General features: G+C 70.3%; 53 protein-coding genes and 1 pseudogene (2 of these 54 cut by a window edge). 26 read left to right on the top strand and 28 right to left on the bottom strand.

The genetic code is table 11. The features are described 5' to 3' along the window. The 5 genes from IO39_RS49235 to IO39_RS49215 all read right to left on the bottom strand — a co-directional run. Positions 1 to 341 carry the 5' end (the start) of an FAD-dependent oxidoreductase gene (locus IO39_RS49235; protein WP_245642707.1) on the bottom strand. 961 nt of this gene lie to the left of the window's left edge, so the window shows 341 of its 1302 coding nt (coding positions 1–341); its start codon is at positions 339 to 341; the stop codon falls past the left edge of the window. Positions 342 to 350: 9 nt separating this feature from the next. After that, positions 351 to 1583, bottom strand: a complete 1233-nt coding sequence (locus IO39_RS49230; protein WP_043640921.1) for a class I adenylate-forming enzyme family protein — start codon at positions 1581 to 1583, stop codon at positions 351 to 353. Positions 1584 to 1765: 182 nt separating this feature from the next. Beyond that, a complete protein-coding gene (locus tag IO39_RS49225) occupies positions 1766 to 3277 on the bottom strand; it encodes an AMP-binding protein (protein WP_157549930.1) in 1512 nt (503 codons plus the stop codon). A gap of 55 nt (positions 3278 to 3332) precedes the next feature. Next, positions 3333 to 4502, bottom strand: coding sequence for a hypothetical protein (locus IO39_RS49220; protein WP_052424350.1), 1170 nt, complete (start codon positions 4500 to 4502; stop codon positions 3333 to 3335). Further along, complete coding sequence (locus tag IO39_RS49215; protein ID WP_245642706.1) at positions 4499 to 5659, bottom strand: LLM class flavin-dependent oxidoreductase; 1161 nt, start codon at positions 5657 to 5659, stop codon at positions 4499 to 4501. Before IO39_RS49215 ends, IO39_RS49220 begins: the two co-directional genes overlap by 4 nt. Positions 5660 to 5753: 94 nt before the next feature. Between IO39_RS49215 and IO39_RS49210 the strand changes: the two genes are divergently transcribed. Continuing rightward, positions 5754 to 6236, top strand: a complete 483-nt coding sequence (locus IO39_RS49210; RefSeq protein WP_043640916.1) for a hypothetical protein — start codon at positions 5754 to 5756, stop codon at positions 6234 to 6236. Between the two features lie 107 nt (positions 6237 to 6343). On the opposite strand, the gene IO39_RS49205 is transcribed toward IO39_RS49210, so the two are convergent. Then, a complete protein-coding gene (locus tag IO39_RS49205) occupies positions 6344 to 7426 on the bottom strand; it encodes an acyl-CoA dehydrogenase family protein (protein ID WP_043640913.1) in 1083 nt (360 codons plus the stop codon). A gap of 133 nt (positions 7427 to 7559) precedes the next feature. On the opposite strand from IO39_RS49205, the gene IO39_RS49200 reads away from it, so the two are divergent. Together IO39_RS49200 and IO39_RS49195 are read left to right on the top strand one after the other, a co-directional pair. After that, on the top strand, positions 7560 to 8231 hold the full coding sequence (locus IO39_RS49200) for a hypothetical protein (protein ID WP_157549929.1): 672 nt from the start codon (positions 7560 to 7562) through the stop codon (positions 8229 to 8231). Between the two features lie 237 nt (positions 8232 to 8468). Then, complete coding sequence (locus IO39_RS49195; protein WP_043640908.1) at positions 8469 to 10214, top strand: proline--tRNA ligase; 1746 nt, start codon at positions 8469 to 8471, stop codon at positions 10212 to 10214. A gap of 69 nt (positions 10215 to 10283) precedes the next feature. Here IO39_RS49195 and IO39_RS49190 read toward each other — a convergent pair whose 3' ends face one another. Both IO39_RS49190 and IO39_RS49185 read right to left on the bottom strand, forming a co-directional pair. Further along, a complete protein-coding gene (locus IO39_RS49190; protein ID WP_245642705.1) occupies positions 10284 to 10898 on the bottom strand; it encodes a ferritin-like domain-containing protein in 615 nt (204 codons plus the stop codon). Further along, positions 10895 to 11386 (bottom strand): hypothetical protein, encoded by a 492-nt coding sequence (locus IO39_RS49185; protein WP_043640905.1) that lies wholly within the window; start codon positions 11384 to 11386, stop codon positions 10895 to 10897. Before IO39_RS49185 ends, IO39_RS49190 begins: the two co-directional genes overlap by 4 nt. A gap of 231 nt (positions 11387 to 11617) precedes the next feature. Here IO39_RS49185 and rimP point away from each other — a divergent pair, with 231 nt between their 5' ends. From rimP to truB, 8 genes are all read left to right on the top strand, one after another. Further along, on the top strand, positions 11618 to 12103 hold the full coding sequence (gene rimP / locus IO39_RS49180) for a ribosome maturation factor RimP (protein WP_043640903.1): 486 nt from the start codon (positions 11618 to 11620) through the stop codon (positions 12101 to 12103). Between the two features lie 12 nt (positions 12104 to 12115). Beyond that, positions 12116 to 13120 (top strand): transcription termination factor NusA, encoded by a 1005-nt coding sequence (gene nusA, locus IO39_RS49175; RefSeq protein ID WP_043640900.1) that lies wholly within the window; start codon positions 12116 to 12118, stop codon positions 13118 to 13120. Next, positions 13104 to 13403: a YlxR family protein gene (locus IO39_RS53940; protein WP_084774790.1), complete on the top strand. Its 300-nt coding sequence runs from the start codon at positions 13104 to 13106 to the stop codon at positions 13401 to 13403. The genes nusA and IO39_RS53940 overlap by 17 nt, the downstream gene beginning before the upstream one ends. A 125-nt stretch (positions 13404 to 13528) precedes the next feature. Continuing rightward, the gene (infB, locus tag IO39_RS53935) at positions 13529 to 16636 is read left to right on the top strand and encodes a translation initiation factor IF-2 (protein ID WP_084774788.1); all 3108 of its coding nucleotides are present in this window, start codon (positions 13529 to 13531) and stop codon (positions 16634 to 16636) included. 120 nt (positions 16637 to 16756) lie between these two features. Then, positions 16757 to 17053 (top strand): DUF503 domain-containing protein, encoded by a 297-nt coding sequence (locus IO39_RS49165; RefSeq protein ID WP_043640895.1) that lies wholly within the window; start codon positions 16757 to 16759, stop codon positions 17051 to 17053. 39 nt (positions 17054 to 17092) lie between these two features. Next, positions 17093 to 17563 carry a 30S ribosome-binding factor RbfA gene (gene rbfA, locus IO39_RS49160; RefSeq protein WP_043640892.1) on the top strand — a complete coding sequence of 157 codons (471 nt, stop codon included), beginning with the start codon at positions 17093 to 17095 and terminating at the stop codon, positions 17561 to 17563. Next, the gene (locus IO39_RS49155; RefSeq protein WP_043640890.1) at positions 17560 to 18600 is read left to right on the top strand and encodes a DHH family phosphoesterase; all 1041 of its coding nucleotides are present in this window, start codon (positions 17560 to 17562) and stop codon (positions 18598 to 18600) included. Before rbfA ends, IO39_RS49155 begins: the two co-directional genes overlap by 4 nt. Beyond that, positions 18600 to 19472: a tRNA pseudouridine(55) synthase TruB gene (truB, locus tag IO39_RS49150; RefSeq protein WP_043640887.1), complete on the top strand. Its 873-nt coding sequence runs from the start codon at positions 18600 to 18602 to the stop codon at positions 19470 to 19472. Before IO39_RS49155 ends, truB begins: the two co-directional genes overlap by 1 nt. A gap of 152 nt (positions 19473 to 19624) precedes the next feature. On the opposite strand, the gene IO39_RS49145 is transcribed toward truB, so the two are convergent. Further along, positions 19625 to 20644 carry a TRM11 family SAM-dependent methyltransferase gene (locus tag IO39_RS49145; RefSeq protein WP_043640885.1) on the bottom strand — a complete coding sequence of 340 codons (1020 nt, stop codon included), beginning with the start codon at positions 20642 to 20644 and terminating at the stop codon, positions 19625 to 19627. 93 nt (positions 20645 to 20737) lie between these two features. Between IO39_RS49145 and IO39_RS49140 the strand changes: the two genes are divergently transcribed. Continuing rightward, a complete protein-coding gene (locus tag IO39_RS49140) occupies positions 20738 to 21652 on the top strand; it encodes a bifunctional riboflavin kinase/FAD synthetase (protein ID WP_043640882.1) in 915 nt (304 codons plus the stop codon). A 233-nt stretch (positions 21653 to 21885) separates the two neighbouring features. On the opposite strand, the gene IO39_RS49135 is transcribed toward IO39_RS49140, so the two are convergent. Then, positions 21886 to 22494: a TetR/AcrR family transcriptional regulator gene (locus tag IO39_RS49135; RefSeq protein WP_043640879.1), complete on the bottom strand. Its 609-nt coding sequence runs from the start codon at positions 22492 to 22494 to the stop codon at positions 21886 to 21888. Positions 22495 to 22554: 60 nt separating this feature from the next. On the opposite strand from IO39_RS49135, the gene IO39_RS49130 reads away from it, so the two are divergent. From IO39_RS49130 to IO39_RS49105, 6 genes are all read left to right on the top strand, one after another. Beyond that, entirely contained in the window at positions 22555 to 22962 is a 408-nt protein-coding gene (locus IO39_RS49130; protein WP_043640876.1) for a VOC family protein, read from the top strand. Positions 22963 to 23118: 156 nt separating this feature from the next. Next, complete coding sequence (gene rpsO / locus IO39_RS49125) at positions 23119 to 23388, top strand: 30S ribosomal protein S15 (RefSeq protein WP_043640874.1); 270 nt, start codon at positions 23119 to 23121, stop codon at positions 23386 to 23388. Between the two features lie 298 nt (positions 23389 to 23686). Continuing rightward, positions 23687 to 26017 carry a polyribonucleotide nucleotidyltransferase gene (locus IO39_RS49120; protein ID WP_043640871.1) on the top strand — a complete coding sequence of 777 codons (2331 nt, stop codon included), beginning with the start codon at positions 23687 to 23689 and terminating at the stop codon, positions 26015 to 26017. Next, positions 26014 to 27324 carry a M16 family metallopeptidase gene (locus IO39_RS49115; RefSeq protein ID WP_043640869.1) on the top strand — a complete coding sequence of 437 codons (1311 nt, stop codon included), beginning with the start codon at positions 26014 to 26016 and terminating at the stop codon, positions 27322 to 27324. The genes IO39_RS49120 and IO39_RS49115 overlap by 4 nt, the downstream gene beginning before the upstream one ends. A 9-nt stretch (positions 27325 to 27333) precedes the next feature. Beyond that, a complete protein-coding gene (dapB, locus tag IO39_RS49110) occupies positions 27334 to 28071 on the top strand; it encodes a 4-hydroxy-tetrahydrodipicolinate reductase (protein WP_043640866.1) in 738 nt (245 codons plus the stop codon). Positions 28072 to 28242: 171 nt separating this feature from the next. Next, the gene (locus IO39_RS49105; RefSeq protein WP_052424349.1) at positions 28243 to 28722 is read left to right on the top strand and encodes a GNAT family N-acetyltransferase; all 480 of its coding nucleotides are present in this window, start codon (positions 28243 to 28245) and stop codon (positions 28720 to 28722) included. A 109-nt stretch (positions 28723 to 28831) separates the two neighbouring features. On the opposite strand, the gene IO39_RS57305 is transcribed toward IO39_RS49105, so the two are convergent. The 6 genes from IO39_RS57305 to IO39_RS49075 form a co-directional block, all read right to left on the bottom strand. After that, on the bottom strand, positions 28832 to 29551 hold the full coding sequence (locus IO39_RS57305; RefSeq protein WP_157549928.1) for a GAF and ANTAR domain-containing protein: 720 nt from the start codon (positions 29549 to 29551) through the stop codon (positions 28832 to 28834). 123 nt (positions 29552 to 29674) lie between these two features. Beyond that, positions 29675 to 30673: an adenosine deaminase gene (locus IO39_RS49095; protein WP_043640861.1), complete on the bottom strand. Its 999-nt coding sequence runs from the start codon at positions 30671 to 30673 to the stop codon at positions 29675 to 29677. A gap of 9 nt (positions 30674 to 30682) precedes the next feature. After that, positions 30683 to 31558: a 1,4-dihydroxy-2-naphthoate polyprenyltransferase gene (locus tag IO39_RS49090; RefSeq protein WP_043640858.1), complete on the bottom strand. Its 876-nt coding sequence runs from the start codon at positions 31556 to 31558 to the stop codon at positions 30683 to 30685. A 15-nt stretch (positions 31559 to 31573) separates the two neighbouring features. Further along, entirely contained in the window at positions 31574 to 32182 is a 609-nt protein-coding gene (locus tag IO39_RS49085) for a GNAT family N-acetyltransferase (protein ID WP_043640856.1), read from the bottom strand. Between the two features lie 44 nt (positions 32183 to 32226). Then, on the bottom strand, positions 32227 to 32748 hold the full coding sequence (locus tag IO39_RS49080) for a CGNR zinc finger domain-containing protein (RefSeq protein WP_043640854.1): 522 nt from the start codon (positions 32746 to 32748) through the stop codon (positions 32227 to 32229). A 281-nt stretch (positions 32749 to 33029) separates the two neighbouring features. Further along, a complete protein-coding gene (locus IO39_RS49075) occupies positions 33030 to 34430 on the bottom strand; it encodes an aminotransferase-like domain-containing protein (RefSeq protein WP_043640852.1) in 1401 nt (466 codons plus the stop codon). On the opposite strand from IO39_RS49075, the gene IO39_RS49070 reads away from it, so the two are divergent. The 3 genes from IO39_RS49070 to IO39_RS49060 are packed head-to-tail and all read left to right on the top strand — an operon-like array spanning position 34429 to position 36839. Then, the gene (locus tag IO39_RS49070) at positions 34429 to 35352 is read left to right on the top strand and encodes a DMT family transporter (RefSeq protein WP_052424348.1); all 924 of its coding nucleotides are present in this window, start codon (positions 34429 to 34431) and stop codon (positions 35350 to 35352) included. The genes IO39_RS49075 and IO39_RS49070 overlap by 2 nt on opposite strands. A gap of 46 nt (positions 35353 to 35398) precedes the next feature. Next, the gene (locus tag IO39_RS49065; protein ID WP_043640849.1) at positions 35399 to 36421 is read left to right on the top strand and encodes a hypothetical protein; all 1023 of its coding nucleotides are present in this window, start codon (positions 35399 to 35401) and stop codon (positions 36419 to 36421) included. A 10-nt stretch (positions 36422 to 36431) separates the two neighbouring features. Further along, entirely contained in the window at positions 36432 to 36839 is a 408-nt protein-coding gene (locus IO39_RS49060) for an ASCH domain-containing protein (RefSeq protein WP_043641047.1), read from the top strand. Positions 36840 to 37502: 663 nt separating this feature from the next. Here IO39_RS49060 and IO39_RS49055 read toward each other — a convergent pair. The 4 genes from IO39_RS49055 to IO39_RS49040 all read right to left on the bottom strand — a co-directional run bounded on the left by IO39_RS49055 (position 37503) and on the right by IO39_RS49040 (position 42191). Further along, on the bottom strand, positions 37503 to 37988 hold the full coding sequence (locus IO39_RS49055) for a GntR family transcriptional regulator (protein WP_043640846.1): 486 nt from the start codon (positions 37986 to 37988) through the stop codon (positions 37503 to 37505). Positions 37989 to 38028: 40 nt separating this feature from the next. Further along, positions 38029 to 38517 (bottom strand): GntR family transcriptional regulator, encoded by a 489-nt coding sequence (locus tag IO39_RS49050; protein WP_043640843.1) that lies wholly within the window; start codon positions 38515 to 38517, stop codon positions 38029 to 38031. 1360 nt (positions 38518 to 39877) lie between these two features. Continuing rightward, on the bottom strand, positions 39878 to 40534 hold the full coding sequence (locus IO39_RS49045; protein WP_043641044.1) for a JAB domain-containing protein: 657 nt from the start codon (positions 40532 to 40534) through the stop codon (positions 39878 to 39880). A 940-nt stretch (positions 40535 to 41474) separates the two neighbouring features. Further along, positions 41475 to 42191, bottom strand: coding sequence for a GntR family transcriptional regulator (locus IO39_RS49040; RefSeq protein ID WP_043640840.1), 717 nt, complete (start codon positions 42189 to 42191; stop codon positions 41475 to 41477). A gap of 1448 nt (positions 42192 to 43639) precedes the next feature. On the opposite strand from IO39_RS49040, the gene IO39_RS49035 reads away from it, so the two are divergent. After that, positions 43640 to 44095: a GNAT family N-acetyltransferase gene (locus tag IO39_RS49035; protein WP_043640838.1), complete on the top strand. Its 456-nt coding sequence runs from the start codon at positions 43640 to 43642 to the stop codon at positions 44093 to 44095. An 87-nt stretch (positions 44096 to 44182) separates the two neighbouring features. Here IO39_RS49035 and IO39_RS49030 read toward each other — a convergent pair whose 3' ends face one another. Next, positions 44183 to 44407 carry a hypothetical protein gene (locus IO39_RS49030; protein ID WP_043640835.1) on the bottom strand — a complete coding sequence of 75 codons (225 nt, stop codon included), beginning with the start codon at positions 44405 to 44407 and terminating at the stop codon, positions 44183 to 44185. A 615-nt stretch (positions 44408 to 45022) separates the two neighbouring features. Beyond that, a complete protein-coding gene (locus IO39_RS55780) occupies positions 45023 to 45184 on the bottom strand; it encodes a hypothetical protein (RefSeq protein ID WP_157549927.1) in 162 nt (53 codons plus the stop codon). Between the two features lie 1367 nt (positions 45185 to 46551). On the opposite strand from IO39_RS55780, the gene dapA reads away from it, so the two are divergent. Continuing rightward, the gene (gene dapA, locus IO39_RS49025; RefSeq protein ID WP_084774784.1) at positions 46552 to 47469 is read left to right on the top strand and encodes a 4-hydroxy-tetrahydrodipicolinate synthase; all 918 of its coding nucleotides are present in this window, start codon (positions 46552 to 46554) and stop codon (positions 47467 to 47469) included. A 54-nt stretch (positions 47470 to 47523) separates the two neighbouring features. Beyond that, positions 47524 to 49209, top strand: coding sequence for a ribonuclease J (locus tag IO39_RS49020; RefSeq protein ID WP_043640830.1), 1686 nt, complete (start codon positions 47524 to 47526; stop codon positions 49207 to 49209). 265 nt (positions 49210 to 49474) lie between these two features. On the opposite strand, the gene IO39_RS49015 is transcribed toward IO39_RS49020, so the two are convergent. The 3 genes and pseudogenes from IO39_RS49015 to IO39_RS49005 form a co-directional block, all read right to left on the bottom strand. Then, on the bottom strand, positions 49475 to 50251 hold the full coding sequence (locus IO39_RS49015; RefSeq protein WP_043641043.1) for an ABC transporter permease subunit: 777 nt from the start codon (positions 50249 to 50251) through the stop codon (positions 49475 to 49477). 187 nt (positions 50252 to 50438) lie between these two features. Continuing rightward, the gene (locus IO39_RS49010; RefSeq protein ID WP_043640827.1) at positions 50439 to 51203 is read right to left on the bottom strand and encodes an ABC transporter permease; all 765 of its coding nucleotides are present in this window, start codon (positions 51201 to 51203) and stop codon (positions 50439 to 50441) included. A 62-nt stretch (positions 51204 to 51265) separates the two neighbouring features. Next, a pseudogene (locus tag IO39_RS49005) lies at positions 51266 to 51919 on the bottom strand (ABC transporter ATP-binding protein); the annotation flags it as partial. A gap of 113 nt (positions 51920 to 52032) precedes the next feature. Between IO39_RS49005 and IO39_RS49000 the strand changes: the two are divergent. Both IO39_RS49000 and IO39_RS48995 read left to right on the top strand, forming a co-directional pair. Then, entirely contained in the window at positions 52033 to 53229 is a 1197-nt protein-coding gene (locus tag IO39_RS49000; protein WP_211267433.1) for a sensor histidine kinase, read from the top strand. Then, a complete protein-coding gene (locus tag IO39_RS48995) occupies positions 53226 to 53867 on the top strand; it encodes a response regulator (RefSeq protein WP_043640823.1) in 642 nt (213 codons plus the stop codon). Before IO39_RS49000 ends, IO39_RS48995 begins: the two co-directional genes overlap by 4 nt. 154 nt (positions 53868 to 54021) lie before the next feature. Here IO39_RS48995 and IO39_RS48990 read toward each other — a convergent pair whose 3' ends face one another. The 3 genes from IO39_RS48990 to IO39_RS48980 form a co-directional block, all read right to left on the bottom strand. Continuing rightward, on the bottom strand, positions 54022 to 54519 hold the full coding sequence (locus IO39_RS48990) for a DUF402 domain-containing protein (RefSeq protein WP_043640819.1): 498 nt from the start codon (positions 54517 to 54519) through the stop codon (positions 54022 to 54024). A 568-nt stretch (positions 54520 to 55087) separates the two neighbouring features. After that, positions 55088 to 56437: a hypothetical protein gene (locus IO39_RS57300; protein ID WP_043640816.1), complete on the bottom strand. Its 1350-nt coding sequence runs from the start codon at positions 56435 to 56437 to the stop codon at positions 55088 to 55090. Between the two features lie 150 nt (positions 56438 to 56587). Next, positions 56588 to 56808 carry the final stretch of a glucarate dehydratase family protein gene (locus tag IO39_RS48980; RefSeq protein ID WP_043640814.1) on the bottom strand. The gene runs 1036 nt beyond the window's last position, so the window shows 221 of its 1257 coding nt (coding positions 1037–1257); its start codon lies off the right edge, out of view — the gene reads right to left on this strand; it ends in the stop codon at positions 56588 to 56590.

Genomic DNA, 56808 nt, shown 5'->3' with positions numbered 1-56808 from the left:
AGGTCCTCGCCCGGGATGCCGAGCCGCCTGTCGACCATCGCGCCCGTGCAGTAGACCACCGCGTCGTAGACGCCCAGCAGATCGTCCACCGACACGTGCGACCCCAGCGTGACGCCTCCGAGGAAGCGCACCTGGGGCAGCTCCAGCACCTTGCGCAGGTAGTTGGCGATGGACTTGATCGAGGTGTGGTCGGGCGCCACGCCGTATCGGACCAGCCCGTACGGGGTCGGCAGCCGCTCGACGACATCCACCTCGACCGGCTCGGCAGACTGCTTGACCAGGGCCTCGGCCGTGTAGATCCCGGCGGGGCCCGACCCGATGACCGCCACGTGCAACGTCACGCTGCCTCCCTATGCCGGTCCGCGATCGAAGAGTCCCACCAGATGCAACCGGCCAGTGTGATCGATGTATCCCCGGTCACCGGTCCGGATGAACCCGTCCCTGGCGAATGCCGCGTGATCGGGGCCGTTCCTGCCAACGTAACCGCTCATGACCGCGTCCGAGCGGAGGAGCACCTCGCCGGGCTCGCCGGGAGGCAGGACCCGGCCCCGCGCGTCCCTGACGGAGACGGTCACGCCGCCGCGCGGCCTGCCCACGGTGGTCTCCGCGTCCTCGGGCGGGTCCTCGGGGCGCGTGCCCAGGCCGAGCCCGGCTTCGGTGCAGATGTAGCGGTTGCACACGGGCACGCCGTATCTGCCGCGCAGCTCCCTGATCAGCTCCGGCCGGGCGGGCGCGCCGCTGGACAGGATGAGCGCCAGCCCCGGCAGATCCTCGCCGCACGCCAGGATGGCTTCGAGCTGGTACGGGCTGCCCTGCAGCACCCGGATCCCGTGCTCGCGCGTCACCCGCAGCGCCGCCTCCGGGCTCCATTCGGGCATCACGTGGCAGGTCCGCCCGGTCTGCAGGAAGACCGGCAGCCGGGTGGCGAACCCGAGCTGCCCCAGCGGGTGCGGCACCAGCCTGGCGTCCCCCGTGCCCCACCGGAGCCCGGCGCCGTGGGCCCGGATCGCCTCCAGCTGGCGGTCGCCGAACAGCACGCCCTTGGGCGGCCCCGTCCTGCCCGACGTGTACGTGATCACCACCGGCCGGCCCGGGTCCGGCGGGAACGGCGGCGGAGGCGGCTCGGCCCTGCGCAGCCCGTGAAGTCGTGCGGGGTCGTACTCGCCGTACTCGCCGCGCTCGCCGTGGCCGCGCCCCGCCGGGTCGAGCGGCAGCGTCACCACGTCCAGCCCGGCCGCCGGCGGCAGCACACCGGGCGCGGTGACGACCAGGGCGGGGTCGAGCGCGGCCGGCAGACCCGCGCGCCCGGTCGCGACGCCGGCCGTCCCGAGACCCGCCGTGCCGACCCCCGCCGTCACCGCGCCGATCTTGGCCGCCGCCACGTAGCAGATCACGAACTCCGGCCCGTCGGGCAGCGCCAGCGCCACCAGGTCGCCGATCCGGACGCCGCGATGGGCCAGGGCGGCGGCGACCTGGTCGGAGAGGCGGTCGAGGGCGGCGAACGACAGCCGGGCGGAGCCGGTGACGACGGCCGCGCGCCCCCCGAACCTTCGTGCGGCCTCACCGGACAGCAGGCGCAACATGGCAGCTCCCGGGCGAAGGGGCCTACCTCCACGCTACCCCGGCACCCCGCCGTCGCAAGCGCCTCTGGCGCACGCCGACGGAAGCACCCCGGCAGACGCCGCCAGAGGTGACGCCGCCAGAGGTGACGCCGCCAGAGGTGACGCCGCCAGAGGCGACCCCGCACGTGGCACTGGAGCACGCCTCACGAGAGGCGGCGTAACGCGAGCTTGTCGATCTTGCCGTTGGCGTTGGCCGGCAGGGCGTCCAGCACCACGATCCGCTTGGGCACCTTGTAGTCCGCCATGTTCGCCCGCGCCCACGCCAGCAGCGCTTCGGGGTCGGCGGTCCGGCCGGGCCGCGCGACCACGTACGCCAGCCCCGCCTCGCCCGACGACGCGTCCGGCACGCCGACGACGGCGGCCTGCGCCAGCGACCCCTCCCGCAGCAGGAGCGACTCGACCTCGGCGGGGGAGACGTTGAACCCGTTGACGATGTACAGCTCCTTCTTGCGGTCCACGATCGCCAGGTTGCCCGACTCGTCCAGCACGCCGATGTCGCCGGTGTGCAGCCACCCGTCGGCGTCGATCACCTCGGCCGTGCGCTCGGGCTCCTCCCAGTAACCGCGCATCACGCCGTAGCCGCGCTGCAGGATCTCGCCGCGCTCGCCGGCCGCGACCTCCTTGCCGTCGTCGTCCACGATCCTGACCTCGATGCCGGGCACCGGCCGGCCCGCCGTGGCGGCGACCACCTCGACGGGGTCGCCCGCCCTGGTCATGGAGACGACCGTGCCCTCCATCAGCCCGTACGCGTTGATCACCCGGTCCAGCCCGACCCGCTCGACCAGCCGCGTGATCAGCCGGGCCGGCACGGCGGCGGCCCCGCAGATGGCCACCCGCAGCGACGACACGTCCCAGGGGGCGCGCTCCAGCTCGTCCAGCAGCCGGTGGAACAGCGTCGGCGGCCCGGCCAGCACCGTGACCCGCTCGGACGAGATCAGCGACATCATGGCGTCCGGCGTGAAGACCGGGATCGGCACCATCACGGCCCGGCGCAGCACGCACGCGACCAGCCCGGCGTTCAGCCCGAACCCGTGACTGAACGGCGCGATCACCGGATAGCGGTCGTGCTCGTCCAGCGTGACGATCTCCGACCAGTCCCAGTAGCCGCGCAGGACCTGGGAGTGGTCGATCATGACGCCCTTGGGCGTGCCCGTGGTGCCGGAGGTGGACATGATCTCGCACAGGTCCCCGGGCCGGACGGCGAGCGCCCGTTCCTCGGCCTCGCGGGCGGGCACGCGCGCCCCGAGCGCTTCCAGCCCCGGCCCGTCGGGCGTCACGACGTGCCGCAGGCCGGGCGGCGGCGTCAGCAGGTCGGGCAGCAGCCCGGCCAGCGGCTCCCCGGCCGGGCCCGCCCCCGTGACCAGCACCTTCGCGCCGGTCTTCGCGATGAGCTGCGCCGCCTCGATGCCCTTGCCACGCGCCGGCACCGGTACGATCACCGCCCCCGCGTCCCAGATCCCGAACGCGTGCGCCACCCAGTACGGCGAGTTCACCCCCCACATCGCCACCCGGTCACCGGGCGCCACGCCGAGCGCGACGAGCCCGCGGGCGATCCCGGCCGCCTGCGCGCGCAGCGCGGCGAGCGTCATCCGCGGCCCCGCGGGATCGGCGACGACGACGTCGTCCGGGTGGCGGTCGGCCTGGTCGCGCAGCATGCAGGGAAGCGTCCCCCAGTCCGGCGTCGATCCCATCGGCTGCCTCTCCGATCACTCAGACGACGAGCGCCCTGTCCCTTCCGAGGTGGTGGCCGCGCAGGTCGTTCACGGTGCCGGGCGCGGGCGTCTCGGAGATCTCCCGCGCGGTCTCCACCCGCACCGACACCGGCGTCAGCGCCCGTACGGCCTGCTCGATCCGCGCCTTCCACATCGGGTTGCCCACCAGGCTCTGCCTGCCGAACGTCACCGTCAGCACCGCCGTGTCCAGCGTCCCCTGCCGGTTGACCGTCAGCTCCCACCCGGCCACGCCGTCGATCCGCGACAGCGCCCTGTCGATCCGGGGCAGCGCCAGCCACACGCCTCTGACCAGCACGTGCTCACCGACGGTGTGGGCGGGGGCCGGCAGGCCGGGGCCCGCCGCCGCGGCCACCAGCCCGGTCCTGAGCACGGCGTCACCGAGCGTCGCGTGCCCGGCCGGCGTGATCACCAGCTCGGCCGGCCCGCCACCCTCGACCTGTCCGCCGCCCTCGGCCTGTCCGCCCCCGGCCCGCCCGTTCGTGGCCGGCTCGTCCTTGCCCAGGTCGTTCTTGCCCAGGTCGTCCTTGGCCAGTTCGTCCTTGCCCAGGGCGGCCAGCCCGAGCAGGCCCTCCGCGAGCGGCCGGAGCGGCTCGTCCTCGGCCGCCCGCCACGCCAGCGCGCCTCCGCCGAACGGGCTGGCCAGCACCTCCGTGACCCGGGCCCCGAACTCGCCCGCCAGATGCCCGAGCGTGCGCCTGGCGGCGATCTCACCGGTCAGCACGATGCTGCGCAGCCCGAGGTCCAGCGGGTCCAGCAGGAACTCCAGATGCAGGCGCGACAGGAAGTCCATCGCGCCCGTCGGGGTCGCCACCAGCGTGGTGGCCTTCAGCGCGGTCAGCGCGTGGTGCAGGCGCATCCGGCCGCGCGGGCCCACGCAGGCGGCGGCCCCGGCCACGTCCGCCGCCGCGGCGGTCCACAGCGCGCCGGCCGGCTCGGCCAGGGCGACCACGACGCGGTCGCGAGCGCCGACCCCGGCCTCCCGCAGCGCCGCCCCGGTCAGCTCCGCCGCGGCCGCGCGGTCGGCGGGGGAGAGCGGGAAGACGCTGGACACGTCGGGGGAGACGAGCAGCAGCCCGGTGGCGGAGCCCGCGGCGGCTCCGAGATCGTCCCTGGTCAGCCAGCGCGCCCCGCGCCCGCCGCCGGTCACCGCGCCACCTCGCTCACGGCCCCGGCCGCGCCGCCCACGGCGTCACCGGGAACGTCACCCGAGGCGCCGCCGGGATCGTCACCCGAGATGCCGGCCACCTCGGTCATGAACAGTTTCATCGACGCGCAGACCTGTTCGTGCGCCAGCCCGCCCACCTGCGCCTGGATGATCAGATCCGTGGCCCCGGCCTCGGCGATCCTGCCCAGCGCCTTGCGCGAGCCCTCCACGTCGTCCACCACCACCATCAGGTGCTCCCGCAGCGTGGCCATCGCCTCCTCGGGCGGCAGCCCGGCGGCGAGCTGCCCGAGCACGCGGTGGGTGGCGTGGCGGGCGTCGTAGTAGTCGGGCGGGGTAACCAGGTTGACCTGCCGGCGGATGTACCACAGCACGGGATCTGCGGCCGTGGCGTTGGCCTCCTCGCGGGTCGGGGCGACATGCCAGGGGATCATGAGCGCGACGCGCCGGGAGGCGGGGTCGAAGCCATGTTCCGCCAGGCATTCCCGATATTTCGCGATGTCGGCGGCGACGTCGTCGATGCCCTTGAGCATGGTCATGCCGAGAAGGTTGTACCCGTGCCTGGCGGCGGCCAGGTAGCCCTCCAGCGAGGTGGAGGCCACCCACACCGGTGGATGGGGCCGCTGGGCCGGGCGGGGGTAGACGGCCACGTCGGGGATCTCGAAGAACTCGTTCGAGCGGCTGACCGGCTCGCCGTCGGCCTGCCAGATGGCCAGCGTGGCCTCCAGCGAGTCCTCCCAGATCTGCCGCGACTTCTCGAAGGGCCGCTGGAACGCCTGGTACTCCAGGGGAGAGGCGCCACGGCCCGTACCGAAGTCCACCCGCCCGCCGCTCAGCACGTCCAGCGTGGCGACGCGCTCGGCGGTGCGGATCGGGGACTGGAACGGCAGCAGCACCACCCCGAGCCCCAGGCGGATGCGCTCGGTGCGCTGGGAGATGGCGGCCAGGACCAGGTCGGGCGCGGAGGAATGGGAGAAACCCCTGGTGAAGTGGTGCTCCACGAACCAGGCGGCCTCGCACCCCAGCCGGTCGCCCAGCACGACCTGGTCGATCACGTTGCGGAACGCCTGCTGCTCGACCTCGCGGGTACGGCCGCGGACCTCCAGTTCATAGCCCAGGCTGATCCGTAGCGGCGATGTCATCGCGCCTCCGGCGAAGTAGGGAACCAAGCGCTCGCTTGGTAGAGCGTATCAGTGGCAAAGACTTGCGGGAAGGGCGCGGCGGCGATCAGAGTGGATGCTCGTGAAGCGAAAGCACGCGTTGCGGCGGCCGAAGAGCGGCGCGTCCCCCGACCAAGGCGACGATCTCTCGCTCACCAGCGCACGCAGGTACGAAGCGTTCGGCAGGGTGATGGCCGCGCTGGCGACCGAGGCCGACTTCATCGAGTCGTGCCGTGACCTGACCTGGTGGCGCGGTTCCGACCACAGCTGGCACATCGAGTGGCGCGACGGGCCCTACGCCTCCGAGGTGGCCACCCTCCTCGTCGAGCAGGTGCGCGACCCCGACTACGACGGCTCCCTCGTCACCAGGGCCGGGCCCGGCGGCGACGGCTCGGCCGTGCTCGACGTGATGGGCGTGCGCTTCGAGCTGCGCGCGATCGATCCGATGGGCCGGGCCGGCGTGCGCGCGCGCCGCGGCTTCTGGCGCCTGGCCGAGGCCCTCGACACCACCCGCGCCACCAACACCCGCCACCCCTGGGAAGAACTCCTCGGCGGCTAGCGCCCCGGGACCCCGGGCAGCCCCAGGGGCCACGCTCGCTGAGCCGCGTCGTGCTCGCCGGAAAGGCCATCTCCCCTCCGGGCCGGGCCGGATGAGGGGCGGCGGGCTCAGCCCGAGGCGAAGATGTGCGCGCCGAGGCGGGCGCGGTGGGCCTGGGGCGGGCAGAAGAGCTGGGCGTCCGAGGTGGCCCGCTTGAGATAGCGATGCGCGGGATGCTCCCAGGTGATCCCGATCCCGCCGTGGATCTGGATGTTCTCGCGCGCCGCCGTCAGGTACGCCTCCGTGCAGTACGACCCCGCGACCGCCGCCGCCACCCCGTCCTCGGCCGCCGCCCGCGCCGCCGAGGTGGCCGACTCGACCAGCAGGAGCAGATCGGCCAGCTTGTGCTTGATCGCCTGGAACGACCCGATCGGCCGCCCGAACTGGTGCCGCCGCTTGGCGTGCTCGACCGCCATCTCCAGGCACCGCCGCGCTCCGCCCGCCTGCTCGGCCGCCAGCGCGGCGATCCCGAGGTCGCGGACGCGGACCCACGATGAGCCGTCGCCGATCCGGCGCACCGGGGTGTCGTGGAAGACCAGCCGCTGCAGCGGCCGGCTCTCGTCCATGGTCGTGTACGCCTCCCGCCCCGCCGGCACCGCCTCCACCAGCAGCCCGTCCACGTAAAGGAGCACCAGCTCGCCCGCCGTCGCGTACGGCACGATGCCCGTGAGCAGGTCACCGTCGAGCCGCAGCTCGCCGTCGCCCGGCAGCACCACGGTGGCGCTCACCGCCCCCTCGGCCAGCCTCGCCAGCAGCCGCCCCGCCTCGCCCGCCTCGCCCGCTCCGTCCGGGCCGCCGGCCGCACCGGCCCTGTCCAGGCCGTCCGGGCCGTCCGCCGCATGGGATCCGCCGGCGCCGTGCTCCGGCGCGGGCCTCCCGTCCGTGGCGGGGGTCTCGGCGGCGGGCAGGCAGGCGCGCAGGGCCTCGACGGCCATGACCGCCGTCTGGAGGAAGGGGTGGGGCGACAGGACCCGGCCCAGTTCCTCCGCGACCGCCGCCATCTCCGCAGGCCCGCATCCGGCCCCGCCGTGCTCCTCGGGCACGAGCAGCCCCGCGACGCCCACGTCCCGCGCGAACGCCTGCCACGACGCGCCGGGCCGGGCGGCGAGATGGTCGCGGACGACGGCGCGGAGTTCATCGGCGAGTGCCACCCGCCCAGCTTAACCAAGCGGTTGCTCGTTTTGGCGGGGAGATGACCGAAATTTGCCTTTTCTGGACGTTCGCATAATCTCGATGTGGTCATCCCCAAACGTTGAGGGGGGAGGGGTTGACCAGGGAATGGACATGAACAACACCACGATCGACTACGCCGACTTCGCCGAATACGACCGGCGTCAGCGCGCCATCGAACGCCATTTGCTGGCGGCCTTTCTCGGTGGGCTGGCCGTCGGTCTGCTCGGCGCGCTCGTTTCCGGCGCCGGCCCCGGCTGGCTCGGCCAGATCTACGACCCGTACGCCTATCTCGCTCTGTCGCTGGCCGTCGGCGCGAGCGCGTCGGGGCTCTCCTGGGCGCTGCTGACCACGTTCCTGGCGGCGGTGTCGACGCTGGTGGCCGCCATGGGCGCAAGCGCGCTGCGCGGGCAGGACGCCTTCGACATCATCGGCGGCAGCGCCGCCGGGCTCAACTGGACGCTCGTCCTGCTCGTCGCCCTCGGCCTGCTGGCCCACTTCACGCGCAGGCAGGACGGCTGGGGCGACGTGGCCGCCGGCGCGGTGGGCGCGGCGCTGATCGCCGACGTGGTGGACCGGTCGACCCCGGGGTTCATCGACAGCGAGCAGTCGTTCTGGCCGGGGCCGGCGATGGTGGTCGGGCTGGCCTCGGTGGTGCTGGTGGTCCTGCTGCGCAGGAACACGCGGGGGCGGGTGCGGGCGCTGGCGCTGTCGGCGGTGTTCGCGGGCCTGTTCACGGTGGGCCTGGCGGCGTTCGTGGCGGGCTGGATCCCCCTGGCGGTCTGACCGCGTTCGTGGCGGGCTGGATCCCTCCGGCGGTCTGACCGCGTACGCCCGGCCCGGCGCGCTTCCGGAAGCCGGCCCGGTGCAGGCGCGGAGATCGCTCCGCGTGCGCCGGCGAGATCGTCCCGCGTGCGCCGGGGAGATCGTCCCGCCGAAGGGGCCCTGATAAGCCCGCGCGCGGCGCTCCTCCGACTCGATAGCCTGTAGTCCTTCACATCCGGGTTCGAGCAAGGAGTAGCCGTGTTGCTGCGCATGTCGTCGTTGTTTCTTCGCACCCTGCGGGACGACCCGGCAGACGCGGAAGTGCCGAGCCACAAGCTCCTCGTCCGCGCCGGCTACGTCCGCCGCGTGGCGCCCGGCATCTATTCCTGGCTTCCCCTCGGCAAGATGGTGCTGGAAAACGTCGCCAGGATCGTCCGCGAGGAGATGAACCGCATGGGCGGCCAGGAAGTGCTCTTCCCCGCCCTGCTGCCCCGCGAATACTACGAGGCGACCGGCCGCTGGACCGAATACGGCGACACGCTGTTCCGCCTCCAGGACCGCAAGGGCGCCGACTATCTCCTCGGCCCCACCCACGAGGAGCTCTTCGCCGACATGGTCAAGAGCGAATATTCCTCCTACAAGGACTATCCGGTCACCCTTTACCAAATTCAGACCAAATACCGGGACGAGGCGCGGCCCAGGGCGGGCATCCTGCGGGGCCGGGAGTTCCTGATGAAGGACTCCTACTCCTTCGACCTCGACGACGACGGTCTCAAGCGCTCCTACGAGCAGCACCGCGAGACCTACATCAGGACGTTCGACCGCCTCGGCATCGACTACAAGATCGTCTTTGCCCAGTCGGGCGCGATGGGCGGCTCCGCCTCCGAGGAGTTCCTGGCGCCCACGCCCACCGGCGAGGACACGTTCGTGTCCTGCCGCTCGTGCGGCTACGCGGCCAACGCCGAGGCCGTCGTGACGACCGCGCCCGCCCCCCGCGCCACCGACGACGCCCCCGCGCCGCGCGTCATGGACACCCCCGACACGCCGACCATCGAGACCCTGGTCTCCTACGTCAACGAGCACCACGGCCTGTCCATCACCGCCGCCGACACGCTCAAGAACGTCGTCGTCAAGGTCGTCACGCCCGGCTCCGACAAGACCGAGACGCTGGTCATCGGCGTGCCCGGCGACCGCGAGGTGGACTTCAAGCGCCTGGAGGCGGCGCTGTCGCCCGGCGAGCCCGCCATCTTCGAGGCCGCCGACTTCGCCAAGCACCCCGGCCTCGTACGCGGCTACATCGGCCCGCAGATCCTGCGCGAGCTCGGCATCCGCTACCTCGTCGACCCCCGCGTCGTCACCGGCACCTCCTGGGTCACCGGCGCCAACGAGCCCGGCAAGCACGCCGCCAACGTGGTCGCCGGCCGCGACTTCGTCCCCGACGGCACGATCGAGGCCGCCGAGGTGCGCGCCGGCGACCCCTGCCCGCGCTGCGGCTCCGAGCTGTCCATCGACCGGGGCATCGAGATCGGCCACATCTTCCAGCTCGGCCGCAAATACGCCGACGCCGCCGGTCTCGACGCCCTCGGCCCCGACGGCAAGCCCATCCGCATCACCATGGGCTCCTACGGCATCGGCGTCTCCCGCGCGGTGGCGGTCATCGCCGAGCAGGCGCACGACGCGCTCGGGCTCGTGTGGCCGCGCGAGGTCGCGCCCGCCGACGTGCACATCGTCGGCACGGGCAAGGAGAACCAGGTGGAGGCCGCCCTGCAGCTGGGGGCGGAGCTGGAGTCGCGCGGGCTGCGGGTGCTGGTGGACGACCGGCCGCAGGTCTCGCCCGGCGTGAAGTTCAAGGACGCCGAGCTGCTCGGCCTGCCGACGATCGTGGTCGTCGGGCGCGGCCTGTCACAGGGCGTCGTGGAGCTGCGCGACCGCGTCTCGGGCGAGAAGTCCGAGATCCCCCTCGCCGAGGCCGCCGACCGCATCCTCGCCTCCATCACGGCCTGATCCCTTTCGGCCGCCCGCACCGCCTGCCCCCGCCAAGGCCGGCCTGCCCGGCCCCGCCGGCTGTCCGGCCTAGTTGCCCATCTGGCCCGCGGAGGGCGGGGGCGAGGGTGGGGGCGACGCGGGGGCCGGCGGCATGCCGGGGAAGGCCGCGGGCGGGTCGGGGCGGAAGGAGTAGGAGCGGGTGACCGCCTCCTGCATGGCCAGCGCCGCCTGCCGGCGCAGCTCCGGGTCGCGCGCGGCGGCCAGCTCCAGGTAGGCCGCCGCCACCCCGCTCTCCAGGTGCACCGCCAGCTTGACGGCCAGCGCCGTGCCGGAGGGGAAGAACGGCAGCGCGTAGGAGGCGTCGGGCTCGGCGGGCTTGCCGCCCAGCGCCGTGATGCGGGTGCGCAGCTGGTCGCGCCTGGCCCGGTGCGACTCGAAGGCGGCGGTCATCTTCGCCCGCACCTCTCCCGACGTGCGGGCCCCCAGCAGCCCGTACGCGAACAGCGCCGCGTGCTCCGCCGCCAGCGCCTTGCGCAACTTCTCGAGGTCGCCGGGATCGGCGGTGCCGGCGCCCCGCGCGCCCCTCACGACACCGCCGGGGCCGGCGGCCCCCGCGCCGTTCACGGCGACGCCGCGGGGCCCGGTGGCCCGCGCGCCGCCTGCTGCGACGCCGCCGGGGCCGGCGGCTTCCGCGCCGCTCACAGCGACCTCGGCAGGGCGGCGACGTGGGCGGCCTCGCAGGCCCCGATGCTGGCGATGAGCTGGGCCACCCCGGGCGAGACCGCGGCGAGCTGGCGGGGACGCGCCGCGGCGGCCTTGCCCTCCAGCTCCCGCAGCCGCGACAACGACGGCTTGGCCCCTGAACGGGCGGTAGCGGAGGGAGAGGCCGAGACGGGCGCGGACGGCGACGCCGAGGAGGCGGCGGGCACGTGCTTGCGCAACTCGTCGAGATGGGCCTGGTGGCGGTCACGGAACGGCACGAGCTGGTCGGACTTCCCCGACGAGATCAGGGACGTGTAGAGCGCGATGGTGCGTTCCTTCTCCGCGATGAGCTCTTTCAACAGGACGGTCTCCGGCGAGTCGGGCGCCGGGACGGGCGGCTGCCGCGACGGGCCCGGCGCGCTGCAGGCGGTCAGAGCGGCCGCTCCGCCCGCCAGCAGGGCTCGCCGGGAGAGCTGACGCGCGCGCACGGACTCGAACCTCCAGTTGTCACTGACCTGCCAGGGCCTCGGTAGCATCGTACGGCCAGTGCCCGCGACAGCCGTCCGGCGACGCTCCGCCATTCGACCATGACGAGTGGCGCTCTCTCCGTGCCCTCATACGGATAGGGTGTCAACTGTCGTCGCTGGCTGTGCGGCCAGACGGCGGAGAGCCAGAGGCGAGGTCCGCCCGGCTGAGACATGACAATAGGGGAGGTCGATATGGGCAGCGCATCACCCCGCGACCACCTGATGAAGCTCCTGGAGCCCGTGGTCAGCGCGGAGGGCCTCGACCTGGAGGACATCACGGTCACCCAGGCGGGCAGAAGACGGCTGCTACGCGTGATCGTCGATCGCGACGGCGGCGTGAGCCTCGACGACGTGGCCGACGTGAGCCAGGCCGTCTCCACGGCGCTGGACGAGGACGACGCGATGGGCCAGACGGCCTACACGCTGGAGGTCTCCTCACCGGGCGTCGATCGCCCGCTCACCGAGCCGCGCCACTGGCGCCGTGCGGCCAAGCGGCTGGTGAAGGCGGAGCTGACGGACGGCACCGTGGTGGAGGGCCGCATCCTGGCCGCCGACGAGAGCGGCGTCGACCTCGACGTCGCCGGCACGGCGCGCAGACTTGACTACGAGAGCCTGACCCGCGGACGGGTGCAGGTGGAATTCCGCCGCTTCGACGACGTCGACGGCGACGAAGGCTAAGGGGGAGCCGTCGTGGACATCGACATGAGCGTCCTGCGCAGCCTGGAGCGGGAGAAGGACATCTCCTTCGACCTGGTCGTCAAGGCGATCGAAGACGCGCTGCTGATCGCGTACTTCCGCACCGACGGCGCCGCGCCCAAGGCGCGGGCGGAGCTCGACCGGGGCAGCGGCCACGTCACGATCTGGGCCGCCGAGCTGGACGAGGACGGCGAGGTCGTCAGGGAGTTCGACGACACTCCCGGCAACTTCAGCCGGATCGCCGCGACCACCGCCAAGCAGGTCATCCTGCAGCAGCTGCGCGACGCGGAAGACGAGATCAACTTCGGCGAGTTCGCCAGCCGCGAGGGCGAGCTGGTCTCCGGCGTCATCCAGCAGGGCAAGGACCCCCGGTTGGTGCTGGTCGACCTGGGCAAGATCGAGGCCGTGCTGCCGCACGCCGAGCAGGTCCCGGGCGAGGAATACGTGCACGGCGAGCGCATCCGCGCCTACGTGGTGCAGGTGAAGAAGGGGCACAAGGGCCCCTCGGTCACGCTGTCGCGCACGCATCCCGGGCTGGTCAAGAAGCTGTTCGCGCTGGAGGTGCCGGAGATCGCCGACGGCACCGTGGAGATCGCGGCGGTGGCGCGCGAGGCGGGTCACCGTACGAAGATCGCCGTCAGGTCGCGCAAGCCGGGCGTCAACGCCAAGGGCGCGTGCATCGGGCCGATGGGCTCGCGCGTCCGCAACGTGATGACCGAGCTGCACGGCGAGAAGATCGACATCATCGACTGGTCGGAGGACCCGGGAGAGTTCGTGGGGAATGCGCTGTCGCCCGCGCGTGTTTCCCACGTCGAGGTTCTCGACCTCGAGGGCCGCGTCGCGCGAGTCACCGTGCCCGACTACCAGCTCTCGCTGGCGATCGGGAAAGAAGGGCAGAACGCCCGGCTCGCCGCGAGGCTCACGGGGTGGCGGATCGACATCCGGCCGGACACCCAAGCCGAAGATGCCGCCGGTTCCGTAGATGCGTCAACACGGTAAGCTGGAATATGGTGGCCAAGCGGTCCCACAGCGCACCTGTGTGGGCTGCAGGGTTCGCGAGGCTAAGTCCGAGCTGCTCCGCCTGGTGCGGGTCGAGGACCATGTGGTCCCTGACCTGCGAGGACGGCTTCCTGGCCGCGGTGCATCGCTGCACCCGTCCTTGAGCTGTCTGGAGCTTGCCGAGCGGCGCCGAGCGTTCCCGCGCGCGTTCCGCGTGCCGGGGCCGCTTGACGTGTCGCCCGTGCGGGCGCACCTGGAGGGAGAACCACGAAATGTCATGTAGGACGCCGAGTTGATGGGCGGAGTCAGATTGCTATGAGCGCCTGATGAGCACGCGGCGATGAAGACGTCAAGGTAGCGACGGTCCGGACGGCACAGCCAGCCTCCCGGGCCGAGTAAGGGAGTGCAGTGGCGAAGGTCCGGGTATACGAGCTCGCTAAGGAGTTCGGCGTAGAGAGCAAGGTCGTCATGGCCAAGCTCCAAGAGATGGGAGAGTTCGTCCGTTCGGCGTCCTCGACCATCGAGGCGCCGGTGGTCCGCAGGCTCACCGAAGCACTGGGGGCATCCAAGGGTGGCCCCTCCAGGGGCGGCGGTCAGCCGTCCAACAAGCCGCAGCCGCCAAGGGCTGCGCCCCGGCCGGCGGACAGCCAGGCCGGTAACGGCGCCGGGCAGGCGCCGGTTCCCGCTCCACCGCGTCCGGGCCCCAAGCCCGGTCCGCGTCCCGGCCCCGCGGGCGGCGGTCAGCCGCGCCCGCCGGTGCCGATGCCGCACCAGCAGCCGCAGCAGCCCGAGGCCGCGCGCGGTGAGACCTCCGGCGCCCCGCAGGCGCGTTTCGAGAGCGGCGCGCCCGCCCGGCCGACCCCGGGTCCGCGGCCCAGCCCCAGCGGCGGCCCGCGTCCGGGTCCGGGCCCCAAGCCCGGTCCGCGTCCCGCCCCGCAGGGGCAGGGCGGTGGCGGTGGCGCCGCGCAGGCGCCGCGTCCCGGCGCGCCCTCCGGTGGCGGTCCCCGCCCCGGTCCCGGGCCGAAGCCGGGCCCCCGTGGCCCGCGTCCGGGCAACAACCCGTTCTCTTCCAACGCCAGCGGCATGGGCCAGTCCCGTCCGCCGCGTCCGGGCGGCAACCGCGAGGGCGGTGGCGGTCCCGGCCAGCGCGAGCGTCGTGACGGTCCGCCGCGCGACGGCGCGATGCCGCGTCCGCCGCAGAGCCGTGGCGGCGACGCCCGGCCCGCTCCCGGTCCGCGTCCGGGCCCGCCCCCCGGCGGCCCGCGTCCGGGTCCCGGAGCCGGTGGCGGCGCGGGCGGTCCCCGTCCGGGTGGCCCGCGTCCCAACCCGATGATGATGCCGCAGGGTCGTCCTGCCGGTCCCGGCGGCGGTGGCCGTCCGGGCGGTGGCGGTGGCGGCGGCCGTCCCGGCGGTGGCGGCGGTGGCCGTCCCGGCGGTGGCGGTGGCGGCGGTCGTCCGGGTGGCGGCGGCGGTTTCGCCGGTCGCCCGGGTGGCGGCGGCACCGGTCAGCGCACCGGCACCGGTGGTCCCGGTGGCGGCGGCGGCTTCGCCGGTCGTCCCGGTGGCGGCGGCCGTGGCCGTGGCGGCGGCACCGCGGGAGCCTTCGGGCGTCCCGGCGGCCGTCCCGCGCGTGGCCGCAAGTCCAAGCGCCAGAGGCGTCAGGAGTTCGACAACATGTCGGCGCCGGCGATCGGCGGCGTGCAGGTCGCTCGCGGCAACGGCGCGACGATCCGCCTGCCGCGCGGCGCCTCGCTGTCCGACTTCGCCGACCGCATCGGCGCCAACCCCGCCTCGCTCGTGCAGATCATGCTGCACCTGGGCGAGATGGTGACGGCGACGCAGTCGGTCAACGAGGAGACGCTGCAACTCCTCGGCGCCGAGCTCGACTACAACATCCAGGTCGTCAGCCCGGAGGAGGAGGACCGCGAGCTTCTCGAGGCCTTCGACATCGAGTTCGGCGAGGACGAGGGCGACGAGGCCGACCTGGCCGCGCGCCCGCCGGTCGTGACCGTCATGGGTCACGTCGACCACGGTAAGACCAAGCTGCTCGACGCCATCCGCAAGACCAACGTGGTGGCGCGCGAGGCGGGTGGCATCACCCAGCACATCGGCGCTTACCAGGTCGCGGCCCAGCACGAGGGCGAAGACCGGAAGATCACCTTCATCGACACCCCGGGTCACGAGGCGTTCACCGCCATGCGTGCCCGAGGCGCCAAGTCCACCGACATCGCGGTGCTGGTGGTCGCGGCCGACGACGGTGTGAAGCCGCAGACGATCGAGGCCCTCAACCACGCCCAGGCGGCCGAGGTTCCGGTCGTGGTCGCGGTCAACAAGGTCGACAAGGAGGGCGCCGACCCCAACAAGGTCCGGGCCCAGCTCACCGAATACGGCCTGGTGGCCGAGGAATACGGCGGCTCGACGCTGTTCGTCGACATCTCGGCGAAGAACGGCACGGGCATCGACGACCTCCTCGAGGCCATCCTGCTGACCGCGGACGCCGAGCTCGACCTGCGGGCCAACCCGACGATGGACGCCCAGGGCATCGCGATCGAGGCGCACCTCGACCGTGGCCGCGGCCCCGTCGCGACCGTCCTGGTCCAGCGCGGCACGCTGCGCGTCGGCGACTCGATCGTGTGTGGCGAGGCCTTCGGCCGCGTCCGCGCGATGCTCGACGACAACGGCGAGCCGGTCGAGGAGGCCACGCCGTCGCGTCCCGTCCTGGTGATGGGTCTGACGGCCGTGCCGAGCGCCGGTGACAACTTCATCGTGGTCACCGACGACCGGATGGCCCGGCAGATCGCCCAGCAGCGCGCGGCGCGCAAGCGCAGCGCCGACATGGCGAAGTCGAGCCGTCGCCGCACCCTCGAAGAGCTGTTCAGCGACCTTGAGAAGGGCCGCGTCGACGAGCTCAAGCTCATCATCAAGGGTGACGTGTCCGGTTCGGTGGAGGCCCTGGAAGACGCCCTGCTCAAGATCGACGTCGGCGACGAGGTCAGGCTCCGTGTCCTGCACCGCGCGGTCGGCGCGATCACCGAGTACGACGTCAACCTGGCCGTCGCCGACGACAACGCGGTCATCATCGGCTTCAACGTCCGCCCCGAGCCCCGGGCGCGCGACCTGGCCGAGCGCGAGGGCGTCGACATCCGCTACTACTCGGTCATCTACCAGGCGATCGAGGAGATCGAAGCGGCGCTCAAGGGCATGCTCAAGCCCGAGTTCGAAGAGGTCCAGATGGGCACCGCCGAAGTCCGCGAGGTCTTCAAGGTGCCGAAGATCGGCAATGTCGCCGGTTCGCTGGTCCGCTCCGGCGTGATCGTCCGCAACAGCAAGGCCAGGGTCATCCGCGACGGCGTCGTCATCGCGGACAACCTGACCGTCTCGTCCCTGCGTCGCTTCAAGGATGACGCGACCGAGGTCCGCGAGGGCTTCGAGTGCGGCATCGGTGTCGGCTACAACGACATCAGGATCGACGACGTGATCGAGACGTTCGAGATGCGGGAGAAGCCGCGCGCGTGACGCGCGGCCGGGCGCCCGGCGGGACATCCGCCGGGCGCCTCTCGCACGCCCTGGCCTGGTCCCCACCGCAGCAGGCCGGTCGTGCGTCCACCACACCAGGCCAAGCGGTGGTTGCCAACGATGTATGTGGGTGCTCTGACCCTGGACATTCTGCTCGGCGACGTCAGGTCGCTGAAGCAGAAGCGCTCTGTCGTACGCCCGCTGATCGCCGAGCTGCAGCGCCGTTATCCCGGCATCGCGGTGGCTGAGACCGGACATCTCGACCTGCATCGCAGAGCCGAGGTCGGCGTGGCGGTCGTTTCCGCCTCCGCGGGTAACTGCAAGGAGGTGCTGGACGCCTGCGAGCGCATGGTGGCCTTCCGCCCCGAGATCGAGCTGCTGTCGGCCCGGCACCGGCTCTACAACGACGAAGATTGAACGACTGCACGGCCAGGTCGTGCGTGAGGGGGAGCGAACATGGTGGATGCAGCACGAGCGCGCAAGCTCGCCGACCGCATCCAGCAGATCGTCGCCGAGATGCTGGAGCGCCGGATCAAGGACCCGCGTCTGGGCTTCGTCACCGTGACCGACACCCGCGTCACCGCTGACCTGCGCGACGCGACCGTGTTCTACACGGTGTTCGGCTCGGAGGCGGAGCGGGCCGACAGCGCCGCCGCCCTCGAAAGCGCCAAGGGGATCATCCGCTCGGAGGTCGGCCGGCAGACCGGGGTGCGCTTCGCCCCGACGCTGACGTTCAAGCACGACCCCCTGCCCGACAGCGCGCGCCACCTGGACGACCTGATCATGGCGGCGCGGGCGCGCGACGCCGAGGTGGCCAAGCAGGCCCAGACCGCCTCCTACGCCGGCGAGCCCGATCCCTACCGCAAGCCCGACGAGGAGGAGGACGCCGAGCTCGGCGCGGAGAGCGGCAGGGACGATCAGGCGTGACGCCCGACGTGCGCGACAGGGCCGACCGCCCGGCCAGCCTGGAGCGGCGTCCGGCGGACGGCGGCCCGATCCCCGAGTCCTCGTGGGACCGGGCGCTGCGGCTGATCGGCCAGACCGACGAGGTCGCGCTGGCCTGCCACGTGACGCCCGACGGTGACGCGCTCGGGTCGATGCTGGCCGTCGGGTTCGTGCTGCGCGCGATGGGCAAGCGGGTGGTGGCCTCCTTCGGCGACCGGCACTTCGCGGTGCCCAGGCTGCTGCGCTTCCTGCCCGGGCAGGAGATGCTGGTGCCGCCGGACGACTACCCGGCGGCGCCCGAGCTGATGATCGTCTTCGACTGCTCGACGTTCGAGCGGGTCGGGCTGCTGGGCGCCAACGCCGCCTCGGCGCGCGAGGTGATCGTGGTCGACCACCATCCGTCCAACTCAGGGTTCGGCACGCTCGACCTCATCGACGCCCAGGCCGCGGCCACCGCCATGCTGGCCGAGCAGCTCGTCTACCGGCTCGGCGGGCGGCTCGACCGCGACATCGCCACCTGCCTGTACGCCGGGCTGGTGACCGACACCGGGTCGTTCCGCTACTCCTCGACCACGCCCGCCGTGCACCAGATGGCGGCCAGGCTCGTGGCGACCGGGCTGCGCACCGACGAGATCGCCCGCGAGCTGTGGGACCGTTCCCCGTTCGGCTACCTCAAGGTGCTGGCCCACGCCCTGGAGCGGGTGACGCTGGAGGGCGGGCTGGTGTGGACGTACGTGTCGCGGGTCGACCGGGCCGCGTACGGGCTGCCGTACTCCGAGCTCGAAGGCATCATCGACATCGTGCGCCGCACCGACGAGGCGCAGGTCGCGGTCGTGCTCAAGGAGGACGACCACGGCGACTGGCAGGTCTCGACCAGGTCCAAGGGCGCCGTCGACGTGGCCGCCGTGTGCGCGGCCCTGGGCGGCGGCGGCCATCACAACGCGGCCGGGTACACCTCCTACGACACCGTGGAGGAGACCATGGCGAAGTTCCGGCGCGAGCTGGGGAAGGTTTCCTGATGGCCGAGAGCGGTCTGATCATCGTCGACAAGCCGGGCGAGTGGACCTCGCACGACGTGGTGGCCAAGATGCGGCGCATCGCGGGCACCCGCCGGGTGGGCCACGCCGGCACGCTCGACCCGATGGCGACGGGCGTGCTGGTGGTCGGCGTGGAGAAGGCGACCAGGCTGCTCGGGCACCTGACGCTGACCGAGAAGGTGTACGAAGCGACCATCAGGCTCGGCGTGCGCACCAACACCGACGACGCCGAGGGCGAGGTCGTCGCCACGGCCTCGGCGGCCGGCGTCACGGCGGCCGAGGTGCACAAGGGCGTCGCGGCGCTGACCGGCGAGATCATGCAGGTCCCGCCGCAGGTCAGCGCGATCAAGGTGAACGGGCAGCGGGCGTACAAGATGGCCCGGGCGGGCGAGGCGGTCGAGCTGCGGGCGCGGCCCGTCACCGTGCGGGCGTTCGACGTGCTCGACATCCGCGCGGACGGTGACGTCGTCGACGTCGACGCGGTCGTGACCTGCTCCAGCGGCACCTACATCCGCTCGCTCGCCCGCGACCTGGGCGACGCGCTCGGGGTGGGCGGGCACCTGACCAGGCTGCGGCGCACGCGGGTGGGCCCCTACGACCTGTCGCTGGCCAGGAGCGTCGAGCGGCTCGCCGAGGAGTGCGTGATCCTGCCGATCGGCGAGGCGGTGGCGGCGGCGTTCCCGCGCAGGGACGTCGCGGCCGAGGAGGCGCGCGTGATCGGGCACGGCGGGCGGCTGCCTGCCGTGGGGCTCGGGCCGGGGCCGATCGGCGTGTTCGGTCCGGAGGGTGAGCTGCTGGCGCTGGTGGAGGAGCAGGGCCGGGTGGCCAAGCCCCTCGCCGTCTTCGTCGGATGAGCCGTGGGGATGAGCCGCGGGGATGAGCCGCGGGGATGAGCCGCGGGGATGAGCCGCGGGGATGAGCCGTTTCGCGGGCCGCGGCATCCGCTTGGCGGCTCGCGACGGTGTGGCGCGCGGCGGTCAGGAGGCCGCCGGTCCGCGTGCGGCGGTCAGGACGGTTTGCGGGCCACGATGATGTCGCGCACGATCGCCTGGTCCACCCAGTGCTCGAAGTCGGGGTAGTCCATCACCTCCAGGCCCGCGTCGGTGAGGATCCTGGCCAGCTCGGCGCTCTTGCCGCCGTAGGTGTTCCACGCGATGCCCATCGCGCCGCCGGGACGCAGCAGCTCGGCCCAGACGGGCACGGACCTGCCGAGCAGCTCCAGCGGGCTGCGTGACAGGCCGGCGCCGCCCTTGCTGCCGTGTTGCACGCCGTAGGGCGCGTCGGTGGCCAGGACGTCGAACGAGCGCGGCTTGAAGAACTCGCGGCTCTTGAGCGTGTCGGCGTTGACCACCGTCAGGCGCTGCACGTCACCGGACTTCACGGCCTCCTTCGACAGGCCGAACGTGACGTTGAACCGCCGCCCCACCAGCGCCCGCTCGCGGCGCACCGGGACGGTCTCGGCCGTGTGCTTGAGCCGCCTGTTGCGCAGCCAGGTCTTGATGAAGCCGCTGTAGGCCTCGAAGTCCTTGCCGTCCACGTCGATGCCGTAGGCGTCGTAGCCGTACATGAGGGCCTGGTTGAGCGTCGTGCCGCGGCCGCACAACGGGTCGAACACCGACAGGCCGTCACCCAGCCCCTTGTCGGAGGCCAGCGCGGTGACGTTGAGCAGCAGCTTGGTGAAGTGCTCGTTGGTCTTGCCGGCGTATTTCTGGATCGTGATCAGGTCGCTGCTCAGCCGGTCGCGGGAGCGCATCTCCAGCGGCCTGAGCAGGTCTCCCTCCACGCCGAAGATCGCGTAGACGGAGGAGAGGTTGGACAGCAGCCGGACGTCGGGCTCGCCGAGCGGGCGCGCGGTCTCGAACGTCACGTAGGGCACCCCGCCGATCCGCCGCTCCGCGCTGTCCAAGATCTCGCCGTCGAGGGCGCGCGCGCTGAAGACGGCCAGCTCGGCGCGGGTCAGCCGGACGGAGCTCTCGCCGTAGACCCGGTTGAAGGCAGGCAGGATCAGAAGCGCGTAACGAGGCATGATGCCCGATGATAGCCCCCTCGATTGGAGCCGGCGGCGATCCGCGTGGCAGGCTTGTACGCGTTGATCCGGGGACGAGCGAATGGGGCCGGCGTGCAGGGTTCGGAGAGGTCTGTCGTCACCATCGGCGTGTACGACGGGGTCCACCGCGGTCATCAGCGGGTGGTCGGGCGGGCCGTGGCCGTCGCCCGCGAGCGGGGGCTGCGCAGCGTGGCCGTCACGTTCGTGCCGCATCCCGACGAGGTGGTGCGGCCCGGCACGCATCCCGACCGGCTGACCAGCCCGCGGCGCAGGGCCGAGCTGCTGGCCGGGCTGGGCGTGGACGAGATCGACGTGGTGGAGTTCACGCTCGGGCTGTCGCGGCAGAGCGCCGAGGAGTTCACCCAGGACGTGCTGGCCGAGCGGCTGCGGGCCGCGGCGGTCGTGGTGGGGGAGGACTTCGTGTTCGGGCAGGACGCCAAGGGCGACGTGGAGACGCTGCGCGCGCTGGGCGAGCAGCACGGCTTCACGGTCGAGGCCGTGCCCAGGATCGACGGCGTCTCCTCGACCGCGATCCGGGAGCGGATCGCCGAGGGCGACGTGGCCGGCGCGATGGACCTGCTCGGGCGGCCGCACCGGGTGGAGGGCGTGGTCGTGCGCGGCTACCAGCGCGGGCGGCAGCTCGGCTTCCCGACGGCCAACGTGGAGACGCCTCAATACACCGCGATCCCGGCCGACGGGGTCTACGCCGGGTGGCTGGAGTGCGTGCCGGTGGCCAACCTGCCCGCGGTGTACGAGGGGGAGCGGTGGCCGGCCGCGATCTCGGTCGGGACGAACCCGACGTTCGAGGGCGTGCCGCGCACGGTGGAGGCGTACGCGCTGGACCGGGACGACCTGGAGCTGTACGGCGTGCACGTGGCGGTGGAGTTCGCGGCGCGGCTGCGCGGCAACACGCGCTTCGATTCCATCGAAGCGCTGATCGCCCAGATCCACGCCGACGTCGACGCCACCCGGCGTCTCACCGGCTGATCTCCTTTCGATCTCCTTCTTCTGTTACGGCAGTGCCGTGGCCTGGCCGATCTCCTTCCGTTACGGCGGTGCCGTGGCCTGCCAACCGCCGTAGCGGGCCGGCGCCCGTCCAGGGAAACGCCCGCTGACCGGTCAGTGGCGCGCCGCCGTTACGGCGCGCACTCTTGACCGTCGACGTGGTTCGGCGAGGGCGTCTGGGCCGATCGGATGGTCCGGCGAGGCGTCTGGGCGGGTTACGCGGGCTCGTGGTGCCGGAGGCCGTCGAGCAGGTGGGACAGGGCCGCGAGCGTGTCCTTCAGGTCGTCCGGGCCGGTGGACTCGGCCAGCCACAGCGCCGCCTCGTTCATCGCCCCCGACAGCAGCCGGGTGAGCGGCGCCACCGGCTGAGCCGGGATCGCGCCCGAGGCCAGCACCTCCGACAGCGCCTCCGCCAGATGGGCCGCCGAGGTGGCGGCGTCGATGGCGCGCCACTCGCTCCAGCCCAGCACCGCCGGCCCGTCGATCAGCATGATGCGCCGCACCTCGGGATCGGCGCTCGCCTCCACGAACGCCGCGCAGCCGGCCTTCAGCCGGTCCCACGGCGTGTCCGCCGCCTCCGCCGCCGCGACCACCCGGTCCGCCACCTCCCGCTGCACCTGCTCCAGAACCGCCAGGAACAGCGCCGTCTTGCCCTCGAAGTGGTGGTAGAGCGCCCCCTTCGTCACCCCGGACTCGCGCACGATCTCCGCCAGGCCCACCGCGGCGTAGCCCTTGGCCGCGAACAACCGCCTGCTCACCGCCAGGAGCGTCTGCCTGGTGCGTTCCTTCTGCGCGGCCCTGGTCACCCGTGCCCCCTTTGACATACCGATGGTATGCGAACTAGCGTACCTCCACATACCGACGGTATGTGAAAGGAAGGCATCATGCGTCTCAGCAGCTTCTATCCCGTGATCTGCACCGGCAAGGTCGCCGAGTCGAAGGAGTTCTACGTGCGGCTGTTCGGGTTCGAGGTGACGTTCGAGGCCGACTGGTACGTGAGCCTGCGGCGCGGCCCGTACGAGCTGGCCCTGCTCGATCACACGCACCCGACCCTGCCCGCCGCCTACCGCCGGCCGGTCGCGGGCCTGCTGCTCAACTTCGAGGTGGACGACGTGGACGCGGAGTGGGCCAGACTGGTCGAGGGCGAGGGGCTGACCCCCGAGCTGGCGCTGCGCGACGAGGACTTCGGCCAGCGCCACTTCATCGTGTCCGACCCCAACGGCGTGCTGGTGGACGTCATCACGCCCATCGCCCCGACCGGCGACTACGCGGCCGCCTACGTCACGGCGTGAGCCCGGGCATCACGGCCGAGGTGGTATTCTTGCATGTCGGCTCTGTAGCGGCGGCGCTGCGCGCTGCCATGACGGCCTTCACGCGGCGACTGTAGGCACGCACGGTCGTTCGCACTCCTGACTCATTCGCGCGTGTCCGTAGATCGAAGGAGAGCCGTGTCCCTCGACACCGCTGCCAAGAAGACCATCATCAGCGAGTACGCGACGACCGAGGGCGACACCGGTTCGCCCGAGGTGCAGATCGCGCTGCTCAGCAAGCGCATCAGCGAGCTCACCGAGCACCTCAAGACGCACAAGCACGACCACCACAGCCGTCGTGGCCTGCTGCTTCTCGTCGGTCGCCGGCGCCGCCTGCTGAAGTACCTGCAGAAGGTCGACATCCAGCGCTACCGGTCGCTCATCGAGCGCCTCGGCCTGCGCCGATAACATGAGAAGGGAGCGGCGCACGCGCCGCTCCCTTTCCCTATGGGGTAGGACCCCATACGGTCGGGCGCGTGGTGGCGTGAAACCACCCACGCGCCTGACGTACAACTGAATATCCGAGACACACAGCCCCCGCGTCCGCTCAGCACCATGCGACCCGCGACGCCTGCGGGCCGGTCCTCGGTAGTGGCTTCCGGTAAGAACGCACTTGACCGGGCGCTTCGATCGAAGACCGGCGCTGCACCTAACGAGGGTGCCGGTGAGAAAAGGGCGCGGGTGACCGACCACAAGGAGGTCCCCCGTGGAGGGTGTCCACACTGCTGAAGCCGTCATAGACAACGGCTCATTCGGCACGCGCACGATCCGGTTCGAGACCGGTCGCCTCGCGCGTCAGGCGGCCGGCTCGGCCGTCGCCTATCTCGACAACGACACGATGGTGCTCTCGGCGACCACCGCGTCGAAGACCCCGAAGGAACAGTTCGACTTCTTCCCGCTGACGGTGGACGTCGAGGAGCGCATGTACGCGGCGGGCCGCATCCCCGGCTCGTTCTTCCGCCGCGAGGGCCGTCCCTCCGAGGACGCCATCCTCACCTGCCGCCTGATCGACCGGCCGCTGCGCCCGTCGTTCGTCAAGGGCCTGCGCAACGAGGTCCAGGTCGTGGCCACCGTCATGGCGCTCAACCCCGAGCACCTCTACGACGTCGTCGCCATCAACGCCGCGTCCCTGTCCACCCAGCTCGCCGGGCTGCCCTTCTCCGGGCCGATCGGCGGCGTGCGGGTGGCGCTGATCGACGGCCAGTGGGTGGCCTTCCCGACCCACCCCGAGCTGGAGCGGGCCACGTTCGACATGGTCGTGGCGGGCCGCGTGCTCGACGACGGCGACGTCGCGATCATGATGGTCGAGGCCGAGTCCACCAAGGACACGCTCAAGCTGGTCGCCGAGGGCGCGGTCGCGCCCACCGAGGAGACCGTCGCGCAGGGCCTCGACGCCGCCAAGCCCTTCATCAAGGTGCTGTGCGAGGCGCAGGCGCGCATCGCGCAGGTCGCGGCCAAGGAGACGGCCGAATACCCGGTCTTCCTCGACTACCAGGAAGACGTCTACGCCGCCGTCGAGGCCGCCATCAAGACCGAGCTGGCCGCCGCGCTGACCATCGCCGGCAAGCAGGAGCGCGAGAACGAGCTGGAGAAGGTCAAGGCGCTGGCCGCCGAGAAGCTCCTGCCCGAGTTCGAGGGGCGCGAGAAGGAGATCTCCGCCGCGTTCCGCTCGGTGATGAAGAAGCTCATGCGCGAGCGGGTCGTCAACGAGGGCATCCGCATCGACGGCCGCGGCACCAAGGACATCCGCGCCCTGTCGGCCGAGGTGCACGTGGTGCCCCGGGTGCACGGCTCGGCCCTGTTCGAGCGCGGCGAGACCCAGATCCTGGGCATCACGACGCTCAACATGCTGCGCATGGAGCAGGTCATCGACACGCTCAACCCCGAGCGGACCAAGCGCTACATGCACAACTACAACTTCCCGCCCTACTCCACCGGTGAGACCGGCCGCGTGGGCTCGCCCAAGCGCCGCGAGATCGGCCACGGCGCGCTCGCCGAGCGGGCGCTGATCCCGGTGCTGCCCAGCCGCGAGGAGTTCCCGTACGCCATCCGCCAGGTCTCCGAGGCGCTCGGCTCCAACGGCTCCACCTCGATGGGCTCGGTCTGCGCCTCCACGATGGCGCTGCTCGACGCCGGCGTGCCGCTCAAGGAGATGGTCGCCGGCATCGCGATGGGCCTGATCGGCGAGGGTGACACCTACGTCACGCTGACCGACATCCTGGGCGCCGAGGACGCCATGGGCGACATGGACTTCAAGGTCGCCGGCACCAAGGACGTCATCACCGCCCTGCAGCTCGACACCAAGCTCGACGGCATCCCCGCCTCCGTGCTGGCCGCCGCGCTCAAGCAGGCCAAGGGCGCCCGCCTGGCGATCCTCGACGTGATGCAGGAGGCGATCGACTCCCCGGCGGAGATGAACCCGACCGCGCCGCGCATCATCACCATCAAGGTCCCCGTCGACAAGATCGGCGAGGTCATCGGCCCCAAGGGCAAGATGATCAACCAGATCCAGGACGACACGGGCGCCGAGATCACCATCGAGGACGACGGCACGATCTACATCGGCGCCACCGACGGGCCCTCCGCCGAGGCCGCCCGCTCGGCGATCAACGCCATCGCCAACCCGCACATGCCGGAGGTCGGCGAGCGCTACCTGGGCACGGTCGTCAAGATCGCCGCGTTCGGCGCGTTCGTCTCGCTCATGCCCGGCAAGGACGGTCTGCTGCACGTCTCCCAGATCCGCAAGCTGCACGGCGGCAAGCGCATCGAGAACGTCGAGGACGTCATGAGCGTCGGCGAGAAGATCCAGGTCGAGATCGCCGAGATCGACGGCCGGGGCAAGCTCTCGCTGGTGCCGGTCGAGGTCATCGAGAAGGAGGCCGCCGAGAAGGAGGCGAAGGGCGGCGAGGCGCCGGCCGACGACTCCGACCAGCCCGAGGCCGCCGCTCCGGCCGCCGAGGACAAGCCCGAGCGGCCCCGCCGCACCCGTACCCGCGTGCGCAGCACCCGCAGCGAGGGAGACGACCGGAACTCGTGACGACGACCACGCTGCACCCCGGCAAGGACGGAGCCGGGGTGGTAAGGCGCACCGTCCTCCCGGGTGGGCTGCGCGTGGTGACCGAGACCATGCCGACCGTGCGAAGCGTCGCGGTCGGCATGTGGGTCGGCATCGGCTCGCGTGACGAGGCCCCCGAGCACATGGGGGCCACCCATTTCCTCGAACACCTGCTGTTCAAGGGCACGCCCACGCGCGACGCGATGGAGATCTCCGCCTCCATCGAGGGCATCGGCGGCGAGATCAACGCCTTCACCGCCAAGGAATACACCTGCTACTACGCGCGGGTCCTCGACGAGGATCTGCCGATCGCGGTCGACGTGCTCGCCGACGTCGTCACCAGCTCTTTGGTGACCGAGGAGGACGTCGAGTCCGAGCGTGGCGTGATCCTCGAAGAGATCGCCATGCACGACGACGACCCCTCCGACGTGGTGCACGAGCAGTTCGCGGCCGCCCTGTACGGCGACTCGCCGATCGGCCGGCCCATCCTGGGCACGGTCGAGTCGATCAACGCCCTCGGGCGGGATCGCATCGCCGAGTACTATCGCCGCTACTACCGGCCTCGCGCCACCGTCGTGTCGGTGGCGGGCAACGTCCGGCACGAAGAGGTCGTCGAGCTGGTCGCCCGGGCCTACGAGCGGGCGGGCGCGCTCACCGGCCCCGCCGAGTTCGCCCCGCCGCGCACCAGCGGCCCCGGCGCGGAGACGCACTCCGGCGTCAAGGTGCTCGACCGGCCCACCGAGCAGGCCAACCTGGTGCTCGGCACGACCGGCCTGTCACGCACCGACGACCGCAGGTTCGCGCTCGGCGTGCTCAACGCGGCGCTCGGCGGCGGCATGTCGTCGCGGCTTTTCCAGGAGATCAGGGAGAAGCGCGGCCTGGCCTACTCCGCCTACAGCTACACCTCGGCCTACGCCGACACCGGGCAGTTCGGCATCTACGTCGGCTGCCTGCCGTCGAAGATCGACGACGTGCTCAAGATCTGCCGGGACGAGCTGACCCGGGTCGTCACCGAGGGGCTGAGCGCCGACGAGATCATGCGCGGCAAGGGCCAGATGCGGGGCGGGCTCGTGCTCGGCCTGGAGGACACCGGCTCGCGCATGTCGCGCATCGGCAAGAACGAGCTGGTCTACGACGAGCTGATGTCGGTGGACGAGGTGCTGTCCCGCATCGAGTCCGTCACCTCCGACGAGATCTCCGAGGTGGCCGGCGACGTGCTCAACCGGCCCCTCACCCTGGCCGTCATCGGCCCGTACGGCGACAAGGACTTCGGCGACGCCGTTCGATAGGGTTTCCCTGTGATCAGGGTAGGTGTGCTCGGCGCCCAGGGGCGCGTGGGCGTTGAGGTGTGCAAAGCGGTCGAGGCGGCCACCGACATGGAGTTGGTGGCCGCGCTCGACAAGGACGACTCCATCGAGGGGCTGAGCGGCGCCGAGGTGGTGGTCGACTTCACCCACCCCGACGTGGTCATGGGCAACCTCGAATGGGCGATCGGCCACGGCGTGCATCCCGTGGTGGGCACGACGGGGTTCGACGAGGGGCGGCTGGAGACCGTGCGCGGGTGGCTGGCGGCCAATCCCGGCACCAACTGCCTGATCGCCCCCAACTTCGGCATCGCGGCCGTGCTCATGATGCACTTCGCGCAGCAGGCGGCGCGCTACTTCGAGTCCGCCGAGATCGTGGAGCTGCACCACCCCAACAAGGCCGACGCGCCCTCCGGCACCGCCCGCCGCACGGCGGAGCTGGTGTCCGAGGCGCGGGCCAAGGCCGGGCTCGGCGCGATGCCCGACGCGACGACCACCGCGCTCGACGGCTCCCGGGGCGCCGACGTCGGCGGGGTCCACGTGCACGCGGTGCGGCTGTCCGGGCTGATCGCGCACCAGGAGGTGCTGCTCGGCGGCGACGGCGAGATCCTCACCATCAGGCACGACACGATGAACAGGTCGGCGTTCACGCCGGGCGTGCTGCTCGGGGTGCGCAGGGTGCGCGAGCTGCCGGGCCTCACGGTCGGCCTGGAGCCGCTGCTCGACCTGTAGCCGGGCCTGCCGGGTCTCGTGCCCGGTCATGAGCGCACACGACGTGCCCACGGCCGCACGTGGTCGTGGGCACGTCGTGAGGAGAGGGTCCCGGCTCCGCACAGCCGGGCCTACGACCATCAACCCTAATACGAGCGGCGAGATCCACCCGAAACATGAGATCGTGTCGCCATGGTGCGATGGGCTGAAGCCGACGAGCTGGACGGGCTGGTCTCCATAGAGCTGGCCGCCGACCGGATGTTCGAGCAGGTGGGCATCGTCTTCCCGCCCGGCACCACGCAGATCGAAGAGGTGGACGATCCCGGGGCCGTGCTCGTCGAGGGCACACCGCCGGACGGGTTCGCGCTGGTCGGCTGGGTGGACGGCAACCTCCATCTGGAACAGCTCGCCGTACGCCCCGAGCGCATGCGCCAGGGCATCGGCGGCCGGCTGATGGAGGCCGTGATCGACCACGCCAAGGCCGCGGGCGCGCCGGGCGTGACGCTGACGACCTTCCGCGACGTGCCCTGGAACGCGCCGTGGTACGAACGGCACGGCTTCTCCGCGCTGCCCGAGGCGGCGTGGGGGCCGGAGCTGCGGGCGCTGGTGGCGCACGAGCGCGAGCTGGGCATCGAGGTCGCGCCGCGCGTGGTGATGCACCGGCCGTCCTGATCCGCAGGCGCCGTATCCGCGCATGAAAGTCCACGCGGCCGTGGCACGACCCCCAGCGACCGCCTGAGCGCGACGCAGAGGGACCTCGGGGTGCCGGAAGCGACCCCGGTCATGCCCGGCGGCGGACGACGTGCTGGGGCGGGTCCTCGAAGCGGGAGCGCTGCGCCGGCTCTCCGCTCACCTTCTCCACGATCGAGGCGGCGACCTGGTGCAGCTTGACGTTCCGGTCCTGGGAGACGTGGCGGAGGATCTCGAAGGCGTGCCGCGAGGTGCACCGCCGCTGCGCCATGACGATGCCCAGCGCCTGATCGATGACCGTGCGGGTGGTGAGCGCCTCCTTGAGCTGCGCCGCCACCTCCTTCGTACGGGCCGCGTCGAGCGCCGTACGGAAGATCACCCCGAGGTGCGCGGCGGTGACCTCGGCGGCGGTCACGGTCTCCGGGGCGAAGGCGCCGGCCCGCTCGGAGCAGACCGTGAGCACGCCCAGCGGCGCGCCCTCCGACTCCAGCGGCTCGCAGTGCACCGCGCGGATCCGCGGCGCCGCGACCGCCAGGCGCGGCCACCGCGTCTCGCCGGCCAGGTCGCAGGTCGTCACCGGCAGGCCCGTGCCGATCGCGTCGAGGCCGGGCCCCTGCCCCGCCGCCGACTGTAACCCGTCGAGCAGCCCAGCCCGCGCCGGCGAGCAGACCGCGGTGCGGATGCCTTCACCCGCGCAGAGCGCGATGCTGATCATCGGGCAGTCCGGCATCGCCCGCTCGGCGATGGCGAGGCAGTCGGCGAGAGCGCGCTCGAACTCTTCGATACCGGTGGGCAGACTGGGCCGGTTCACCACGAGCCCTCGCGATCGTCGTGTCGGTCAGCTCGGTCCTTGCCTGAGGTCCTTCCAGGCTACCGGTTCGGCGGCGCCGTCACGAGAGACCGGCGGCTCCGTCACGGCACGCCGGTGACGCCGTCACGAGGCGTAGGCGTCGACCTCGGCCAGGTAGGCGTCCTTGAGGTGGCGGGGCAGCCAGGTGATCTCGAAGGCGTTGCGCTGCAGCTGGGCCAGCTCCTCCCGGGTGAGCTGGAGAGCGTCCTGCAGGGCGAGGAGGTTTTCCAGCACGTAGCCGTCGAAGTAGGCCGGGTCGTCGGAGTTGATCGTCACCCGCACGCCCAGGTCCATCAGCTTGCGGATGCCCTCGGCCTGCATCGACTCGGTGACGTAGCCGTTGGAGATCGGGCAGCAGGTCAGCCCCGTGCCGCGCGCCAGCACCGTCTCCACCAGCCGCTGGTCCTCCAGGATGTTGACGCCGTGGTCGATCCGGTCGACCCCGATCTCCTCGATGGCCTGGCGGATGTGCTCGACCGCGTTGTCCTGGTCGACGTCGCAGTGCATGGTCAGCAGGTAGCCCTCCTGCCTGGCTCGCTCGTAGACGGCCGCGAACTTGCTCGGCGGGTTGCCCCGCTCGTCGGAGTCGAGCCCGACGCCGGCGATCCACTCCTTGTACGGCAGCGACTCCAGCAGCGTCGCCATTGCGTATTCGGCCTGGAAATCGCGCAGGAAGCACATGATGAGCTGGGCTCGCACCCCGAGCTGCGCGTGCGCGTCCATCAGCGCCCGCCGCAGCCCCCTGATCACCACGTCGAACGGCACCCCGCGCGAGGTGTGCGCCTGCGGGTCGAAGAAGATCTCCGCGTAGCGCACGTTCTGCTCGGCGGCCTTGCGCAGGTAGGCCATGGCCAGGTCGTAGAAGTCGGGCTCGGTGCGCAGCACCCGCATGCCCTCGTAGTAGATCGTCAGGAACGACGACAGGCTGTCGAAGGTGTAGGCGGCCCGCATCTCCTCGACGCTGGAGTAGGGGAGCTCCAGGCCGTTGCGCGCGGCCAGCTCGAACTTGAGCTCCGGCTCCAGCGTGCCCTCGATGTGCAGGTGCAGCTCGCACTTGGGCAGACCGGCGATGAAATCCTTCACCGTCTCACCTTAGAAGATGATCGCCAGCCCCACGGCGAACAGCGTTCCGTAGGCCAGCTGCAACTTGCCCGTCTGCTGCAGCACCGCGATGAGCGCCGGGCCCACCGCCTTGCCCAGCACGGCCCGGATGGGGGAGATCGCCAGCGGCGCGGCCAGCAGCACCAGCGCGGCCCACGGCGTGATCGGCACCATCGCCAGCGCCACCGCGAACGGCACCACCTGGCAGGCCACGTAGAGAGCGCGGGTGCGCTCGGCCCCCAGCAGCACCGCCAGCGTGCGCTTGCCCGACTGCCCGTCCGTGCCGACGTCGCGCAGGTTGTTGACCACCAGCATCGAGCACGACAGCAGCCCCACCGGGATCGAGGCGAGCAGCGCCGCCCAGCTCAGCTGCTCCGTCTGCACGTAGGCCGTGCCGACCACGGGCACGATCCCGAAGAAGACGAACACGGCCACCTCGCCCAGCCCGCGATAGCCGTACGGGTGCTTGCCGCCGGTGTAGAACCAGGCGGCCGCGATCGCCGCCGCGCCCACCAGCAGCACCCACCACGCCCGCGTAACCAGCACCAGGACGAGCCCCAGCACCGCCGCGAGCGCGAAGCAGGCCAGCGCGGCCGTCAGCACCTGCCGCGGCGCGGCGGCGCGGGAGCCGACCAGCCGCATCGGGCCGACCCGCTGGTCGTCGGTGCCGCGAACGCCGTCGCTGTAGTCATTGGCGTAGTTGACGCCGATCTGCAGCGACAACGCCACGAGCAGTGCCAGGACCGCCCGCCACCACACGAAGCCGCCTTCGCCGATCGCCACGCCGGTGCCCACCATGACGGGCACGATGGCGTTGGGCAGCGTGCGCGGGCGGGCGCCCGCGATCCATTGAGCGGGTGTTGCCATACCGTCGTTCTACCTCTAGCTGATGTCCGTCGTGAGCCTGACCATCCTGATCGGCCGGCCCATGTCGAGGACGCGCTCGGCCATGTCCTCGCCCCAGCCGGCCGACTCCAGGAAGCCCAGCACCGCGTAGTTGTCGGCGAACACCCAGGTGACGATCTGCCGGAAGCCGTCTTCCCGCAGGTAGTCGACCGTGGCGTTGAGCAGGCGGCTGCCGTGGCCCCTGCGCACGAAGTCGGGGTCGACCAGCAACGTCAGCATCTCGGCCACCACGCTGGGGTCGAGGTCGGGGTCTTCGGCGGGGGCGTGGGAGGCCAGGCCGACCACGCGCTCTCCGCCCCTGGGTGTCACCAGGGCGGCGCTGCCGCCCGCGCCGAGGGCGGGGAAACCCTCGGTGTCAAGAATGGTCTCCACCGCCACCAGCACGCGGTGCATGGGGCTGGGCGGGGCGACGATCGCCTCGTCCCATTGGCGCAGCCACATCTTCTCGGCCGCCGGGCCGGTCATCTGCTCGAGTGGGCCCTCGGGGAGGAAATCCCGATAGCCGTAGCGCCAGGCGCGGACCTGAGTGTTCGCAACCTGGAGCACATCCTCGCGCCGGGCCGCCCGGACGCCTACGTCTGCCATCTCGGCCCGCTCCTTCGCCTGCCGTCCATGCCACAAGGCACGAGTTACACCGTATCGGTGTTTGAGGCTTGGAGACGACGCGAACCCCGCTTCCTTGCCCGGTAAGCCCGTGTCTTGGTGCGGTTGCCGCATACCCGCATGGAACACCATGAGCGGGAACGGTTCTTCGACGAGTCGATGAACGCCCACTGACACGTTCCCTCCGCGCACACCTTGAGCCGATCCCACTCCGCCGCCGCCCCCGCCGCGGCCGCCGCGATCGCGGCCAGCCCTCCCCGCACGCCGCCCTCGGCGGGCGCCAGTTCGGGCGCTTCGCCCGTTCGTACCCTGACCTGCAGCGGCAGGGCCGGGAGGTCGGCGGCCTCGCGTCTGAGCGCGGCCCTGAGGCCCTCACGGAGGGCGTGGGCGGTCTGGAGGTCGTCGTCGGCGGCACGGTCGCGCGGGCCGATGAGGCCGCGCTCGCGCAGCCAGACGGCCAGCTCCGCGGGGGAGGACAGCTCGTCCGCTTGGGCTTCGACGTCGAAGGTGTTCACGAAGTCTCGGATGAGCTCCGCGGAGAACTGCATGGCGTCACTCTACTGTCCCGCGATCGCGCGCCGTCCCCGGCCACGAAGGGCCCGCCGTCCGTCGTGGGCCTGCCGTCCGTCGTGAGCCCGTCGTCCGTCACGGGCCCGCTGTCCGTCGCGGGCGCGACGGGGTGTCGGCCTCGCTCGGGGCTGAGGGGAGGTGGCGCGGGGCCGTCCTGTGGCGGGGTGTGCGGGGTGGCGCGGGGCTGTTCTGCGGCGGGTGGAGGCCGTATGGCGCCGGGGCGAGGTGGGCTTAGGGGGACGGGCTTAGCGGGGTGGGCTTATGCGCGCAGGCCGTTCAGGGCCTCGGCGAGTCTGCGGACCCCTTCGCGCAGCTCGGCCGGATGGGCGGCGGCGAGGTGCGTGAGCCGCAGCCGCGGCCCAGGGGGCTCCGACGGGTAGTACATCCTGCCGGGGCTCACCAGTACGCCGTTCCGCCTGGCCGCCTCCACCAGGGCGGTCTCGTCGGTCTCGGCGGGCAGCCGTACCCACAGGTGCATCCCGCCCGCGGGCAGCAGGTGCGGCTCGGCGGCCGGCAGGTGCGCGGCGAGCGCCGCCGCGAGCACGTCACGGCGGGCGGCGATCTCGGCGTGCACGGCGCTCAGATGCCGCTGCCAGGCCGGGGACCCCACGAACTCCAGCGCCGTCTCCTGCAGCGGCCGCGCCACGAAGAACGACTCCACGAGCTGGCTGGCCCGCAGCCGGTGCGCGGCGGGCCCGCGCGCTATCACGGCAGCCACCCGCATGCTCGGCGAGAGGATCTTCGTCAGCGAGCCGATGTGCACCACCGTGCCGTGCCGGTCCATGGAGGCCAGGGTGGGCGGCGGCTGCGGGGTCAGGTAGCGGGCGAAGTCGTCCTCCACCACGAACGCCCCCGCCGCCCTGGCCACCTGCAGCACCTGCTCCCTGCGCGCCGGCGGCAGCGTCGCGCCCGTCGGGTTGTGCAGCGTGGGCTGGCAGAAGAACACCCGCGCCCCGGTGACCGCGAACGCCTCGGCCAGCAGGTCGGGACGCACGCCGTCCCGGTCCATGGGCACGGCCGTGGCCCGCAGCCCCGCCGCCCTCGCCGCCGCCAGCGCCCCCGGATAGGTGGGCGTCTCGACCAGGACGGGCGTGCCCGGCGCGGCCAGCGCCCTGAACGCGTGTGTCAGCGCCGCCTGCCCGCCGCTCACGATCAGCGCGTCGGCCGCCGTCACCTCGCCCCCCGCCTGGGTCGCGAACCACCGCCGCAGCTCGGGCAGGCCCGCGAGGGGCGGCATGGCCCAGGCGTCCGGCCTGCGCACGGCCCGCGCCGCCGCGGCGGCGAGTTGCCTGTCCGGCCGCAGCCCCGGCCGCAGGTAGCCGCCGGTCAGCGGGACCACGCCCTCGGGCGCCGAGCCCAGCAGCACCGACACGGGCCCCTCGTCCACCGTGCGGTCGCCGAGGGCGACGGTCTGCCAGGACAGGTCGGGCGCGTCCTGCCCGTGGCTGAGCCGCGGCGCCACGAAGGCTCCGCTGCCCGGCCTCGTCACGACCCGCCCCTCGGCCGCGAGCTGCCCGATGGCCCGGGAGACGGTGACCGGGCTGACGCCGTGGCGGCGCATGATCTCCCTGCTGGACGGCAGGCGCGCGCCCGGCCCGAGCCGGTCGGCCTCCTCGCGCAGTATCGCGGTGATCTGGGCGATACTGCTATCGTTTTTCATGAAATATGAGAATAGCGCTATCGTCCTCGACGGAGTAGCGGTCCCCGGCGCGCCGGCCGGGCGCAGCCACGGCACGGCCCTGGCCCTCCTGGGCGTGCTGGCGTTCTCGGGCTCGCTGCCCGCCACCGACTTCGCGATCCGCGGCTTCGACCCCTGGCTGGTCGCGATCGGCCGGGCCGCCGTCGCGGGCGTCATGGCGCTGATCTGCCTCAAGGCCGCGGGGCGCCCCCTCGTACCGCCGCGGGCCGAGTGGCGCGCGTACGCCCTGATCTCCCTGGGCGTCGTCTTCGGCTTTCCCGTCTTCAGCAGCCTGGCTCTGGCGCTCGGGTCGAGCACGTCCCACGCCACGGTGATCGTCGGCCTCCTGCCGGCGGCCACGGCCGCCTGTGCCGTGCTGCGGGCCGGCGAGCGCCCGCGCCCGCTGTTCTGGGCCGCCTGTACGGCCGGAGCCGCGGCCATCACCACGTTCACCCTCGTCCAGCACGGCGGCGAACCGTCCTGGCCCGACCTGCTTATGATCGGCGCCCTGCTGTCCGCGGCCGTCGGGTACACCGAGGGCGGCCGCCTGTCCCGGCACACCCCCGGCTGGCAGGTCATCTCCTACGCCCTGGTGCTGTCGCTGCCGCTGACGGTGCCCGTCACCGCGGTCCTCGCCGCCGCCACCCCCATCACCGCCGGCCCCGAGGCCCTGGCCGGGTTCGCGTACGTCTCGGCGATCTCCATGTTCCTGGGCTTCATCCCCTGGTACGCCGGGCTGGCCAGGGGCGGGATAGCCAGGGCCGGGCAGACGCAGCTCGCCCAGCCGCTGATGACGCTGGTCTGGGCGTGGTTCCTGCTGGGGGAGCGCTTCGGGCCCGCGACGGTGCTGGCGGCCCTGGCCGTGCTCGTCTGCGTGGCCATCACCCAGCGCGCCCGTACTTGAAAGCCGTGACGCCGCCCCGCAGGATGGGAGAGGAGGTGTCACAACAATGGCGGACCTCACCATCCCGGAGGGCGGCTTCTGGCCGGCGCCGGAGATCCCGCAACCCAACATCTATCCCATGGAATGGCGCGTGGAGACGGAGAAACTCGCCGCCATCTACGAGAAGTCCAAACGCGTGCTCTGGAACCCGGCCGACCTGCCCTGGGACGACCTGGACCCCGGCGATTTCACGCGGGAGCAGCGCCTGGGCATCATGTACTGGTTCGCGGTGCTGGCGAATTTCGACGCCTCGGGCCCGGCGGTGTTCGCCCGCGCGACCATCCAGGCCTTCGAGAAACACGAGGAGGACCCGGTCAGGAAGTGCTTCTTCTCGATCACCCGCGACGAGATGAACCACGAGGAATGTTGCCAGCGCACCATCGCCAAACTCTGGCCGGGAGGGCCGCTCGACTGGACCCCTGGCGACGATCTCGAAAAGGCCGCGCACAACAACATCGGCTGGCTCTACCACAACGGCGGCCGCTACTGGAACGGCTACACCTCCGCGGTCGGCAGATATTCGCTGCCCGTGTTGTTCACGAGTTTCATGATGGGGGAGATGGCCGCCTCCACCCTGTTCAGAGGCATGGCCTCGGGCACCGCGCACCCGGTCTTCAGCGAGATGTTCCAGCGCATCGGCCGCGACGAGTCCCGGCACCTGCAAATCTGCATGACCATTCTGGAGAACGAATGGCCGGGCCTCACGGACGAGACCCGCACCCTCATCACCCGCCAGCTCCGGGCCGGCTTCGTCTTTCTCAGCATGATCCTCTGGGAACCGCCCGAGGGTTTCTGGGACCTGCCGCCGTATTTCCTGAACAACCACCGCGTCCTCATGGACCACGCCCGGCAGGCGGGGCTGGGCGTGCTGTCGTACGAGGAGCAGGCGGAGAACTGGCGGGTGGCGATGGCCAGGGTGCGCGCGATCGTGGAGCGATGGGGGATCGCCTTCCCCGCCATTCCCGAGCTGGATCTGGAAGGCGTCTCCGTCGACATCATCGATCCCGAGGACATCATCCCGGTCTTCTAACATGGCCCTCATGTGGCCACGCATCAATGGGCTCAGAGTGCTCGAACTCGGCACTCCCGGCAGAGTCCGCACCGAGCTCACCGACCTGACGCTCTCCGGCGCGAAAAGGGCCACGGCCGGGTTGCTGCCCCTCGACTACGAGGCCGAGGGCGAGGAGGTGGAGCACGTCGGCGAGCGCCTGGTCCTCGTCGACGACTCGAATTCCCCCGTGGCGCAGGTGGAGATCACCAGGGTCGAGCTGACGCCGTTCGCCGAGGTCACCTGGGAGTTCGCGGAGGCGGAGGGCGAGGGGTACTCCTCGGCGGAGGACTGGCGGGAGACCCATCGGCGGTATTGGGCGGGGGCGGGGTACGAGGTCGACGACACCACCACCGTGGTCTGTCTCTGGTACCGCCTCATTCCTTTCCCCCCGACCTGACCCCATCGCCGACCCGGTCTTTCCCACTCGCCCGGGTCTTTGGCCGGCCTGACCTTTCCCGCTCGCCTGGGTCTTTGGCCGGCCTGACCTTTCCCATCCACGTGACGTTCCCCGTCCACCTGGCCTCTTCGCCGACCCGATCTTTTTCACCCGGCTGACCTTCCCAGCGGCCTGGAAAGCTCCCGTGGCCTGGCCAGCCACAGCGGCCTGGCGCGTTCCTGCGGCCTGGCCAGGCCCTCCCGCTTGATCAGGGCCCGCCCGTCCACCTGACCTTTTCGCCGACCCGATTCGCCCTCGGGCGTTCCCGAACTGGTTCGGATCCTGGCGTTGGCGCCGGTCTGTTACGCGAGCCGGCTTCCGACGGGCCCGGAACGGGTCGCGGCCCTGCGCCGTCCTGTCCTGGGCCGGCACATGCGCCGGTCGGTCGGTCGCTCAGGCGAGCGGGGCGGTCCGGGGTGACCCGTACGAGCGGTTCCCGCGCGAGCGGTCCCCGTACGAGCGGTTCCCGTACGAGCGGTTCCCGTACGAGCGGTGTAGCTCCTGCCCCACCTAGCCCTGTTCGCCGAGATGAGCCGGGTGTGACGAGATCGTTGATCCACCACGCATCAGGACACCACCGGGTTCTCCGGCAGCCCGAGCCCGTTCACCGGACCCGTTCGAGCGTCACTCGCCCGACGTCGGCCACTCTTCCTCGGGTGAGACGAAGCTCCCGCGATGCGGAACGCTGTACACCCACCCCTCATCACGCAGCAGCGAGATGGCCCGCCGCACGGTCTCCCGCGCGGCGCCGTACTCCCGCACCAGCATGAGCTCGCCTGGAATCTGCTGGCATGCCGCCAACTCGCCCCTCTTTATCCGCTCCCGAATTTCACCAGCAATATGCCGATAGAACGGCGACTGTCGCCCCAGAGACCCCTTATGTCCGGGACCGCTGACGAACGTTCCCTCTCCTTGCCGCGTGTGCACCAGCCCTTGGTTTCGCAGGACGCGAATTGCCCGGCGCGCGGTCGTACGTGCGACCTTGAACTCCCGCTGGATCTCCGCCTCGCTGATCACAGCGTCTCCGGGCGCGAGTTCGGTGACGATGCGCGACCTGAGGACCTCGCTGATCTGGAGATATAGGTAGGTGTCGCCCTCGCGATTCAGCACGCTTCAAGCGTATCCAAAAGCGCGACCATGAGAGAGGAAATCAAGAGCCCCGATTTATGGGCCATTTTTCTGGGTCGGCCACATATGTACCGCGATATGGCAGGGTGAACACCCATCCGAGTTCTCTGAGATGCGCGACGGCCTGACGTACGGTCACCTTAGCGACGCCATATTGCCGCATCATCGCTTTCTCTCCCGGAATGGCCCTGTTCGGTGCGATCTCGCCCTGCTGGATACGGTCGATGACCTCTGCGGCGATCTTCCGATAAATCGGCATCGTCTGAGGTGACCGTGGCGTACCGGGCAGGCCGACGAACGTGCCCTCGCCCTGAATCGTGTACGCCAGCCCCAACTCCCGAAGCTCCCGCGCCACGCGCCGGGCGGTCGTCCTGGCGATGGCGTACCTCTTCTCTAGAGCCGCCTCGCTCGGCACGGGGTCGCCGGCTCCGAGCTCACCGCGTTCGATCTGCTCGCGGACCAGTTCGGCAACCTGCTTGTAGATGGGTACGGGTCCTTGGCGATCTAGCACGCGGGGAGTCTAGACGAATCCCTGCAGCTCCCTCATGAGAGAACCACCACCCACCCCGACAAGCAGAACAGCCCTCCCCGCGACCCCCAAGCCCCCAGATCCCCGTGTCGCGTCGGCGCCATAGACACCCTCAGGCGCCCTCTGACACCCCAGCGCCTCTAGCATCTCCCCGGGGTGTCCGTGAAGTCGGCGGCCTCACCTGTCGAGATCACCCGCACCTCAGTCACTGCCAGTACCTCCGCACCTCCAGGACTAGGACCACCGGCACCCTCGGCGCCTCTGGCACCATCGGCACCATTGGCACCTTCGGTACGACTGGCACCATCGGCACGAGGGGCACCGCCGACACCGCCGGCACCGGCACTGCTAGCACCTCTGGCGCCGAAGCTCTCCGGCTGCGGAGCTTCCTTGGCTGCGGAGCTTTCCTTGAGTGCAAGGTCGCCTTAGCTGCAAGGCGTGGTTGCCCGGGCTGTGGGATCGCCTCGGCTGTGCGAGCGCCTGCGCTGCAGGGCCGTCTTAGCCGTGAGCTTTCCTGGCTGCGAGTGCACCTACTGACCAGCGCGTGCCGGGCGGGCGGGCGGGCCAGGCCGAGCAGCCGCCTGGGGCGGCGCCCAGCAACCACCTGGACAGCGCAAAGGAGAGAGCGTCAACTGGCAACGACAAGCGGTACATCCCACTCGGCCCTGTTTGCTCAGGTGGTCATGCATGCTGAGACCGTTTGTCTACCTCGGCAGCACGCCGGCACCCGAACAGCCGATCCTCCAAGCCGCGCAGCCCAAGGGAAAAATATGGTGACGGCCATCGCGGCCCTCCGAAGACGCAGCTCAGAAGGACATTGAACGCGATGGCCGCGAGCAACAGTGTGGCGCGTGCACCCCATGCGGCGGAAGAGTTTCGTGACCGGTGACTCCGACTTCTGTCTCGACGCCCAGTGAGGGTCGCGAGTCGGGCTGCCGCCGGGCGGAAGTCGCCTCCCGCCCGGCGGCAAGGTGCAGTCGGCACCTGGGCGCGGCCATGGGCACCGCGTTTGCGAACCGGACACCGCCGAGCGATGGTGCGCCCAGGCGACCGTCGCCGACGCACCGTGTGTCCGCGCATGAACCCATTGGACGGTACGTTCCCATGCCAAGAACATTCAAGGAATGGGGCCGCACCTGGGATCAGCGCGTGACCATGGACGCGGCCCCGTGCTTGCGAGGGCATGGGACCACGCCACGACGAGTAGCGGCCGGCTGACGTCCATAACGGCCTACCCGCGCCATTAGGTTCTCATGGTCGTCGCTTGAAAACTGCCGTTCGGCGCTATACGTGGGATCATGCCCTTTGGCATTCGCTGGTTCATAATCCGTGTGAAATAGTATTATATGGGAATGCGCCTCCAGGACTTACCCGCGATGACCACGTGATCGAGCAGCCGCAGCCCGACGGTCTCCGCAGCCTCGAGCAGCTTGGCCGTGGCCTCCAGATCGGCCTGGCTGGGCTCAAGCGATCCGCCAGGGTGATTGTGGGCGAGGCCGAACATCGCCCCGCCCGCCGCGAGCACTTCCGTGATCACCTCACGTACGGGCATCAGCGTGTGATCACTGCCGCCTGAGGTCAGTGTCGCACGCTTCAGGATCCGTCCACCGGTGTCGCACGCCACCATGACCAGCTGCTCCTGCGTCCGATCGTGCAGCAGCGACGCGCACGCCCGGGCCAGGTCAGAGGTGCTGGTGATGCGCTCACGCTCGGGCCACGCCTCCGCCCGGCGTACGAGATGGAAGGCCGCGCTCACTCGTGCGGCCTTGGCAGGGCCGATGCCTCGCATCGTCAGTAACCGATGCGGCGCGGAACGGCTCAGTGCGTCGAATCCTCCGCAATGCTCGATCACTTTGCTGGCCAGATCGAGGGCGCTCTCGCCGTGATGGCCGGAGCCGAGCAGCACGGCCAGCAACTCCCGATCCGCCAGCGCGGCCGCGCCGACGGAGATGAGCCGTTCACGCGGCCGATCACCTTTTGACAGGTCTTTGACTCGCATCTGCAACCTCCGCAACCGTTCTATCAACGAGCACCGACAATCTCAGCCCCCGCATTGCCGGTGGAGTAATGCGCTATTTCGACAAGCTGTGCACGCTTTATCCAGCGAATCCGGCACGCGTGGCGCACGCTGTCGCTATGTGGCGTACGTCATGTGCAGAATGCGGAGAATTTGAAGTTGCCCACAACCTGCGTCAATGTCATGCCGTGCCGAACGAGGTCGGGTCGAGATATCCCCACAGCACAGTCTGGCGGCGTCCCGCAGCGGGGTAATTCGTGACCCGCTTGGTGCTGTTCGCCAGATAAGCCATGCAGTGACGAGAGCGTTGATCCGCCACCTCCACGGGACGCCACCCAAACTTTGGCGCGCGACGGCGAGGCGTATGGGGCTACGCGATCGGCAAGGGGTGCCGCATCTGGTGTGCTGTGGCGGTCCATGGAGTCAGCCAGCCCAGTCATCAGAGGCCCTGGTTCACCAGGCCAGGTCCGCTGGGCCGTGGGGCCCCACAGTTCGCCCCTTGGGAGGCAACTCATGACCGCCTAGAAGCGGTCCTGGTGAGACGGCTCGGCGAACGATGGCGGGGGGCCTAACGGCAGGCGTCTGACGGTGGGCGCCTGACGGTGGGCGTCTGACGGTGGGGCGGCGGCCAGCGAGGCGGCGGCCGGCCGAGCGGCATCGTCAGAGACGCGGAGGCCGTTCCGTAGGGCGGCGTAGGTCCTGACCTACTCAACCCTGTTTGTCCGAGCGGGCCATGCGGCTATGAGAGCGTGAATCACTCGGCGGGCTTCACTGTGGCGGCCGGGCGGCGATGTGAGTTCCGCCCGGGGAGGAAGGGCGGCCAGCGCGCCGCCCCGGGGTTGAGTCGACGCCCCAAGAGCGGCGCGGGTGTGGTCGGTCGGGAGCTTTCCGGCAAGCCTTACCTCGCCCGAAAGCTCCCGATCTAAAGGGGCATGCTGTACATGACCCGGAACCGATCGCCCGGAATGACGATGTCGCTGGTCTCCACCGGGCGATCGCCCGCCCAATGGGTACGTTCCACGTGCAGGACATGCACGCCGGCCGCGAGATCCAGCGCGTCGCTCTCCACAGGGCGCGGAATGCGGGTGTGTACGCTCTCGACAACTTCCGTGATCTTTATGCCGTGCGCGTACATCCTCGCGACCAGGCTCCGCCGCTCCTCCTCCGTATGAGGTGCGAACTCCCGCAACTCGTACGACGTGGCGAGCTGAAGCGGTCTGCCGTCCCCGCGGAAGACGTAATGCGTTCTGGTCAGCGTGGCCGACTGGGGCAGGCGTAGGCGTCTGGCGATGTCGGGCCCCGCCTCGGCTGGTTCGCTGTGCCAGTCCCATGTCACGCGCCTGCCTTGGGACTGCAGGTCGGCGGCGAAGGGGGCGGGGTGATCGAGAAAACGCCATCGGTATAGCGGTGTTAGGTCGGGGCGTTCCCTGACGTAGTGTCCCGAGCCCACCCGGCCGATGATGAGACCCTCGCCCGCGAGCACGCGAAGCGCGTGGCGAGCGGCGGTCTCGCCGACCTGATATTTACGGGTCAGCTGCGCCCGCGAAGGAATGGGCGCACCGGGGGGAAGGGTGCCGTCGGTGATCTGTCGCCGGATGTCTTCGACGACACGCAGGTAGACCGGATCTGAGGTGGCCACTAGTCCATCCCTGGGGGTTCGTGTGAGGCGTTGCCCCATGTTGCCGTATTCGGCAGGTAACCGACCGTCATCGATGACTGCTGGAGCCCCAACTTTGCGATGGCGGAAAATTATCGGAGAAACCTTGTAACGCCGATGTAAGGGGTGCCGATTCTCCGGTAGAGGTCGTCGATGTGTGTACCCCCGAGCACATATCGGCGACCTCTTCCACGTCCGGCCCCTCATACCCCGGCACTCGACGTGATGAATGCCCTGGTCAGGCGCATGCCCTCACGGGTCGCCCGGGGCGATTCGAAGATCGGTTCGGGCCGAAACGCACGGGCGCCCCGCCGCCCTCAACGCTCCCGCCCACCCCGAGCGGTGATCCAGGCGACGCGCCACACCATCGCGTCTCTCTCCATGCACCGCACCCGCCGCGATCCACGCCGGCGATCCTCGTGTACGGCGGCGAGCCGCCGTGACGGGCGATGACGAGGTTCGCCCGCGCAGCGGCGAGGTCCTTTCCGTAGGCGGCAAGCCTCCCCTGCACCGCCGCGAGTTCCTGGCTTCGGCCACGAACTTCCCCTTTGTATGGAACGGTCACCAAGTCGCCACTGCCCGCGCTCAATGACGAAGTTCGTCCGAACGTGAACATGCGACACCGCCGAGCCTTCACCACCGACCCCGCCCCTGTCCCAGAGGCCGAGCCCCCGATCCAGAGACCGACCCCAGAGCGAGCCTGAGGCCACCCTCCAAGGCGAGCCTGAGCCCCGACCTCCAGGGTGAGTCTGAGCCCCGACCTCCAGGATGAGCCCGACTCCAACCTCGCCTCCGAGCCCGACTTCGCCACTGACACCGGCCTCGGCCCCGGCCTCGGCCCCGGTCCTCGCATCGAGCCCGACTCCGGATCCGACCGAGATCGGTCCCGCCACTGAAGCCGCACCCGGGCCCAGCTCCGAACCCGGCACCCAGTTCGTGCCCGAGCCCGGCCCTGGCACCGAGCCCGGCCCTGGCACCGAGACGGCCTTGCCCCTGGCATTGGTGGCGCCACTGACATCGGGACTGGGCGCAGTTCTGAGCCCGACCTCCGAGTCCGCGACTGACATCGGCCCCGGCTCTCGCACCGATCCTGCCCCCGAACCCCGCCCCGAGATCGGTCCCGCCGCTGAAGCCGCGCCCGGGCCCAGCTCCGACCCCGGCACCCAGTTCGTGCCCGTGCCCGAGTCCCGGTCTGGGCCGACGTCGGGCCAGAGCCGGAGGCTGAGATTGAGGCCGAGCGCACGCTCGACACCACGTGCTGTACACCGCTGACCGAGAACTGGTCACCCGGTATCACATCCGAGTGGCCGTATCCCGAACGACCGCTTCTCCCTAGGTTGTGACATTGCCTCATTCAGTCCAATACCTCCATCGCGAAGTGGCGCCACGACCGCCTCGCGCCTGCTGACCTGCACCATCGAAGGAAGTCCATGATCGAGATTGACCGGCTCCATCCCTCCGAGCGGGATGTCTGGGAGGGCCTGTTCCGTGGGTACATTGCCTTTTATGAGCGCGTCGAGCCGGATGAGATGTACGACCGGGCATGGCGCGAATTCCAGGCGGACACCCGATTGCACGCCCTTGGGGCGCGACTGGATGGGCGGCTCGTCGGCATCACGCATTTCTTCACCCACGCGAACACCTCCGCGCCCGACACCGACGTCTGCTACCTGCAAGACCTGTTCACCGCTCCGGAGGCCCGGGGGATGGGTGTAGGCCGCGCGTTGATCGCGGCCGTCACTGATTGGGCCCGTGATCAGGGCTGCTCCCGCGTGTACTGGAACACCCACGAGTCGAACAGCACAGCACGGCAGCTTTACGACAAGGTCGCCGAGAACCGTGGCTTCATCCGATACCAGATCGAACTGCCCACGAGCGCGTCCTGAGACGGTCCGGTTTGGGCTTCGTAAGCCTGCAGAAGACTCAGACCGGGCGGTCCACTGCCCTCCGGCTGACTGCGCCGGAGCGGCTGATCAGTGCATCTTGCGGCGTCGGAATTTGCGCTGCCCGCGCAGCAGCTCGGAGCGGATGGCGGTGAGGTGCTCGTTCATGTGGCGTCTCAGCCCCGCGAGCTCGTCGCCGAGGGCCGCCAGGTCCTGCCTCAGCTCAGCCCGCAGATCGATGATCTCGGTCAGCAGCAGGGCGGTGCCGACCGAAGTGCGGGACGACCATGCAGTACGGGTGATCGTGTCGATCATGTGGAGACGCATGATCAAGTTGAGGATTCGTGCCTCTGGGTTCACGCATTCCTGCCTTTGTAGCGGGAAGGAATCCCCGCGCCGGCGCCGTGGACGCGGGACTGACGGTCAGCACACTGGCACACGGATGAGGCCGGGTCGGCACATGAGTCCGTGGCCGGGTGTGCTTCTTTCTCCCGGTGCCCGGCGTGTTTCTCCCCCGGGATCTGATCTGCTGTCGGCTACTCAGGTGCGAACGGGGCCGGTCTGGGCGAATCGGGTCAGGCCGGAGACGCACCCGCCCCGCGACGCTCTCCGTCGCGCCTCTTGTCTTCCGGCGCGATCCTCGCCACACCGGTCACCCCGTTCCTCGGTCGCGCTTGCCCCGGACATCGCGAGCACCGCAAGCGCCGTAGGCCACGCTGTCAGCACATATCGCATTCTCACCCCCTTGTGCACCCTGGGCACTCCGGCTCGGCAGGGCTAGTACCTCCGGCACGCCTCGTCCCTTCACCAGCCTCGACACCCTCGGCAGGCCCGTATCCACGCCCGAGGTCCCCGCCCCCCGTTCTGGGCCGGTACGGTCGCGAGTGGGCCTTCGTCGTACATGGCTCATCTGGGCAGGGGCCAGGCGGGTCAGGAGATACACCGCTCCGCGGGACGCCAGCTGCCGTCGGCCTCGGTCGGCATCAGCGCTTCGGTCGTGATCTTTGCTTCCGATCGCAACTTCTTCAGGTCACCGGTCTCGATTTGCTGCGCCAACCACCGGACAGGCGTCACACTGTTGTCCGCGGCCATCGCCGTCCTCCTTCTTGGAATCGTTGCTGTGAAGGGTGAAGCGATGGCCGTCCCATTTCCCGCCCTACGTCTCCCGGCCGTCTCAACCCATACGTCACTGTCACACGTCGCAGTCGCCCGTCGCGGAGACCGTTGAGGGGCTCGGTTGGGCGAGTCCCGCGATGCGGTGCAACTCCTGACCCATCAGCCCTGTTGCCCAGGTAAGCCATGCACGACGAGATCATTGATCCACCGCCCGGCGAACACCACCCTCTGTTGCTACGACTCCGATTTGTGACGCAATCCGGAGCACGGCCTGCACCAGTGCTCACTTCAGTGTTTGCCGGTGTCCTCCCGCATCATGACTGCTCGTCCGCTTATCGGGGCGTGATACCTCCGCTCGTCGCCTCCCCGTGGGGTGTGGCCTCCTCGTGGGGGTGTGGCCTCCGCTTGAGGTGTGGCCTCCGGGGGTGGCCTCGCAGGGGGTGGCCTCGCAGGGGGTGGCCTCGCAGGGGGTGGCCTCGCAGGGGGTGGCCTCGCAGGGGGTGGCCTCGCACGGGGCGCGGCCTCCCCTTGAGGTTCGCTTCCCCTTGGGGCTCCTTGGGCGCGGCGCTCTCTCTTGCTCGCCGTCTTCCCAATGGTCGCCATGGGGTCGCGTCCCGCGGCGTGCGGGCCCAAAGGTCTTGCCAAAGCCGTCCATTGCGGCAAACCTCGTTGTGGGTCAGAAATCACCGTTGCGTTGCATCGCCGGTGATGCCGCCCGCACATCCCCGTGGCGGCATCGTCTGCTCAGCCCCGCGCGCGACGCCGTCTGCTCATGCGCGGGGGGTGGTGCCGTCCGTTCGCCTCCAGTGCGGTGCTGCCTGCTCATGCCTATGATGGCGTTGCCAGTCCATCTCATCCCTGTGGGTGGCGGCGCCTGGTCATCCCCTGTCGGTGCCGTCTGCTCATGCATCGTGAGGCGCGGCACTATCGGCGACTGCCAGTAGTCGCCCGTCGTCGACACGGGCCGCCCTCCCTAGGGGAGGCGCTGTTGGCTGATGCTTATGATTGGGGCCGGTCGCGGCCCCGCGTGTGACGGTCCTATGACCGCGGCCGTGAGGAAGCCGATCTGCTCCCCTTCCCTCCCTCGGATGCCTGATGGCCTAACCTGGAAGAGGTTCCTCGCGGTCTGGAGGTCTTCCAGGTGCGGTTGCGCCCCGCTGGGCGTGACTCTTTGGCCTGGTTGGCCGGCGGTGAGCGTTGCTGTGGTCTGCAGGTCTGCCCAGTCGCTTGCGGGCTGTTTGGTGTCGCCCAGATGCCCTCGAAGGGGGTAAAAAGCGACTCCAGGCTGGCGAAGCGGGGTGGCGAGGTCCAATGGATTTCCGAATCCAGGTAGCGTTCGCACTATGGCATCGCCAACTGGAACCACCGACGCGCCCTTCGGCCGTATGTTGACCGCGATGGTCACGCCGTTCACCTCTGACGGCGAGGTCGATTATGTGGCTGTGCGACGTCTTGCCACCTATCTGGTGGACGAGCAGCGCAATGACGGATTGATCGTCAACGGGACGACCGGGGAGTCGCCCACCACCTCGGACGAGGAGAAGCAGCGCATCGTCAGCGCCGTCCTCGATGCGGTCGGCGATCGCGCGACCGTGGTGGCTGGGGCGGGCACCAATGACACCCGTCACAGCGTCGAACTCGCGAAGCAGGCGGCCCGCGTCGGTGCGCACGGCTTGCTGGTGGTGACGCCTTACTACAGCAAGCCTCCGCAGGAGGGGCTGTATCGGCACTTCACCGCCGTAGCCGATGCAACCGACCTCCCCGTGATGCTCTACGACATTCCAGGGCGTAGTGGCGTACCGATCAAGACCGAGACCTTGATCCGTCTGGCCCAGCATGAACGTATCCTGGCTGTGAAGGACGCCAAGGGTGACCTGTTCGCCGCCAGCCAGGTGATGGCCTCGACCGATCTCGCCTTCTACTCCGGCGATGACCTGCTCAATCTGGCCTGGCTCTCGCTTGGCGCGGCAGGGTTCGTCAGCGTGGTGGGTCACGTGGTGGGTGCCGAACTGGCCCGCATGATCCACCTGCACAAGAACGGCGACATCGCCCAGGCCCTGGCCGTACACAGCCAGGTCGCTCCCGTGGTGGACGGCATCATGCTGCGCGCGGGTGGCGCGATCATGGCGAAGGCTGCCCTGAGCATGGTGGGAGTGCCGGTCGGTCCGGTACGGCTGCCGCTCGTGGAGGCGACAGAGAAGCAAATCGCCGAGCTGCGTGCTTGCCTGGTAGCCGGCGGGGTGAAGTTGACAGACGCATAGGAACGGGGAGGAACCGGGAGTTTTGAGAACAAGATCTGACCGTGGGGGCCAGGCATGAGCCATCCGCATCCTGAGCTTGGCCCCCCGCCGGTGCTGCCTGAAGGCGGCTTGCGCATTGTCGCGCTCGGCGGGTTGGGGGAAATCGGCAGGAACATGGCCGTCTTCGAATACGACGGCCGCCTGCTCATCGTCGACTGCGGGGTGCTGTTCCCCGAGCCGGACCAGCCGGGTGTCGACCTCATCCTGCCTGACTTCGAATACATCAGGGACCGGCTCGACGACGTCGAAGCCGTGGTGCTGACACATGCCCACGAGGACCACATCGGGGCGGTTCCCTATCTTCTGCGCGAGCGGCGCGATATTCCGCTCATCGGTTCCAGGCTCACGCTTGCCCTGATCGAGGCCAAGCTGACCGAGCACAGGATTCAGCCGACCAAGCTCGAGGTCGTGGAGGGCGAGCGGCACATATTCGGGCCGTTCGACTGCGAGTTCCTCGCGGTCAACCACTCCATTCCCGACGCGCTGGCCGTCGCGATCCGTACGCCCGCGGGCATAGTCCTGCACACCGGTGACTTCCGGATGGACCAGTTGCCGAGCGACGGCCGGCTCACCGACCTCGGCGGCTTCGCCAGACTCGGCACAGAGGGCGTCGACCTGCTGATGTCCGACTCCACCAACGCCGAGGTGCCGGGCTTCGTCACCAGCGAACGGGAGATCGGGCCGGTCATCGACGAGGTGATCCGCACCTCCGAGCAGCGCGTCATCGTGGCGAGCTTCGCCTCGCATGTGCACCGCATCCAGCAGGTCATGGATGCCGCCGCCAGGCATGGCCGCAAGGTGGCCCTGGTCGGGCGGTCCATGGTGCGCAACATGGGCGTGGCCCGGGACCTCGGATACCTGAAAGTCCCGCCGGAGCTCATCGTCGACTCGCGCGATATCGAGGACTGGCCGCCGCAGGACGTGGTCCTGGTGTGCACCGGGTCTCAGGGCGAGCCGATGGCGGCGTTGTCGAGGATGGCCAATCGGGATCACCCCATCCGTATCGCCGAGGGCGATACCGTGCTGCTGGCCTCGTCGCTGGTGCCGGGGAACGAGACCGCCGTGAACAAGGTCATCAACGGCCTGACGAGGTGGGGCGCCAGGGTCGTCCACAAGGGCAACGCCAAGGTGCACGTCTCCGGACACGCGGCCGCGGGCGAGCTGCTGTACGTTCTCAACCTGACCCGTCCGTCCAACTTCATGCCGGTGCACGGCGAATGGCGCCACCTGCGTGCCCACGCCAAGCTGGCCGCCCTCACCGGCGTGCCGGAGGATCACATCGTGATCGCCGAGGACGGCGTCGTGGTGGACCTGGTCGACGGGCGGGCGAGGATCGTGGGTGCAGTCCACGCCGGGTATGTCTACGTCGACGGCTCGTCGGTGGGCGAGATCACTGACACCTCGCTGAAGGATCGCCGCATCCTCGGCGATGAGGGCTTCATCTCCGTGGTGATCGTGGTCGACTCCAACACGGGCAAGCTCACCGCCGGTCCTGAAATCCACGCACGGGGTTCGGGCATAGACCCCATGCAGTTCGACCAGTTCATCCCGCAGATCGAACGAGCCCTTCAGGAGAAGGCCGCGGACGGCGTGGTCGACATGCAGGAGATCCGCCGGGTCGTGCGCCGCACGGTGGGGCGCTGGGTGAGCGACACCTATCGCCGCCGGCCGATGATCATCCCTGTGGTGCTCGAGGTCTGAGCCTCCCAACGGTACGGCAGGCTTCCTCACCTGCCGTACCCGCGGAAGCACGAAGCCTCTGGCGGCGCGCGGGCGGCCGATGCCAGGCCGCTCGGGCGCAGGAAAGACAGCGTGGCTGGGGCCGTAGGGCCCGGTGAGACGAATTCCGATGCGCCGGATCATGCACCGTGCCTGTCGCAGCCGGGCCACGGCCCGTTGGCGCACGGTGATGTCGAGGCGATCGAGCCTTGCTCGCGGACCCGCCGCCGGTCTCCGGGCCCGCATGTCAGACGTCCCTTCGGCGTACGAGCCAGGTGGCCGACACGAGGGGGGCAGCGGCGTACGCGAGCATGACCGCGGCGGCCGCCGGCGGGGGCAGGAGCGAGCCGTACACCGAGGTCGTGATGTGATCGCCGGTGATCTGGCGCGGCAACGCGCTGATCATCAGTGAGCCGAGGCGTTCGCTCCATGGCTCGGGGATGTTGCCCACGATGATGGGGATCACGTAGACGAAGCCGACGATGACGGACGTGGCTCCGGCCGCGGATCTCAGGAGCGCGCCCAGTCCTGTGCCGAGTAGCGCGAACACCGGGACTGTGAGGGTGAGGGCGACCAGTAGCGGCAGCCGATCTGCGAATGCCGTGGCGTATGCGCCGGAGAAGCGGCCGCCGAGCACGCTCCGAGCCGTGAGATGGGTGCCGAAGACCGCCAAAGCACCGACGAGCAGAGCCAGCGCGCCGACGACGGCGGACTTGGCGGCGACGACGGGCCAGCGGCGCGGAACGAGGGTCAGGCTCGTCCTGATCAGGCCCGTGGCGTAGTCGGAGGTGACGACGAGGACGCCCAGGATGCCCATGCACAGCTGCGGCATGATGATGAGCGCTTCCTCCAGGTCGGCGATGCGGGCAGCTGCCTGCTGCTCGGGGGGCGCGGCGTCGTAGGCGCCGGCTGCCGATGTGGCGAGGACGAGGCCCAGGAGGATCGTGCTGACGCCGAGGCCCAGGATCAGGTAGGTCGAGCGGACCGAACGAATTTTCAGCCATTCGGAGCTGAGGACGCTCATGCCCGCACCCGTGCAGGGCTGAGACGGCTTGCCCACGTGCTCGTTCCCCGCCAAGGACGTGTCACTGAGAGGTTTCCCACGGGGGAGGAGCTGCCCGTGCCGGGATGGGGAGGCTGTGCAGGGGAGTCGGTGGCACGGCGGGGCGGCACGAGCGCGGGCCGGCTGGGGGCAGGAAGCCCGGTGGCGGTCATGCGTCTTTCCGTTCGAGTGCGATGAGACCGATGATGAGGGCGATGATCGGGTAGATGAGGAGCACGCCGAGCGCGGCCCAAGGAGGCAGGAGACCGTCTCCCAGGCGGGACGAGAGCCGCTGCTCCACTATCTGCGGGACCAGGTTGGGCAGGAGGATCGTGGCCAGGCGCGTGTTCCACGGCGGCGGCAGGTAGTTGACCACCCCGGGCAGCACGAACAGCAGGGCGACGACCGAGACGATGGCGCCCGCCGTTGACCGGATGGCGGCGCCGAGGCCGAGCCCTACCAGGGCCAGGGCGGTGGCCGACAGGCCAGAGGAGAGCAGCATGGGCAGGTCGTCGGCGAACGAAGCCTCGTTGAAACCGAGACGGCGACCGCCCGCGATCAGACGGCTTGCCCCGTACGTGACAAGGAGGATCAGGCTGGCGGCCAGGAACGTGGCGATGCCGACGATCCCCGCCTTGGCGAGGAGTAACCTGCCACGTTTCGGGACGGTGATCAGACTGGTGTGGATCACGCCCGTGGCGTATTCGGAGGTGATCGCGAGCACGCCCAGCACGGCCAGGCTCATCTGGAGCAGCGGCAGGAAGCCCTGCTCGGGAGCGGCTGCCCGCAGGGAGCCGCGCTCGTCGGCGAGGCTGCTCACGTAGAACGTCCACAAGACACCCAGGACCAGCATCAGGGCTGCGGTGCCGATTGTGTGGTAGGTCGAGGCCAGGGAGCGGAGTTTCACCCACTCGGAGGAGAGGACCGACTTCATCGGGCCGCTCCATACTGGACGCTGTCCGAGGTCAGAGCCATGTAGGCGTCTTCCAGAGATGGGTAGCGGGCGGTCAGCTCCGCGACGGTGGCCTCGGCTATGAGCCTGCCGCGGCCGACGATGACGATGCGCTCGGCGGTGAGGGCCATCTCGCTCATGAGGTGGCTGGACAGCAAGATCGTCCTTCCCTCGGCGGCCAGCGAGCGCATCAGGCCGCGGATCCAGCGCACGCCGTCGGGATCAAGACCATTGACCGGTTCGTCGAACATCAGGATGCCGGGATCGCCGAGCAGCGCGGCCGCGATGCCGAGGCGCTGTTTCATGCCCAGAGAGAACCCGCCCACCCGCTTGCGCGCCACACCCGCCAGCCCCACCTCCTCAAGCACCTCCACCACGCGCGCGGAGCCGATGCCGTTGGTGCGGGCCAGGCTGAGCAAGTGGTTGTAGGCGCTGCGCCCACCATGGACGGCGCCGGCGTCCAGGAGTGCGCCGACCTCGCGCATCGGCATTCTGAGCGAGGTGTAGCGGCGCCCGTTGACCAGGGCCTGCCCGGAGGTCGGCGCGTCCAGGCCGAGGATCAGGCGCATCGTGGTTGACTTGCCTGCTCCGTTGGGGCCGAGGAAACCGGTCACGTGGCCTGGCTCGACTCTGAAGGAAAGGTCGTCCACGGCCAGTGTGCCGCCGTAGCGCTTCGTGAGGTGCTGGAGTTCGATCACGCGGTAAAGGATGCGGGGCGGCGGGCCGCCGGCGCGTCGGACCAGGGTTCGAACTTCAAGGTCAAACCCTGGGTTGACGTGCGCGCCCAGCTTCACCGGCTACGGTTCAACGCGTGAACGACACGCACCCCTTCTTCGCCCGGCGCATGAGCCGTCGCCAGCTGGTCGTGCTCGATGTGGTGGCGGGTGTGTGCTCGGCGTTCGTCTTCATCACGGTGACGCTCCAGGCGGTGGCGCTGCCACCGTGGATGCGGCTCGCCCTCCCCCTCGGGCTGGGGCTGCCCCTGGCGCTGCGCAGGGTGTGGCCGCTGCCCGTCTTCTGCTTCACGCTGGTGCTCGCCGTCTACGCCGCCCTGGTCGGCGCGGTGGGGCTCGCGTATCTCTCGCCGGCGTACGCGCTGTACGTCGTCGCGCTGTCCGGGAGGCGCGGCCCGATGATACCCACGGCGGCCGTCGGCGCGGTGTGCCTGGTCACCATCCTGGGGCTGACGGTGACAGGGGCGTCGCCCGACAGGGCCCCGGGGTGGCTGCTGCACCTTGACCAGCCGCTTCTGGGCATCGCGGCGCTGGGAGGCGCGTGGACGGTCGGCCGCGCCGTGCAGGAGCGCAGATCCTATGCGACCCGTGATGCCGAGCGCCGGGCTGCGCAAGCGGTGGCCGAGGAGCGGTTACGGATTGCTCGTGAGCTGCATGACGTGGTCACACACAGCGTTGGCCTGATCGCGGTCAAGGCGGGGGTGGCCAACCACGTCATGGCGACCAAGCCGGAGGAAGCGCACGATGCCCTGCGCGTGATCGAGACCGCAAGCCGGGGTGCGCTGGTCGAAATGCGTCATCTGCTCGGTGCGCTGCGGTCCACCGCGGTGCCGGAACGGGCGCCCGTGCCCGGCGTGGCGGGAATCCGGGGGCTCGTCGGGCAGGCCAGGCTGGCGGGAGTGGAGGTTGAGCTCGACCTCCGTGTCAGCTCTGCTGAGGGGGCGGGGGAAGGGGAGACGGAAGCGTGGGAGCGGCTGCCTGACGGAGTGGGGCTGTCGGTCTACCGAATCGTTCAGGAGGCGCTCACCAACGTGGTCAAGCACGCCGCGCCGGCCCGCTGCCAGGTGTCCGTGGTGGCCAATGGCAAGGAGGTGCGGATCGAAGTGATCGATGACGGCCCTGGCAGGCGCACCTTGCCTTCCGACGGGACCGGGCATGGGCTGATCGGCATGCGGGAGCGGGTGATGCTGTACGGCGGCACGCTCGACGCCGGCAGCCTGCCGCAGCGAGGGTTTCGGGTGTTCGCGACATTGCCGTATGAGGAGGTCTTGTGATCCGGGTCGTCATCGCTGACGATCAGGCGTTGCTCAGGGGAAGCTTCAAAGTGCTGGTCGATTCCGAGCCCGACCTGGCGGTGGTGGGCGAGGCTGCGACCGGTGCCGAGGCCGTTGACGTCGTGCTGGAACGGCGGCCGGACGTGGTGCTCATGGACGTGAGAATGCCCGGCATGGATGGGATCGAGGCTACTCGTCGCATCAAGGACGTCGCGCGGGTTCTGGTCGTTACGATGTTCGACCTCGACGCATATGTTTATGATGCTCTGCGGGCCGGGGCGAGCGGGTTCCTGCTGAAAGATACGCCGCCGGCGGATTTGCTTTCCGCCATTCGCGTGGTTGCGGGCGGAGAGGCGCTGTTGGCGCCCCGGGTAACGCGCCGGCTGATAGAAGAGTTCACCCGTGCACCCGTTCTGCCCAGGGTGAAAGGGTTGGAGGGGGTCACGGAGCGGGAACGGCAAGTGCTTACACTGATCGCGCGGGGGCTGTCGAACAATGAGATCGCGGCTCATCTGCAGGTGACCATGGCTACGGTCAAGACGCATATCACCAGGTTGCTGGCCAAGTTGGAGGCCCGGGACCGGGCGCAGCTCGTCATCGCCGCATATGAGAGCGGATTGGTTTCGGCTGCCGGCTGAGTGCTTGGCTTCCCACTGATCGTGATGGTATAGGCTCTGGCGTCGAAACGATGGCGATGTGACGCCAGAGCGATTGCAGCGTCATTGCTCGAAACGGGTTACGGTTTGGCTCGGGTGTAAAGTTATGGTCGCCGCGCAGGGCGCGACCTTCAGGTCAGTACGTTTTTGCGAGCCAGTCCAAGTGTGCGCCGCCGAACGGGCCTTTTCTTTCACCTACGGCATCGAGTAGCCACTGTGCGGTCTCTTCTGCTTGCATGATCAGCTCGCGTGGATAGTTCAGTAGAATTTGGTGCTCGGCGAATTCGTCTTCGTCATCGAGAATCAGTCGACCGTCCCTCATCCGGATTACGTCCAAGTCGAGGTCGAGCATGGTGACCTCGCCGTCCCTCCATTCAGGGATGGTGGTGATGTCGACGTAGATCTCGCTTTTGTGTGGCGGTGTGTTGAACGACGCCGTCCACCAGGCGTCCCGGGGGAACAGCATGATCGCGGTTGTCTCCCACGTGACAGGCGGTCCTTCGCCCTTGCGGGCGACCGTTCCGCCTGGGACTTCCGCCCAAACGCCGTGCTCATCTTCGCCTAGTAGCCGACCGGGGTGATTCCAGTGCAGTGCGCCGCCGTACTTCCGGAAGACGATTCGCACATCAGTCATATGAAGAACCTATCCGGGCCGGTTGAAGCTCACACGAGGCCCTGGCGGCGAGTCCATGGCCCCGGCTGGGGGCTGCCGGTCACAAGACTCCTGCCTGGGGACGCCGGTCACGGGGTTCCGCTCCAAGGGTGCTGGCCGCGGGAGCCTGGCCACGAGTTCTGGTCACGTGACTCCGGCCGCAGGTGCCGGTATGTGGTTTTCGGCCATGCGCGTGTGGGTTGTGGGGTCCCGCTTCCAGAGTGCTGGGGGTCGGGGTCGTTGGTCGTGGGGTGTTGGTGCGAGGTTCTGCCCATGCGGGCGCGGGCGCGTGCCTCGCTCTGGGATTGATGGTCGCGGGGTCTGGCCACGAGTTCTGGTTACGTGGCTCCGGCCGTAGGTGCTGGGTTGAGGCTTCGCCCATGGGTGTGTGGGGCACAGGGCCCCGCTCCCGGAGAGCCGGTCGCGGGGGTCCTGAGCCTGGGGCCTGGTCCAAAGGTCTCGGTCAAGGGCTTGCCGGCGTCACGACGTCACGCTTCTGAGATGTCGGTCACGGCACTCTGGCCATGGGGCTTGGCCACTGGTGTGGTGATTACGGCAGTAGGCGGAGGGCTGTGGCGAGGGCGGACAGGCGGTCGGGGGAGGCCAAGCCGGCGTGGTACAGGTGAAACTCCGAGGCCCCGGCCTTGGCGTACGTCCTGAGCTGGCCGGCCAGGACTTCGGCGTCGGCCGGGCGGGGCGGGAGGGCCAGGACATACGCGCCGACTCGTTGCGCCGGAGCGGAGAGCTCCTTCAGGCGGGCGAGGCGGGCGGCGTCCGTCGTGGGGTCGCCCCAGCAGTTGGCCACCAGGACGTCTGCTCCTGCGTCACCTGCGGGCAGTGGCGCGAAGGCGCCGGTGGCCCAGGGGTCCGGGTTCGCGTGCAGCGTGATCGGGACATCCGGCGCGGTTCTTTCGGCGGTGGCGATCAGACGCTGGCGGAGTGCGATGGACAGGTCGGTGCGGACCCTGCGTACCTCGTCGGCCAGAGGGCCCAGGGCCTCTTCGATGGTGCTGGGGGCGCGGGGCGTGCGGGTGTTCGAGGTTGATGCGGAACTGTGGGAGTGAGGGGCGGACTTCGACGCAGGTGCACTCGATGCGGTGGTGGGTTCTGGAGCGCCGGCATTCGACGAGGCGGGCGCTCCGGCGGTTGCTGAAGGGGAGGACGGAGCGTTCAGCGGGGCGGCGGCGGTGGTTTGAGCGGCGGGGGCGGCGTGTTCGTGGATGGACAGGCCAAGGGAGGCGGCCGGGGCCGAGGCGCGGTCTATCACGGCGCGGACGGCGGCCTTTGTTCCTTCGGGGTAGCGGAGGGCGCAGTTGGCGCAGAAGCACAGGGAGAGGAGGTCGACGTCCGTTGGGGTCCAGTCGGCGCCGGCCGTCTTCTCGTGGACGCTCTGATGGCCGAAGCCCATGGGGCCGCAGGCTTCCAGGATCAGGCCGTCAGGCTCGCCTACTTCGAGGATCTCCTGGACGAGGCGCTCGCAGTACTCGATGACGTCCTCGTGGGCCGGGCACAGGGCGTACGGGTACGGGTCGCCGAAGGCGTTGCGTACGACGAGGTCGGGATTGGCGGAGCCCAGGTGGGAGTTGTGAGTGAGGACGGTCCATGCGTGTACCTGCAGACCGGCCGCCTTGAGGGCGTCCCTGGCCTGGAGGTAGGCGTTGGCGGGCGTCCACGTGGGGGCGGCGGGGACCAAGCGGGACCAGGCGGATGGGCGGATCGGGAGGTAGAAGGCCGGATAGGGGACATCCAGCACGCGATGGGCAGGGTGATACGGCGTGGCCGCCCTCGTTGAGTGATAGCTGGCCGCCAGGGCGACCGCTTGCACGCCCAGGTCCGCCAGACGGCCGGGGGCCGTTGGGTCCCCGACCACGTCCCAGGGGTAGAGATAGGCGACGTTCATCAACGAGGTCTCCTTGCCGACGTTCAGCAGTGGGTTTTGGTGCCGGCGTTCACCAGCGAGATCAATGGTGGCGTGCTTCGTGTGAAGGACTCGGCCGGGTGTTGGTCTGTGCAGGTCATGACGGCCCAGGGGTTCGTGGCCGGGCTGGATTTACCAGCGGGGCTTCTTCGCCGAGAAGGAGGGGTCGAAGCGTTGCATGTACGACGTGTCGTCGCGGGCCAGGAGACCGCACCTCTCGTACTGCTCGTTCATCACCGCCAGCGCGTCCCGGTCCAATTCCACGCCGAGTCCGGCAGCGGTGGGGACGGGCACGGCGCCGTCCACGAAGCGGAGGGCGCCTGGCACGACCACGTCCTGGCCGTCCTGCCAGG

Origin of the sequence: Nonomuraea candida (assembly GCF_000725485.1) — a bacterium.
Lineage (GTDB): Bacteria > Actinomycetota > Actinomycetes > Streptosporangiales > Streptosporangiaceae > Nonomuraea > Nonomuraea candida.
This window is presented reverse-complemented; position numbering and strand designations above follow the sequence as displayed.

Excerpts from the sequence above, each read along its gene's own strand:
- IO39_RS49230 (WP_043640921.1), bottom strand. The coding sequence starts at position 1,583 with ATGTTGCGCCTGCTGTCCGGTGAGGCCGCACGAAGGTTCGGGGGGCGC.
- IO39_RS49225 (WP_157549930.1), bottom strand. The coding sequence starts at position 3,277 with ATGCTGCGCGACCAGGCCGACCGCCACCCGGACGACGTCGTCGTCGCC.
- IO39_RS49215 (WP_245642706.1), bottom strand. The coding sequence starts at position 5,659 with ATGACATCGCCGCTACGGATCAGCCTGGGCTATGAACTGGAGGTCCGC.
- IO39_RS49210 (WP_043640916.1), top strand. The coding sequence starts at position 5,754 with ATGCTCGTGAAGCGAAAGCACGCGTTGCGGCGGCCGAAGAGCGGCGCG.
- IO39_RS49200 (WP_157549929.1), top strand. The coding sequence starts at position 7,560 with ATGAACAACACCACGATCGACTACGCCGACTTCGCCGAATACGACCGG.
- rimP (WP_043640903.1), top strand. The coding sequence starts at position 11,618 with ATGGGCAGCGCATCACCCCGCGACCACCTGATGAAGCTCCTGGAGCCC.
- IO39_RS53940 (WP_084774790.1), top strand. The coding sequence starts at position 13,104 with ATGCGTCAACACGGTAAGCTGGAATATGGTGGCCAAGCGGTCCCACAG.
- IO39_RS49165 (WP_043640895.1), top strand. The coding sequence starts at position 16,757 with ATGTATGTGGGTGCTCTGACCCTGGACATTCTGCTCGGCGACGTCAGG.
- rbfA (WP_043640892.1), top strand. The coding sequence starts at position 17,093 with ATGGTGGATGCAGCACGAGCGCGCAAGCTCGCCGACCGCATCCAGCAG.
- truB (WP_043640887.1), top strand. The coding sequence starts at position 18,600 with ATGGCCGAGAGCGGTCTGATCATCGTCGACAAGCCGGGCGAGTGGACC.
- IO39_RS49145 (WP_043640885.1), bottom strand. The coding sequence starts at position 20,644 with ATGCCTCGTTACGCGCTTCTGATCCTGCCTGCCTTCAACCGGGTCTAC.
- IO39_RS49135 (WP_043640879.1), bottom strand. The coding sequence starts at position 22,494 with ATGTCAAAGGGGGCACGGGTGACCAGGGCCGCGCAGAAGGAACGCACC.
- IO39_RS49130 (WP_043640876.1), top strand. The coding sequence starts at position 22,555 with ATGCGTCTCAGCAGCTTCTATCCCGTGATCTGCACCGGCAAGGTCGCC.
- IO39_RS49105 (WP_052424349.1), top strand. The coding sequence starts at position 28,243 with ATGGTGCGATGGGCTGAAGCCGACGAGCTGGACGGGCTGGTCTCCATA.
- IO39_RS49090 (WP_043640858.1), bottom strand. The coding sequence starts at position 31,558 with ATGGCAACACCCGCTCAATGGATCGCGGGCGCCCGCCCGCGCACGCTG.
- IO39_RS49085 (WP_043640856.1), bottom strand. The coding sequence starts at position 32,182 with ATGGCAGACGTAGGCGTCCGGGCGGCCCGGCGCGAGGATGTGCTCCAG.
- IO39_RS49080 (WP_043640854.1), bottom strand. The coding sequence starts at position 32,748 with ATGCAGTTCTCCGCGGAGCTCATCCGAGACTTCGTGAACACCTTCGAC.
- IO39_RS49070 (WP_052424348.1), top strand. The coding sequence starts at position 34,429 with ATGAAATATGAGAATAGCGCTATCGTCCTCGACGGAGTAGCGGTCCCC.
- IO39_RS49075 (WP_043640852.1), bottom strand. The coding sequence starts at position 34,430 with ATGAAAAACGATAGCAGTATCGCCCAGATCACCGCGATACTGCGCGAG.
- IO39_RS49065 (WP_043640849.1), top strand. The coding sequence starts at position 35,399 with ATGGCGGACCTCACCATCCCGGAGGGCGGCTTCTGGCCGGCGCCGGAG.
- IO39_RS49060 (WP_043641047.1), top strand. The coding sequence starts at position 36,432 with ATGTGGCCACGCATCAATGGGCTCAGAGTGCTCGAACTCGGCACTCCC.
- IO39_RS49045 (WP_043641044.1), bottom strand. The coding sequence starts at position 40,534 with ATGCGAGTCAAAGACCTGTCAAAAGGTGATCGGCCGCGTGAACGGCTC.
- IO39_RS49035 (WP_043640838.1), top strand. The coding sequence starts at position 43,640 with ATGATCGAGATTGACCGGCTCCATCCCTCCGAGCGGGATGTCTGGGAG.
- IO39_RS49030 (WP_043640835.1), bottom strand. The coding sequence starts at position 44,407 with ATGATCGACACGATCACCCGTACTGCATGGTCGTCCCGCACTTCGGTC.
- IO39_RS55780 (WP_157549927.1), bottom strand. The coding sequence starts at position 45,184 with ATGGCCGCGGACAACAGTGTGACGCCTGTCCGGTGGTTGGCGCAGCAA.
- dapA (WP_084774784.1), top strand. The coding sequence starts at position 46,552 with ATGGCATCGCCAACTGGAACCACCGACGCGCCCTTCGGCCGTATGTTG.
- IO39_RS49020 (WP_043640830.1), top strand. The coding sequence starts at position 47,524 with ATGAGCCATCCGCATCCTGAGCTTGGCCCCCCGCCGGTGCTGCCTGAA.
- IO39_RS49015 (WP_043641043.1), bottom strand. The coding sequence starts at position 50,251 with ATGAGCGTCCTCAGCTCCGAATGGCTGAAAATTCGTTCGGTCCGCTCG.
- IO39_RS49010 (WP_043640827.1), bottom strand. The coding sequence starts at position 51,203 with ATGAAGTCGGTCCTCTCCTCCGAGTGGGTGAAACTCCGCTCCCTGGCC.
- IO39_RS48990 (WP_043640819.1), bottom strand. The coding sequence starts at position 54,519 with ATGACTGATGTGCGAATCGTCTTCCGGAAGTACGGCGGCGCACTGCAC.
- IO39_RS57300 (WP_043640816.1), bottom strand. The coding sequence starts at position 56,437 with ATGAACGTCGCCTATCTCTACCCCTGGGACGTGGTCGGGGACCCAACG.